The following is a 57,671-nucleotide window of genomic DNA, read 5'->3' on the forward strand; positions in this document are numbered from 1 at the left end:
AGATGTGTATAAGAGACAGGCGTCCTGCCCGCCGGCCCGCCGGCAGCGCGGCCGGATGTGGGCACCGGGCCGGCGCAGTGCGCGCCGGGGCTGGCCGGCGCTGCGCCGATGCGTGCCCGGGGCGGTGGAACTACTTGCGCCCGGCTGTGGCGGCAGCGCCTCCCAGGGTGCGCCAGAGGAAGCTGTACATCAGCGCGTCGCTGTGCGCGGCCTGGGCGTTGTCGCCGGGATTGGCGTGGCCGCCCTCGGTGCTCTCGTAGAACACGACGTCCTTGCCGGTATCCAGCATCCTGGCGGCCATCTTGCGTGCATGCGCGGGATGCACGCGATCGTCGCGGGTGGAGGTGAGGATCATCGCGGGTGGATAGGTCCTGTCCGGATCGAACAGGTGATACGGCGAAAAGGTCCGGATGAACGCCCAGTCCGCGGTATCCGGGTTGCCGTACTCGTCCATCCACGAGGCGCCGGCCAACAGGTGGCTGTAGCGGCGCATGTCCAGCAATGGCGCATCGATCACCACCGCCCCGAACAGCTGCGGGTACCGGATGAGCATGTTGCCGGCCATCAGCCCGCCGTTGCTGTCGCCGCGCACGGCCAGCCGGCTGGCGGACGTGACCTTGCGCGCGATCAGGTCCTGCGCGATGGCAGCCATGTCCTCGTAGGCCTTGTGCCGGTTCTGCCTGAGCGCAGCCTGGTGCCAGCGCGGCCCGTATTCGCCGCCGCCACGCATGTTGGAGAGGGCGTAGACCCCGCCCTTCTCCAGCCAGGCCCGTCCCAGCACGCCGGAGTAGGACGGCAGCATCGGGATCTCGAAACCGCCGTAGCCGTAGAGCTGGGTGGGCGCGCTGCCGTCGAACCGCAGCGCTTTCGGGCGGACCAGGAAGTAGGGCACGCGGGTGCCGTCCTTGCTGGTGACGAAGTGTTGCTCGATGACGAACCGGCTGGCATCGAAGAACGCCGGCAAGGCCTTCAGGCGCTCGGGCTGCCGGCCGATCTGCACCAGCGACAGCGTGGTGGGGGTGAGCTCGTCTTCGACCGTCAGCCACACCGCATCGCTGTCGATGTCGTCCACCGCCCAGATCTCCACCGACCCCAGCGTCGGCGCGCCGTTGAAGGCGCTGCGCGTCCAGCCCGTCGCCCCGGGAGTCAGGACGCTCAGTCGCGTCCTGACGTCGTCCAGGACGTTGAGCACCAGGTGCGAGCGTGTCCAGGTGGCGCTGACCAGCGAGGTGCTGTCGGTGGGCGTGAACAGGGCCTGGACGCTGCGCTTGCCCGCCATCAGCTCGTCGAACCGGGTGACCAGCAGCGCGCCGGCCGGGTAGGTGGTGCCGCCCACGGTCCACGGGTCGCGCAATGTCAGCGCGAGCCATTCGCGGTGCAGGCTCTTGATCGCCGAATCGGGCACATCCAGCTTGCGCAGGGCACCGCTGCGCTCGCGCAGGAAAAAGGCAGTCTCGCGGCTGCCCAGTGACTGCTCGACGATGTCGCGCTCGAAGCCGGGTGTCGCATCGTGGTAGGCATGGACGCTGATGTCGGTGCGTTTGCCGGTATAGACCACGCTTGCCGTCTCCAGCGCGGTGCCGCGCTTCCATTGTTTGACGATGCGCGGATAACCCGAATCGGTGGTGCTGCCGGGCCCGAAATCGGTGCTGACATAGACCGTGTCCTGATCGATCCAGGACAGCGAGCCCTTGGCCTCCGGACGCACGAAGCCATCGTCCACCCAGCGCTTGTCGACCAGGTCGAACTCGCGGGTCACGTCGGCATCGGCACCGCCGCGCGAGAGCGTGATCAGGCAGCGGCGGTAGGCCGGGGGCAGGCAGTCGGCGCTCTTGTGCTGCCACGCCCAGTCCTTGCCCTCGCGTCGATTGAGCGCGTCCAGATCCAGCACGGTTTCCCACCTGGGCGATGCCTTGCGGTACTCGGCCGGCGTGGTTCGCCGCCAGATGCCGCGCTTGTGGTGTTCGTCCTGCCAGAAGTTGTAGTAATCGGCGCCGATCTTCTCGGCGTAGGGAATCTTTGCATCCGAGTCCATCACCTGGCGGATGCGCGCTTCCAGCTGCCTGAACTCGGCGGTGTCGGCCAGGCGGGATTCGGTGCGTGCATCCTGCTGCTTCACCCAGTCCAGTGCCCTGCTGCCGGTGACATCTTCCAGCCACAGATAGGGGTCCGGCGTGGCCTTCGCTGCGGCCGGAGCATCCGCCGCGCGGGCAACGGCAATGCCGGAAAGAAACAGCGCGGCGCACAGCATGCTGCGGGCGGAGGTGGGAATCATCGTGCCGACGTCGCCAGAGGGGAGCGACAGCATAGAGGCGGAAAGCGCCTGGAACCGGCGCGGCGAGCAATGTTGAGGAATGCGTTTTCCAGGTACCCGCTTCGCATGGCGTGCGGGGTATCCGCGCCGCAAACCCGGTGCTGCAGATGCAGTCGCCGCCGCGGCAGGTGCCGGCGGCCCGGCGACCTGGCAAACCGCGTCGTGCCAGGCGCAGGCGCATCGCCAGGGCCCTGGACGCTGCGCCATCGCAGGCAGCGCCAACGGCTGTCAGCCGGTCGCCAGTGCGCGTGCGCGCCGGCATCGCGGCGCCGTCATCGTCCGCGGCAGGCCACCGGCAACCGGCGGCGACGCCACTCCACGCGCAGCGACGCGCCAGGCCTTGCGCGCGCCTGGAACCGTCGCCTCAGCGCGCTGCGCGCAGCAGCGCATCCTCGGTGATCGCGCCGGTCAGCACCGTGGGCAGGATCGACGGCGGCGCGCCGGGGCCATAGACCACGTACAGCGGCACGCCGACCGCCTGGTGCTGGTCCAGGAAGGTGCTGATGGCCGGGTCGACATTGGTCCAGTCGCCCTTCATGTACACCGCATCCACGCGGCGCAGGGCATCGCGGAACTCGGCGCTGCTCAGCACGTTCTTCTCGTTGGCCTTGCAGGTCACGCACCAGTCGGCGGTCATGTTGACGAACACCACGCGGTTGTCGGCGCGCAGGCGGTCCAGCAACTGCGGCGAGAACGCGACCACGCCCTCGCTGGCGGCGGTGGCGGCCGGCAGGCGCAGGCGGGTGACGCCGACCACCGGCATGATCGCCAACACCAGCATCACCGCCGCCAGGCGCAAGCCCGGACGGTGGCTGGTCCAGCGGCTGCGTTCGAAGCACCACAGCCCCAGCGCGAGCAGGGTTGCACCCACCAGCATCAGCGCCAGCGCGTCCACGCCGCGCTGCTTGCCCAGCACCCACAACAGCCAGATCGCGGTGAGATACATCGGGAACGCCAGCACCTGCTTGAGCGTTTCCATCCACGGACCGGGCGTGGGCAGGCGCCGCGCCAGCGAGGGAATGAAGCCGATCAGCAGGAACGGCAGCGCCAGGCCCAGGCCCAGCGCCAGGAACACCAGCATCGCCAGCAGCGCCGGGGCGGTGAACGCATACGCCAGGGCGGTGCCCATGAACGGCGCGATGCACGGGCTGGCGACCACGCAGGCCAGCACGCCGGTGAAGAAGTCGCCCAGCGGGCCATTGCGCGAGGCCAGCGACTGGCCGATGCCGCCCAGGTTGCTGCCCAGCGTGAACACCCCCGACAGGCTCAGGCCCACCGCGAACATCAGGTAGGCCAGGGCGGCCACGAACCACGGCTGCTGCAGCTGGAAGCCCCAGCCGGCGGCCTGCCCGGCTGCACGCAGCGCGATCACCAGCCCGCCGATGGCGGCAAAGGACACCAGCACCCCCAGCGAATACCAGATGGCGTGGCTGCGCGCGTGGCTGCGGCTCTCGCCGCTGTGGGCCAGGCCCAGCACCTTCAGCGACAGGATCGGCAGCACGCACGGCATCAGGTTGAGCACCAGCCCACCCAGCAGCGCCAGCGCCAGCATCGCCAGCAGGCCCTTGTCGGTATGCGGCGGCTGGGTGCGTTGCGGGTTGTCCGCCGAGGCGTCGGCGGCTGCGCGCGCAGCGGTCTGCGCCGCCTGGTCGGGGGCCGGCTCGGCCGGCATCTGCCCGGCGGCCAGCGGCGAAATCATCAACGGGGCGGCCTGCGCCTGGTTCTGCGGCGACACCGTGCCGGCAGGCAGCTCCAGCGCCACACGGCGGGTCATCGGCGGGTAGCAGATGCCGTCGGTCTGGCAGCCCTGGAAGGTGGCCACCAGGGTCAGCCGTGCCGGGTCGGGATGCTCGCGCAGCAGCGGCAGGGTCACCTCGGCCTGGTCGAAGTACACCACCACATCGCCGAAGTGCTCGTCGCGGTGGGTCTTGCCCTGCGGCCAGCGCGGCAGGCCGGGACGCACGCCGCTGGTGCCTTCCACCGCCAGCGAGGTGCGGTCGCGGTAGAGGTAATAGCCCGGTGCCGGAGTGAAGCGCAGCAGCAGGCTGTTGCCGTCACCGACGATGGCTTCGAAATTGAATGCCTGCTCGGCCGGCAGCGGCAGCGCGTCCACGCCGGCGGCCTGACCGGTGCTGCCGAACAGCCGCGGGCCTGCCGCTGCGCGCGGCACCAGCGCGCCCAGGTTCTCGCGCTGGGTGGCGCGTGCCGTGGCGCCCGGAGCCGAGGCAGCGGGCAAGCTCACGCGCAGTTCGCGACGTTGCGGCGGATAGCACACGCCGGCGTCGGCGCAGCCCTGGTACTGCACCTGCAGCACCGCGGTCTGCAATCCCGCGTCGGCCTTGCCGGCCAGCCTGGCCTGCAATTGCCGGCGGTAGGTCTGCACCTGGCCGAAGAACTCGTCGTGCTTGCTCTCGCCTTCGGGCAGCGCCAGCTCGCCGGCGGCAAAGCCCTGCCCGGATTTGACGCTGATGCGATGGCGGTACAGGTAATAGCCCGGCGCGATCTTCCACTGCAGCGCGATGCCGTCGCGGCCCTCGGCCTGCGCGCTCAGCGCGAAGGCCTGGTCCACCGGCAGCAGGTCGGCCTCGCTGACCGCCTGCGCGGCAGGTGCCACCAGCGCCAGCGAGGCGGCGAACACGGGGGCGGCCAGCAGCGCGCGGCGGGCGATCCAGCGGAACAGGGACTTCATGGAGGTGAGGATTCCTTAGCGGGTTTCGGCCCGGACCCAATCGAGATAGGCCGGCAGCCCGGCGCTGGCTTGGACCGCGACAGCCTCCGGCAGTTCATACGGATGCAGCGCCCGCAGCCGGGCGATGGCGTCCGGCAGGCGGTCTTCCCAGGTCTTGATCAGCAGCTGCACTTCCTGGCTGCGCTCGATCGCCCCGTTCCAGCGGTACAGCGACTGCGCGCCGGGCAGCTGGGTGACGCAGGCGGCCAGGCGTTCGTCCAGCAGGGCATGGGCGATGCGGTCGGCGCTGTCGGCATCCGGGCAGGTGCTGAGCAACAGGTGGAGGGAAGAAGCGGTCATCGGCCCGGCAGTGTAATCCCCTGCCTGCAAGGGATCGACCGCAGGTTCCGCGACGCGGCATCCATTTCGCCTGCCGGGCCGGCGCCACTGCCCGGCGCGACGGCGGCAGGCGGGCGTTGTCCGGGTCGCCCGGGTGCCGGGCATGCGCCACGCCGCAGGGGCGTCCTGGCCGGGCTGCCGGCCGGTGCCGTGCAGGCGCTGATTGTCCGGCAGGGCTGCAGCAGACCGGCCCGACGCAGTGCGCCGGGCCGGTGTGGCTCAGTTGGCCAGCTGGCAGCTGGCCGGCCTGGCCGAGGTGAACAGGCTCGAGGTCGCCCATTCGGGGTGGTCCACGAACGGGTTGCGGTTGCCCTGGAAGCTGAAGATCACCTGGTTGCGGGCGCGCTCGGCATCGTCCGGCGGGTCGGCCTGGTGCCAGGCCAGCAGCGTGGACAGCAGGCCCATGTAGGCCGGCGAGGCCGAGGTCTGCACGATCCTGCTGCGGTCGTCGGTGAGTTCCAGGTCCGGCTCGGACTGCCCGGTGGCCGCATCAACGCCGCCTTCGTAGCGGATCGCCATGTACATCACCGCACGCGCCATGTCGCCCTTGCGCCTGCCCCACACCTCGAACGTGCCGCTGTTGCCGTCGGGGGTGCGCACCCAGTTGGAATTGCCCGGATAGCGCCCGCTGCCGCCGCCACTGCCGTTGTTGACCTCGGTGACCCGTTCGCCGCAGCTGCCGGTGCAGGCCGCGTAGGGCTTGTTGCCGCGGTCGGCGTTGAAGGCGGTGTCGGTCAGGTACAGCATGTGGGTGTCGGTGTAGGGCGCATACGGCAGGCCCTTGTCGCCGCTGGCGCTGCCGAAGCCCAGCGAATTGGGCCAGGTGTGCTCGCGGTTGTAGGTCAGCCCGCTGCCGGTGCCGGCGCGGTCGCTGCCCTTGGCGTAGCTGCGGTTGCGGTAGGCGTCCAGGATCCGGCCGCTGTTGTTGGGATCCTCGTCGGCCATTTCCAGGATGGTCCAGGTGCTGGTGCCCGAGCCGCTGTACGGGTAGACCGTGTGGCCCTTGATCACGGTGTGCAGCGAGCAGCGCAACTGGCTGGCATTGGCGGTGTTGACCCGCGCGTAGTAGCCGGTGCCGCCGCCGTCGGCGCTGGCCACGGTGAAGGCGATCGACTGGTTGGCCGCCGGGCTCAGCCCGCTGGCATCGCGGATGGCGCTGGCGGTGATCGCCAGGGTGCAGCGCTCGCCACCGACCAGGGCGGTGTTGGTGGACAGGCTGAAGCGGGTGCCGCTGCTCGGGTAGCTCAGCGCCACCGTGCCGGAGCTGGCGCAGCTGAGCGCGAAGGCGCCGCTGCCCAGCGTCACCGCCTCGCTGAAGCCCACGCTCAGGTCGCCTGCGGCGGGGAAGCCGGTCGCGCCCTGGATCGGGGTGGTGCCGGTGATCGTCGGTGCGCCGCCGGTCTCGCCGCCACCGCCGCTGCCGTTGAAGCTCTGGCCGCGGTTGCACGCGCCGAAGGTCTGCGCCGACGAGCCGGCCCAGCTGAAGTTGGCCGCGCTGCTGCCGGTACCGGTCAGTTGCAGCGAGCTGCCGACCGCGCTGCTGTTGCTCTCGCTGACCGGCAGGTTCTGGCTGGTGATGCCGGCGGCGGGGCCGCCGCTGGCGGTGATCGCGCCCTCGTAACTGAGGAACTGCACCAGCTGTCCGTTGGGATCGACCAGCGCCACCCCGTCGTTGGGCCCGTTCTGCACGCCGTTGCTGGCGTAGCCGACCGTGGCGATGCGCACCTGGCTGCCGCAGCTGACCAGGCTGCCGGCCGGCACTGCGGTGTTGGCATAGACGGTGGCCGCACCCGGCGCGCTGCCGTTGTACAGATAGATGCGGTAGCCGCTCAGCGTTTCGCCGGCGGTGGCCACCACTTCCACGCCTTCGCCGCTGTCGCCGGCGGCGCCTGCGTCGTCGTAATGCAGTTCGTTGATGAACACCGCCGCGTGGGCGGTGGGGACGGCCAGCGCGAACGCACAGGCCAGGGGAAGCGTGCAGCTGGGGGACCAGCGCAGGGGGAAGACACGGGCAGGGGACGGCAACCTCATCGACAGCTCCTTGTGATCGGGGAATGCGTGGCCGACTGTAAGACGTGCGCATGACACTCGGTGGAACCTGGTTCCATTTTTAGTGCGGCTGGCCCGGCGACTCTGCTTACCGCTTACCGCCCACCGCCCAGTGCCCAGTGCCCAGTGCCCAGTGCCCAGTGCCCAGTGCCCAGTGCCAGTGCCAGTGCCAGTGCCAGTGCCCAGTGCCCAGTGCCCAGTGCCAGTGCCAGTGCCAGTGCCCAGTGCCAGTGCCAGTGCCCAGTGCCAGTGCCAGTGCCAGTGCCCAGTGCCAGTGCCCAGTGCCCAGTGCCCAGTGCCAGTGCCAGTGGCCGAGCGGCCCGGCGCCAGGCGCCAGGCGCTGCAGGCCGCTGCGCAGTCCGGTTGCAAGCCCGCTCTGTCCGCGGCTACGGAGCCAACCGCTCGCCAGCTCTTGTCCGCTGCCCTGAGGCCCTCGGACTGGACTGCCCGGCGAAAAAATTTTTGCCCCAGCCCTTGAAAGCCGCCCACACAGCACAATCTCTGGCCCGCACCCGCTCTGTCGGGTTTTTTCCGCGCGCTGTGCTGGCAGTCGTCATGCACGAGTGCTAACATCGCCGATAATTTCCAGACCAATCAATCACTTAAGAGGGTCTTTCTCTATGAGCATCAAGCCGCTTCACGACCGCGTTGTAGTCAAGCCGATCGAAGCCGACGAAGTTTCCGCCGGCGGCATCGTGATCCCGGACTCCGCCAAGGAAAAGTCCACCAAGGGTGAAGTCGTCGCCATCGGCGCCGGCAAGCCCCTGGATAACGGCAGCCTGCGCGCGCCGGTGGTCAAGGTCGGCGACAAGGTCATCTACGGCCAGTACGCCGGCAGCAGCTACAAGTCCGAAGGCGTCGAGTACAAGGTGCTGCGCGAAGACGACATCCTGGCCGTCATCGGCTAAAGCCGTTGCCGGCGGGATTCGGGAGTGGGGATTCGGGATTGGCCACTGCGCTTGGCGCAGCTGATCCCGCATCTCCCCCGAACCCCGCTCTAGCCAATCCCCAATCCCCAATCTCAAATTCCGGAGTTACAACAAATGGCTGCTAAAGACATTCGTTTCGGTGAAGACGCACGTACCCGCATGGTCCGTGGCGTCAACGTGCTTGCCAATGCCGTCAAGGCCACCCTGGGCCCGAAGGGCCGCAACGTCGTGCTCGAGAAGAGCTTCGGCGCGCCGACCATCACCAAGGACGGCGTCTCCGTCGCCAAGGAAATCGAACTGGCTGACAAGTTCGAGAACATGGGCGCGCAGATGGTCAAGGAAGTCGCTTCCAAGACCAACGACAACGCCGGCGACGGCACCACCACCGCCACCGTGCTCGCCCAGGCCCTGATCCGCGAAGGCGCCAAGGCCGTGGCTGCCGGCATGAACCCGATGGACCTCAAGCGCGGTATCGACCAGGCCGTCAAGGCTGCCGTCGTCGAGCTGAAGAACATCTCCAAGCCCACCACCGACGACAAGGCGATTGCCCAGGTCGGCACCATCTCGGCCAACTCGGACGAGTCGATCGGCAACATCATTGCCGAAGCGATGCAGAAGGTCGGCAAGGAAGGCGTGATCACCGTTGAAGAAGGCTCGGGCCTGGAAAACGAGCTGGACGTGGTCGAGGGCATGCAGTTCGATCGCGGCTACCTCTCCCCGTACTTCATCAACAACCAGCAGAGCCAGTCGGCCGACCTGGACGACCCGTTCATCCTGCTGCACGACAAGAAGATCTCCAACGTGCGTGACCTGCTGCCCGTGCTGGAAGGCGTGGCCAAGGCCGGCAAGCCGCTGCTGATCGTCGCCGAAGAAGTCGAAGGCGAAGCGCTGGCGACCCTGGTGGTCAACACCATCCGTGGCATCGTCAAGGTCGTGGCCGTCAAGGCACCGGGCTTCGGCGATCGTCGCAAGGCGATGCTGGAAGACATGGCCGTGCTGACCGGCGGCACCGTGATCTCCGAGGAAGTGGGTCTGGCGCTTGAGAAGGCGACCATCAAGGACCTGGGCCGTGCCAAGAAGGTGCAGGTCTCCAAGGAGAACACCACCATCATCGACGGTGCTGGCGATTCGGCCGCGATCGAGTCGCGCGTCGGCCAGATCAAGACCCAGATCGAAGACACCTCGTCCGATTACGACCGCGAGAAGCTGCAGGAACGTGTGGCCAAGCTCGCCGGCGGTGTTGCCGTGATCAAGGTCGGCGCCTCGACCGAAATCGAAATGAAGGAAAAGAAGGCACGCGTCGAAGACGCCCTGCACGCCACCCGTGCAGCCGTCGAAGAAGGCGTGGTCCCGGGCGGCGGCGTGGCCCTGGTGCGTGCGCTGGTGGCCGTCGGCAACCTGACCGGTGCCAACGAAGACCAGACCCACGGCATCCAGATCGCCCTGCGCGCGATGGAAGCCCCGCTGCGCGAAATCGTGGCCAACGCCGGCGAAGAGCCGTCCGTGATCCTGAACAAGGTCAAGGAAGGCACCGGCAACTACGGCTACAACGCGGCCAACGGCGAGTTCGGCGACATGGTCGAATTCGGCATCCTGGATCCGACCAAGGTCACCCGTTCGGCACTGCAGAACGCCGCCTCGATCGCCGGCCTGATGATCACCACCGAAGCCATGGTGGCCGATGCACCGAAGAAGGACGAGCCGGCGATGCCGGCCGGCGGTGGCATGGGCGGCATGGGCGGCATGGATTTCTGATCCAGCCCCATCGGTTGTTGCATCAAAAAAAGGACCCCGCCGCAAGGCGGGGTTTTTTTGTGGCCGACGAGCCGGATGGCGCAGGACGCGATCGCCCGGATGATCGGCACCGAAGCAGGTGGCCGACGCACGCATTCCACAGGTCATGCAATCCGCACGCCCCGTACCCGGACCGTGTCGAACCCCGCGCACGCACGGCCACGCAACCCCATGACCCCGTAGGAGCGCACCTGGGCGCGAAGAGGCGTTACCGGTAACGCCCCAATCGCGCCCGGGTGCGCTCCTACGCAGCGTCGATGCGGCACCGGCCCGCGCACGCAGAGTCGATGTGGCACCGGCCCGCGCAAGCGGCTCGCGGCGCGGACGGTGTCGAACTCCGCGCACGCACGGCCACGCAACCCCATGACCCCGTAGGAGCGNGGCTTTACCGGTAACGCCCCAATCGCGCCCGGGTCCGCTCCTACGCAGCGTCGATGCGGCACCGGCCCGCGCACGCAGAGTCGATGTGGCACCGGCCCGCGCAAGCGGCTCGCGGCGCGGACGGTGTCGAACTCCGCGCACGCACGGCCACGCAACCCCATGACCCCGTAGGAGCGCACCCGGGCGCGAAGAGGCTTTACCGGTGACGCCCCAATCGCGCCCAGGTGCGCTCCTACGCAGGGTCGATGCGGCATCAGCCCGCGCACGCAGAGTCGATGCGGCACCGGCCCGCGCAAGCGGCTCGCGGCGCGGACGGTGTCGAACTCCGCGCACGCACGGCCACGCAACCCCATGACCCCGTAGGAGCGNAGAGTCGATGCGGCACCGGCCCGCGCAAGCGGCTCGCGGCGCGGACGGTGTCGAACTCCGCGCACGCACGGCCACGCAACCCCATGACCCCGTAGGAGCGCACCTGGGCGCGAGAGGCTTTACCGGTAACGCCCCAATCGCGCCCGGGTGCGCTCCTACGCAGGGTCGATGCGGCACCGGCCAGCGCAAGCGGCTCGCGGCGCGGACGGTGTCGAACTCCACGCACGCACGGCCACGCAACCCCCATGACCCCGTAGGAGCGCACCTGGGCGCGAAGAGGCTTCACCGGTAACGCCCCGGTCGCGCCCGGGTGCGCTCCTACGCAGGGTCGATGCGGCATCGGCGCGCGCAAGCAGCTCGCGGCGCGGACGGTGTCGAACTCCGCGCACGCACGGCCGCGCAACCCCATGACCCCGTAGGAGCGCACCTGGGCGCGAAGAGGCTTTACCGGCAACGCCCCAATCGCGCCCAGGTGCGCTCCTACGCAGGGTCGACGCGGCACCGGCGCGCGCAAGCAGGGTCGATGCGGCACCGGCGCGCGCAAGCGGCTCGCGGCGCGGACGGTGTCGAACTCCGCGCATGCATGGCCAGGCAAGCCCATGACCCCGTAGGAGCGCACCTGGGCGCGAAGAGGCTTCACCGGTAACGCCCCAGTCGCGCCCGGGTGCGCTCCTACGCAGCGTCGATGCGGCATCGGCGCGCGCAAGCGGTTCGCGGCCCCAAGCGTGTGCACCATCGCAAAACCGCGCAGATCGCGACATCAATCACATTTGCGTGACAGTGTGTTGACATCGATGTCAACGCCATCCTAGCGTCGCTGGGCAGGCGCTTGCGCCGAACGGTCGGGGGGCCATCGGACAGGGGGCGGCGATGCGGTGCATCGCTCGCAGGCGTCGTTGCAGTGGAACGCCATGCCGGCCATGCCGGCCTCTCCCGGGGATCTTATGAACTGCCGCAGCCATCGCCTTGCCTTGTCGATTTCCTTGTCCCTTGCCCTGACCGCCGCGGTCGCACCGTCGGCCGCTGCCCAGCAGGCCGAAGCGGATCAACCGCGTGCCACCTCCACCCTGGACGCGGTCAGCGTGACCGGCTCGCGCATCAAGCGCGCGCAGGTCGAAGGCGCGCAACCGGTGGTCACCATTTCCGCGCAGCAGATCCAGCAGGAAGGGTTTGCCACCGTCTACGACGTGCTCAACAGCATGAACCAGCAGGGCTCGGTGGAAGCCGATACGCAGTGGGGCTCGCACACGCCCAACGCCTCGCCGATCAACCTGCGCGACCTCGGGCCGGGCCGCACGCTGCTGCTGGTCAATAGTCGCCGCGTGGCCGATTACCCGCTGCCCTACGGTGGCGAAAGCAATTTCTCCAACTACAGCAACATCCCCGCCGCCGCGGTGGAGCGCATCGATATCCTCACCGGCGGCGCCTCGGCGATCTATGGCTCGGACGCGGTGGCCGGCGTGATCAACGTCATCCTCAAGCGCGATTACCAGGGCGACCAGCTGCGCCTGCGTGGCGGCACCGCCACCGAAGGCGGCCGCGACAGTTTCGACGTGTCCTGGGCCGGCGGGCGCACCGGCGAGAACTGGAGCGTGACCTACGCGCTGCAGGCCACCCGGCGCGATCCGCTGAGCGGGCGCGATCGCCCGCAGATGGACGATTCGGACGACATGTCCTATTCCAACTGGACCGGGCAGAACCGCCGCTACGGCTTCAATCCGTTCACCGGGCTGAGCCTGGTCGATGCCGACACCAATGAACGCCTGGCGCCGCCGCCCGGCACCTGCGCGCGCTTCGGCGGCGAGTTCATCGACGGCCAGCGCCTGAGCTACAACCAGAACACCGGCGAGCTCACCGATGCCGGCAGTTACTGCGGCATGGCGCGCGATTACGGCGACTGGGGCCTGGTCACCGGCAGCGAGGATTATTCGGCGTACCTGTACGGCACCTGGAAATTCGGCGAGCACACCGAAGCCTGGGCCACGCTGTCGGCCAACCGCAGCATCGGGCGCTGGACCTACGACCCGCCGTATGTGCTGCTCGGGCCGTTCCAGGATGCCCGCACCGGGCGGTCGTTGAATGCCATCCGCCAGCTCACCCGCCGCGAAGCCGGCGGCTGGGACCGGCTGGCCAACTACAACAAGGAGCAGTCCTGGGACCTGGGTGCCGGACTGCGCGGGGTATGGGCCGACCGCTTCGACTGGGAGCTGAGCGTGGGCCGTTCGCGCTACACCGTGGACGAATACATCCGCACCGTGGATACCGCGCGCGCCACCGACTACTTTCTCGGCAGCCCGCTCGGCACCGGCGCCGATGGCAACCCGATCCACGCGGTCAACGAGGCGCGCTGGTACGCGCCGTTGTCCGGCGACGAGTACGACGAGCTGGTCGCCAAGTCGCATAATTCGGCGTATTCGTGGGTGAATCAGGCCACTTTCAGCCTCAGCGGCGATGTGGTGCAGGGCTGGGCCGGGCCGATCCGCTTCGCCACCGTGGCCGAGGTCGCCAAGCAGGGCTACCAGTTGTCGCCGGACCCCTGCGCCAACGAATGCTATCCGGTGGACGTGGTCGACAGCGGCGGCGGCGAGCGCCTGCGCAGCTCGGCCGGGCTGGAATTCCAGATCCCGCTGCTGTCCACGCTCAGCGCCAATGTCGCCGGCCGCTACGACCGCTACAGCAACTACCGCTCGTCCGCGGCCATCCAGACCGAGGTAGGCGAACAGAGCGACACTACCTGGAGCGCCGGCCTGGAATGGCGGCCGGTGGAGAGCCTGCTGGTGCGCAGCACGCTGGCCACCAGTTTCCGCGCGCCGGACATGCACTACGTGCTCGGCGAACCCAGCTCCACCAACCAGACCGTGATCGACCAGTACCGCTGCATCACCTCCGGCGCGTACCAGACCGGCGGCTGCAACGACGAGAACGGCAACATCTTCTACACCGTGGACGTGAACCGTCGCGGCACCCCGGATCTGCGCTCGGAAACCGGTCGCTCGTTCACCGGCGGGGTGGTGTGGGACATCGTGCAGGGGCTGTCGCTGAGCGTGGATTACTACCGCATCCAGCTGGAGGAAATGATCAAGGACCTGGACCGCGACGAGATCCTGTCGGCCGAAGCCGGCTGCCGCACCGGCACCACCATCAGCGGCGGCGCCTGGAACAATCCCGGCGGCGCCGGCTATTGCGACACCATCACCTCGCGCGTGACGCGCAACGCCGACGGCACCATCGCCAGCATCGAGCGCGGCCCGATCAACCTGGCGCAGATGGAAACCTCCGGCATCGACGCCGCGCTGAAATACCGGCTCGCCACCGCCGGCTGGGGCAACTTCCAGTTGTCGCTGGATTACAACAATCTGCTCGCCTACCGCGAACAGATCTACCGCACCGACAGCGACGAGAACCGCCGCGACGAACGCGTGCGCAGCCGGGTGCGTGGCAGCGTGCACTGGGACAACGGCGGCGCCTGGGACTGGACGGTGTACTTCCGCCGGCTCGGCTCGATGCGCGCGGTCAACTGGGGCACCTGCGCCCGTTTCGACGATGGCTACCAGCCCAGCGCCTCGGACCAATGCCTGGTCACCGACACCGGCAACGTCAACCTGGGCCAGACCAGCAAGCGCTACTTCGGCCGTGTCGGCCCGGCGATCTACTGGAACCTCAGCGCCGGCTACAGGATCACCGACCACGCCAAGGTCAACTTCTACGTCAACAACGTGTTCAACGAAGTGGGCTACGAGAACAAGGAGCGCTTCTACGGCTACGGGTTCTACAACACCACCTTGTTCAACCCGATCGGCCGCGAAGTGGCGGCGGAATATGTGTTCACCTTCTGATTGAGCGTGGCGGCCGCACCACACGTCACGGCATGGCGCCGTGGCGTGTGGTGCAGGCAAAGACGGGCGCGCCGTTTGTCTTCCGCCCTGCAGCAGGTGGGGTTGCGTGGTTGCCGACGATGGTCGATACGAGATTTTTTTGCCGCAGGGCCTGGCTGGATCTTGGCATCGCGGGAGTTAGCGCTACTTGTCGCTGGGTACGTTGTCCGAGTACGCAGTGCAGTGACCCCACATCGAAGCCGGCGCTGGTGGAAGCCATGTAAGGGAGAGAGGGCTGGTCGGGTGTACCGCGCCCAGGCCCGAATTCCGCGGAGGTGCTGATCGATTGTTCGCATCGTCATGATCGGCCGTGCTTATGCCTGCGGCGTATCGGCGTTGCATCCCTGCGCAGCTTGCGTCTGAGACGCCGCAATTGCAGGGGTTTGGAAGCGATAAGGTGCGGGTCAGGCCATCGACCCGGATGGCGCCGGCAGCGCACTTCAGCGTTCCGTTGCCGATGAAACAGTGGCAGCGGCGAAACGTGCGTGGTATCAATGCACCCAATGAACGCACCCCGCAGCCAGTTTTACTTTTGGTACTACGGTTTTCCGATGCCGCTGGCGGAGGACGGATTGCGCTCACCCTGAAGAAATCTTCAGCAGCATTCCCGAAAAGCCGCCAGCGCACACTGGCGGCTTTTTTGTTGCCGCCGCGCCTGGCTCCCTGATGCAACACCGCCCACCGAGACACTGTTATGCCGCCTGTGACCGATGACCTGCGTATCCGCAAGATCGAAGCCCTTGCCCCGCCTTCGCAGCTGCTGTCGCTGCTGCCCTGCGACGAGCGCGCCTCCGAAACCGTGACCAACTCGCGTGCCGCACTGCACGCCATCCTGCATGGCCACGACGACCGCCTGGCGGTGGTGATCGGGCCCTGCTCGATCCACGATCCGGTCGCGGCGATCGAGTACGCGCAGCGTCTGCGCCCGCTGCGCGAGCAGCTCGGCGATGCGCTGGAAATCGTGATGCGGGTGTACTTCGAAAAGCCGCGCACCACCATCGGCTGGAAGGGCCTGATCAACGATCCGGACCTGGATGGCAGCTTCCAGATCAACAAGGGCCTGCGGGTGGCGCGCGGTCTGCTGCGCGACATCAACAACCTCGGCCTGCCGGCCGGCGTGGAATTTCTCGACATCATCTCGCCGCAGTACATCGCCGACCTGGTGGCCTGGGGCGCAATCGGCGCGCGCACCACCGAAAGCCAGGTGCACCGCGAAATGGCCTCCGGCCTGTCGTGCCCGGTGGGCTTCAAGAACGGCACCGGCGGCGACGTCAAGATTGCGGTGGACGCGGTGGGCGCGGCCTCGCACCCGCATCATTTCCTGGCCGTCACCAAGGATGGCCACACCGCGGTGGCCGCGACGGCGGGCAACCCGGATTGCCATGTGATCCTGCGCGGCGGCAAGGTGCCCAACTTCGACGCGGCCAGTGTGGAAGCGGCCAGCCAGGTGCTGAATAAATCCGGCTTGCCGGCGCGCCTGATGATCGATGCCAGCCATGCCAACAGCGGCAAGAATCCCGAGAACCAGCCCAAGGTCATCGACGATATCGCCACGCAGCTGGAAGGCGGCGAGACGCGCATCGTCGGCGTCATGGTGGAGAGCCACCTGGTCGGCGGACGCCAGGAGCTGGTGCCTGGCTGCGCACTTACCTACGGCCAGAGCATCACCGACGGCTGCCTGGACTGGGACGCCTCGGTACAGGTGCTGGAGCGCCTGGCGACGGCGGTGCGTGCGCGGCGTGCCAGGCGGGTTGCCGAAGCGGCGTGATCGTCGGGCAGCCGGGTGAGACGACGCGGCGCTGCGCGCCACCTTCTCCCGCAGGGAGAAGGGATAAGCCCCGCTCCCTCCCGCGCGCCAGGGCAAGCTTGCGCGTCACTGGCGCGCGTGCCCTGCGCGCCCGCGCTGCCAGCGCGGACCGGGGCACGGGGGCTGGGACGAGGGGACGGGACGGCAGAAGACAGCCAACTGCGAGCGCTGCACTGCAAGACAGCAACAACAGCAAAAACAACAACAGCAAAAACAACAGCAGCAACAGCAGCANCAGCAACAGCAGCAGCAACAACAGCAGCAACAGCAGCAACAGCAGCAACAGCAGCAACAGCAACAGCAGCAACAGTAATGCTTTTACGCATTGTCACGACGTGGCTGTTGTGTAGCGCGACCAGCCACGGCGTCCGGGCTGAAATCCGTCACAACCGCAGCGCTGCTGATTGCCTAAGGCAGACCACCATCCAGCATCGAAGTGCGTCCAACGCACCCATCGCGCCGCAGCGATGGACTACAACGCCGAACGCCGAACGCCGAACGCCGAACTCCCGACTCCCGACTCCCGACTCCCGACTCCCGACTCCCGATTCCCGATTCCCGATTCCCGATTCCCAATTCCCAATTCCCGATTCCCGATTCCCGATTCCCGATTCCCGATTCCCAATTCCCAATTCCCAATTCCCAATTCCCGATTCCCGATTCCCGATTCACCCCAACATCTTCCCCGTCTCCAACCAGCGCTGATGCCACGACAGCGCCTCGGTCAGCAGATGCGGGGTGTGCTTGCCATAGCTGTCGCGATTGGCGCGCGCCACGTAATCTTCCAGCGCATCGCGGTAGCGCGGGTGCACGCAGTGGTCGAGCAACTGGCGTGCGCGCTGCTTGGGCGTGAGGCCGCGCAGATCGGCCAGGCCCTGTTCGGTGACGATCACCGAGACGTCGTGTTCGGTGTGGTCGACATGGCTGACCATCGGCACGATCGACGAGATGCTGCCGGCCTTGGCGATGCTGGGGCTCAGGAAGATCGACAGGAAGCCGTTGCGCGCGAAGTCGCCGGAGCCACCGATGCCGTTCATGATGCGGCTGCCCATCACGTGGGTGGAATTGACGTTGCCGTACAGGTCGGCCTCGATCATGCCGTTCATGCCGATGCAGCCGAGCCGGCGCACCAGCTCCGGGTGATTGGAAATCTCCTGCGTGCGCATGATGATGCGCTGCCGGTAGAAATCGATGTTGCGCTTGAATTCCTCGTTGCCCTCCGGGCTGAGCGCAAAACCGGTGCACGAGGCGTAGCGCAGCACGCCATCGCGCAGCAGCGCCAGCATGCCGTCCTGGATCACCTCGGTGAAGGCCTCCAGGTCGCGGAAACCGCTGCGTGCAAGCCCCGCCAGCACCGCATTGGGAATATTGCCCACGCCCGATTGCAGCGGCAGCAGGCTGGCCGGTAGCCGGCCCTTGCCCACTTCATGGCGCAGGAACGCGATCAGGTGTTCGGCGATGCGTTCGCTGCTTTCATCGGCCGCGGCGAACGGGCTGTTGCGGTCCGGGCCATGCGTGCGCACCACTGCCACGATCTTGTCCGGATCGCAGCGCAGGCTGGGCTCGCCGATGCGGTCGTCGCCGTGGATCAACGGAATCGGCTTGCGCTGCGGTGGCAGCGCGGTGCCGTAGTAGACATCGTGCATGCCGTCCAGGCCGGCCGGCTGCCAGTCGTTGACCTCGATGATCACCTTGCTGGCCAGGTCCAGCCAGGTCTTGTTGTTGCCGATCGAGGTGGACGGCACCAGGCTGCCGTCGGCGCGGATCGCCGAGACCTCCACCACGGCGGTGTCGATCTGCCCGTAGAAGCCGAACCAGACATGCTGGGCGACGTGGCTGAGATGGATGTCGATATAGTCCAGCGTGCCGGCGTTGATGCGCTGGCGCGCGTCCGGGTCGGACTGGAACGGCATGCGCATGGCGATGCCGTCGGCCTTGGCCAGCGCGCCGTCCAGTTCCGGCGCGGTGGAGGCGCCGGTCATCAGCTTGATCTGGAACGGTTGGCCCTGCAGATGCGCCGCTTCGATGCGCTGCGCCAGCGCCATCGGCACCGCCTTGGGGTAACCGGAGCCGGTGAAGCCGCTCATCGCCACGGTTTCGCCGGGCTGGATCAATGCGGCAGCGGCCTCGGCAGTAACCAGGCGCTCGCGCAGCGGCGCGTACAGGATGCGTTCGTCGGACATGGGCGGCATAGCAAGACAGGGGAACTGCCATTATCGCCGCTGCCTGCGTCGGCCGCGCTGCGACCATGGTGCAATGCGGGTGCGTGGCCACTGCGCACGCACGAGCGAAGCGAGCTGTTGCGTGGCTGGCCAGGGCGCGCAACGCATGCAGGGCTTCATCCACTTTTGTTGCCACATCTGCCGCTGGCGTCGCCGCAGGCATGCGGACAGCGGCCCTCGCGTGCCGGCAAGCCGTGCAGGGCACCAGCTGTGCTGCGGCGCTGACCGCCGAGGCAGCGCCAGCTGCCATGCAACGGCTGCGAGGACGCGCCAACCGGTCCACGTTCACGCCTCGCCGCCAGCGCAACCGCGATAGTGGCGGCAGACTCGACTTGTGCCTGCGCCCATGCCCTCTCTTCGCGACCGCTTCCAGCGCTGGCCCCGGCCATGGCGCATCGCAGTGGTCGTGCTGGTGGCGCTGTATGCGCTGTATCTGCTGGCCGGCAACCTGTTTCTCAACACGCCGCTGTTCGATGCCGTCACCAATCGGCAGCCGCTTAAATTCACCATGCAGACCGGCCCGGCACTGACCCTGTTTCCGGGCCAGGTGATGGCCTGGAACGTGCGCATGCGCGGGCAGGCCAACCGCACCGTGTACGTGTTTCATGCCGATCGCGCCAATGCGCGCGTGGCCTTGCTGGCGCTGCTGCGACGCGAGGTGCGCCTGCCGTGGCTGCACGCCACCGGCCTGAGCGCGGAGGTGGAAACCTCCGACACCCCGATTCCGCCACCGCCACGCGGCGACCAGGGCTGGACGCTGCGCTTCGATGCGATCACCAGCAACAGCATCCGTAGCGCGCGCATGGGCAAGCTGCTGATCGCCGGGCAGGGCCAGGGCAGCGTCGGTTTCCTCAAGCAGCTCAAGGGTGGCCCGTCCGAGCTGTTTCCCTCGCATGCAGGCTTCAGCGATGCGGTGGTCAGCTACGACGGGGTGCAGGTGTTCAATGGCGCGCAGCTGGATGCGCAATTCCAGTTTCCGCGCCACTACCGCGATGAAGCGCCGGGCCTGCGCAAGCTCGGCATCACCCAGGCGCGGCTGCAGCTGAAGGCCGCCACGGTGGCGTTGAAGATCGATACCGGCGCGCCGCACGTGGACATCCGCAGCGGGGCATCGGCGGCGCGGGTGGAGGCCGACATCACCCTGGACGGCGGCGCCTTGCAGCCGGGCAGCCACGCAGTATGGCGCCTGCCATTGATGGCCGGCGTCGGCGCGACCGACCGCGGCATGCTGGCGCTGCAGCTGGACGTGGCGCGCGACATCCGCGTGCAGGCACGGCTGCCGCGCGACGCAAGGACCGGCAGCGAGCTGCAGGCCGATCTGCACGTTGCCGGACGCAGCATCCCCTTCCAGGATCCTGCGCAGCTGCTGCCGCGCCTGTCCGGGCAGGTGCGTGGGCGCTGGCAGTTCGAATCGCTGAACTGGATTGCCGAGCTGTTCGTGCGCAAGCCCTGGTTCCAGCTCGAAGGCGGTGGCCTGGTCGAGGCCGACCTGCGCCTGGCGCAAGGCCGGCTCGCCAGCGGCAGCAGCCTGGAGATTCCGCGGGTGGAGGCGGTGGCGCAGGTGTTCGACACGCGGCTGGCCGGTATCGCCAAGGCGCATGGGCGCATCGACGATGCCGCCACGCCGCAGGCGCATCTGGACGTGAGCATCCCTACCTTCAAGGCCGCACCGCGCGCTGCGCCCAAACAGATCCTGCTGGACGGCCGCGATCTGCAGCTGGCCATGCATGGCGACGCCGAACTGGCGCGCCTGCGCGACACGCTCAAGGCGCAGCTGCGTTTCAGCGATGCCCGCGTGCCCGATCTCACCGTCTACAACCGCTACCTGCCGGGCAACAACGTGCGCCTGCTCGGCGGCAGCGGCAGCCTGACCGGCGATGTGGCGCTCAATGCCGCCGGCGATGTGGGCAGCGGCCACGCCAACCTGCGCGGGCAGGGCGCGCATCTGGCGCTGGCCGGCTTGCAGATGCGCGGCGATGCCGAATTGCAGGCGCAGCTGCAGCGTGCCGACTTCAAGAACAAGGTCTTCGACCTCAGCGGGACGCGCGTGCGCCTGCGCAACATGCGGGTGGGCGATGGCAGCACGGATGCCAACTGGTGGGGGCAGATGCAGGTCGGTGCCGGCACCATCCAGGCCAGCGCACCGTTCCAGGTGGATGCCGACGCGGCGATCCGCATGCGCGACATCGCGCCGCTGCTGTCGGTGTTTGCGCAACGCGCCGACTACCCGCGTTGGGTATTGGGCCTGCTGGATTCGGGCGAACTCGACGCCACCGGCAGGGTGCGTTGGCGCAAGCAGCAATTGCTGATCGACGACCTGCATGCGGAGAATGCACGCCTGTCGCTGCGTGCGCGGCTGGCCTTGAACAACGAGCAGCGCCGCGGCGACCTGTATCTGCGCTGGGGCGTGCTGGGCGCGGGGATCGAACTCGATGGCAAGCAGCGCCAGTGGCATCTGGCCGGTGCACGCGAATGGTACGACGCGCAGCCGGGATTGCTGCCGGCGGTGTCGAAGGCGAAGTAAGCGGCTCGTTGTCTGAGGCTTGTGTATTGCGGCCAGCTTTGCCCTCTTCGAAGAGGCTGTGCGCGCACTGCCGGGCGTGTAGGACATCGACTGCACACCGGGCACCTGCCGGTGCCCAGCCGCAACCGCCGCTGCGCACCGCGCTCACGGTTTCCTTGGCACACTGCGCCACGCCGCGTGCGCGGTCTTCAGGAGCCTGCCGTCATGACGATGCTTGTTCGCGCCCGCTGGCAAAGAGTGCCGCGCCTGGTGCGTTGGCCAGTGCTGGCGTTGCCGGTGGTGTACGCAAGCTATCTGCTGCTCGGCAACCTGTTGCTCAACACACCACTCGGGCCGGCCGCGCTCAATCGCAAGCCCGACAGGTTCACCATGCACTGGGGCCCGGCAGTGACCTGGTGGCCGGGCCGCCTGGCGCTGTGGAAGGTGGAGTTGCAGGGCCGTTCGTCACGTAACCGCTGGAACGTCAGCGCGCAGCGCATGAGCGGGCAGGTGCGGCTGTTGCCGTTGCTGCACCGGCAGTTGCGGGTGCCGGAGCTGCACGCGCACGGCGTGCGTGGCGGCATGCAGGCGGTTGCGCCCCCGCCTGGCACCGCCGCGCCGCCCGCGCCGGCAACAACGCCGGACGCACAGGTTGCCACTGCGCTGACCGGCGCAGCCGGCACGACGGGGGCAGCGACCGCACAAGGCAAGACGTCGACAGGCACGCCAGACGTCTCGGCAAGCACGCAGCCGTCCACGCGGATGGTCGACGCAGCCAGCAGCACGCCGCCATCGGCCCAGGCTGCCAACATTGCCGCCCGCCCCGCGGCTCCGCCACCGACCGCTCCGGCCTGGACCCTGCAGTTCGACCGCATCGTCGCCGACCAGGTGCAGGCAGTGACGCTGCGGCAGCTGCAGATCGAAGGCGATGGCCAGCTGCAGCTCGGCCTGTTCAAGCAATTGCGCGGCGGGCCGATGGAACTGTTTCCCACGCGGGCGCGTTTCGACAATGCACGGATGCGCTGGAACAAGAGCGAAGTGCTGCGCAACGGGCAGCTGCGCATCGACGCCAGCATCGCGCGGCATGCGCCGGAGCAGGCGCGCGGGCTGGCGATGCTGCAGCTTGCCGACGCGCAGCTGAGCGTGCATGGCGACACCGCTGCACTGGCTGTCACGCGCAATGCGCAGGGGCGCCACACGGTTGCCACAGGCGCCGGCAAGGGGCGTGCGGATGGGCAGCTGCGCTGGACACGCGGCGCCTTGCAGCCCGGCAGCCAACTGCAATGGCGTGCACCGCTGCACGATGGCACGCGCACGCCGGCTGCCCTGCTGGGCGAGCTTGCAGCGCAACTGCAGGTGGATCAGGACATGCGTCTGCAAGTGAGCATGCCCGAGCCGGCCGATGCCGGGCTGACCCTGGATGCGGATCTGCGCGTGCAGGGCCGGCAACTGCCACTGCAATCGATGCGCAGCCTGCTGCCGCGCACCTCCGGGCATGCGCGCCTGCATTGGCAACTGTCTTCGCTGAGCTGGATTCCGGCGCTGTTCCCCGACGTGGACTGGCTGACGCTGGAAGGCGAGGGCCTGGTGGACGCGGACCTGCGCATCGATCGCGGCCAGCTCGGTGCCGGCAGCCGCCTGCAGGTGCCGCACGTGCGTGCGCATGTCGGCGTGATGGGGCATGCGATCGATGGCCAGGCCAGCGCCGATCTGCGTGTGGGCGCCGATGCAAGCGGACAGCTGCTGCCGGCACTTGCCTTGCAGATGCAGCAGTTCTCGATTGCGCACGGCGACGCGCCCACGCGCCCGTTCGTGCAGGGCCGCGACCTGCGTCTGGAGCTGCAGACGCGCGCCGATGCGCGCAACCTGGCCACCTTGCGCGACGCCACCCGCGCGCATCTGGCGTTTGCCAATGCGCGCGTGCCGGATCTGCGTGCCTACAACCGCTATCTGCCGCAGCAGCAACTGCGCTTCGATGGCGGCAACGGTGTCTTGAGCGGCGATCTGCAGATTGAACCCGGCGGCCGCATCGGCAAGGGCGGCCTGCGGATCGGCGCACGTGCGGCGCGGCTGCAGTTTGCCGGCCTGGCACTGCGCGGCGATGTGGATGCGGACCTGCGCCTGCAGCGCGGCGATCTGCGTGCAGAAAACTTCCGCCTCGATGCCAGCACCATCCAGCTGCGCAATGTCGGATTCACCGGGCCCGATGGCCGGCGTCGCGATGGCTGGTGGGCGCACATCGCACTGGAAGACACCCGCATGCAATGGCGCCAGCCGGTCGGCGTGGATGGACGCGTGCGCATCCAGGTGCGCGACCTGGCGTTCCTGATGGCGCTGTACGCGCGCGACCGGTCGCTTCCGAACTGGATGCTGCAGCTGGTGGATGCCGGCCAGGCGCAGGTGACCGGGCGCGTGCATTGGCAGGGCGACACCGTCATCGTCGACCGGCTGCAGGCGCGCAACGAACGCTTCCAGGTGGATGCGCGCCTGCGCTTGCAGGGCAGTCAGCGCAGCGGCAGCCTGCTTGCGCGCTGGGGTGTGTTGAGCGCGGCAGTCGGCCTGCGCGGCGACACGCCGGAATGGCATCTGCTGCGTGCACCGGAGTGGTACCGGGCCCAGCCCGACCTGCTGCGCTGAGGGCGCCGCACTCCGGCGCGGGGCGGAGGAAAAGCGCCAGTTCTGTACTGCCTGGTGTTGTTTTGCAGTGCAGCGTGCAAGTGGCGTGCGGGGCGCGCACTATGATCCTGCATCCCGACGTGGGGGAGGGAGCAAAGCCCGCTGGCAGTTCGCTGCAAGCGGGCTTTTTTATTGCCCGATGCCTGGCGAGTCAAGCCACCGCACGCCGCTCACCGCGCCAAAAAGCCCAAGCTGTCGAAGGCTAGGCCAGGCCACTGCCGGCCCGCCCGGGGTGCCAATGGCCCACACCTCGCCACCCGCGTGACGGATCGGCCGGTGGCGGCGCCTGCAGGCTCGGCCGGCTTCCGCTAGAATGAGATCAATTCTCATTTGTCGCCGGGCGCCTTGCCGTCCGCACCCAGCCGTTCAGGAGGTCATCGTGTCGGTCACGCAAGGCGCGCTTCATCAGCAGGTGGAGCGCCTGTACACCGACCACCACGGCTGGCTGCAGGGCTGGCTGCGGCGCAAGCTGGGCGATGCGTTCGTGGCTGCCGACCTGGCGCAGGACACCTTCATCAGCGTGATCAGCGCCGGGGCGGCCGAGCAGATCCGCGAACCACGCCCGTTCCTGGCCACCATCGCACGCCGCTTGATGGCGCACCGGCAGCGGCGCAAGTTGCTGGAAACCAGCTACCTGGAACTGCTGGCTGCACTGCCGGAAGAACTGGCGCCGTCGCCGGAGCAGCAACTGCTGGCGCTGGAAGCGGTGCAGCAGGTGGACCAGGCGCTGGATGGCCTGCCGCCCAAGGTGAAGGAAGCCTTCCTGCTGGCGCATCTGCAGGAGCTGAGCTACGCGCAGATCGCGCAGCGGCTGGGCGTGTCCAGCAGCTCGGTCAAGCAATATCTCACGCGTGCCAACCGGCATTGCCTGTTCGCGCTGTCGGCGTGAGCCGCACGGATGGCTGACGCCACCTCAGGCCGCGGCCAAGCCGCTGCTGGCCAGCGCGCACCGCTGGCCGGCGGGCAGCCGATCAGTGCGCAGGTCGCCGACCAGGCTGCCGAGTGGCTGACGGTGCTGATGTCCGGCACCGCGACCCAGGCGCAGCTGCAGCGCTGGCAACAGTGGCGCGATGCGCATCCGGACCATGCGCGGGCCTGGGCGCATATCGAGGCGGTGACCGGACGGCTGAAGACGCTGACCCCGCAGGCGGCCTATCGCAGCCTGTCGCCGTATGCCGGCAGCAGCGGCCAGGCATCGCCGGGCCGGCGCAAGGCGTTGAACCTGCTGCTGTGGGGCGGGGTGGCCGGGGCCACCGGGGTGCTGGCCTCGCGTACCGAACGCTGGCAGCGCGCCACCGCCGACTACGCCACCGCGACGGGGCAGCGCCGCGAGGTGCAGTTGCAGGACGGCAGCCGCATCACCCTCAACACCCGCAGCGCCATCGATGTGCGGTTCGACGCGCAGCAGCGGCTGCTGCAGTTGCTGGCCGGCGAGATCATGGTGACCACCGCGCAGGCGCTGGGCGCGGGCCACGATGCACGGCCCTTGCTGGTGCGCACCGCGCAGGGCGATATCCGCGCATTGGGCACGCGCTTTTGCGTGCGCCAGGACGAGCACGACACCCGGCTGAGCGTGCTGGAAAGTGCGGTGGAGGTGCGCCCGCGTGCGGCCGCGCAGGCCGTCGGGCGCGTGCAGGCAGGGCAGCAGTGCCGGTTTACTGCCGATGCGCTCGGTGCCATCGCGCCGGTCGATGCCCAGGCCGCGGCCTGGCTGCGCGGGCAGCTGATCGCCGACGAGTGGCGCCTGGATGCGTTTGTCGCCGAACTGGGCCGTTATCGCTCCGGGCTGTTGCGCTGCGACCCGCAGGTGGGCGGCCTGCGCGTCTCCGGCGTGTTCCCGCTGGACGACACCGACCGCATCCTGGCGATGCTGCCCAGCGTGCTGCCGGTGCGGGTGAGCCGGCGCAGCCGTTACTGGGTGACGGTGCAGGCGGCCGGGCAGGGCTGAGGCGCTGCCAGCCGGCACGTCGCCAAAAAAAGTGTGCATCCGGGCTGCCCGATTGCCGCCGTTGTGGCACCTCCCCAATGACGGTGTCGGTGCGACACCAAACCTTTGTGGGAACAGCATGTCGATCACTGCCCGCCGCCGCGGCCAACTTTCTTCTTCCTCGTTGCAGCGCAACGCCCTGGTGCAGGCCGTGCAGCGGCCGCTCGGCACGGCCGTGGCGCTTGCGCTGTGCAGCCTGGCACTGTGCGCCGGCATGCCCGATGCAATGGCCCAGACCACGCCCGCCGCGCAGGATGCCCGCCAGGCGTATCGCATCCCCGCCGGCCCGTTGGCGCCGGCACTGCGTGAACTGGCCGGCTCGGCCAACCTGTTGCTGAGCTTCACCGCCGCGCAGACCGACGGCAAGACCACCGCCGGGCTGGAGGGCAACTACACCGCACCGGCCGCGCTGGCGGCGCTGCTGGCCGGCAGCGGCTTGCGGGCCGTGCCGTTGCAGACCGGCGGCTACGTGCTGCGCGCCGCGCCGCAGCCCAGCGCGACCAGGGACGAAGTGGATGCGTGGCTGCTGCCCACCATCAAGGTGACCGCGCAGGCCAACCGCAGTGCGACCACCAGCGGCACCGGCAGCTATACCGCGCGGGCGGTCAGCATCGGCCGCGGCGAGCAGTCGCTCAAGGACATTCCGCAGTCGATCAGCGTGGTCACCCGCCAGTTGATGGACGAGCAGAACATCACCTCGGTCTACGACGCGCTGGCCAGCACCACCGGCATCACCATCGTGCAGAGCCCGCAGGGCGGCAAGTACATCTATTCGCGCGGGTTCGACATCACCACGGTGCAGTACGACGGCGTGCCGCTCAACCGCGGCATGTACGGCCGGGCGAGCAACTACAGCGCCAACATGGGCATCTACGATCGCGCCGAAGTGCTGCGCGGTGCGGCCGGCCTGCTGCAGGGCGCGGGCAACCCGGGTGGCGCGGTGAACCTGGTGCGCAAGCGCCCGCTGGATGTGCCGGGCGTGAGCGTGATGGTGCAGGGCGGCAGCTGGGATCGCTACGGTGCACTGATCGATGGCAGCGCCAACCTCGGCGCCGATGGCGCACTGCGCGCGCGCGGGGTGATCGATTACCAGGATCAGCGCGCGTTCGTCGAGGGGGTCACGCGCCGCACGCCTACCTACTACGGCACGCTCGATTACGCGTTTTCGCCGCAGACCCAGCTCAGCCTGGGCGTGAGCTACGAACAGGTGGAAGGCCGGCCGTTCTTCGGCGGTCTGCCCAGTTTCAGCGATGGCCGCGATATCGGCCTGCCGCGCCGGACCAATCTGGGTGCGTCCTGGAACCGGCAGTCCTCGTCCAATCGCGGGCTGTATCTGGACCTGGACCATCGCTTCACTGCCGATTGGGTGTTCAAGCTCAGTGCGGTGCAGGTGCGCGAGCTGCACGATCTGAAATACGCCAGCTCCAGCCGCGCGATCAATCCGGCCAACGGCACCGGCGCCTTGTTGGCCGCGCGCACCATTTCCGACGCGGATGCGTTCGGCTTCGACGCCAACGTGATCGGGCATTTCAATGCACTGGGGCGCAGGCACGAGTTGGTGATCGGCAGCAACTTCGCCGAGACCACCGTCGATACGGTCTACGGCAACAAGAACAACGTCCAGACCTTCAATGTGTTCGCTCTGCAGCGCAATGTGCGCCCGATCAGCGATGCGGAAATCTTCGCCAATGCACGCGAGGCCCGGCATGGCACCTCGCGCGAATTCGGCGTGTATGGCGCATTGCGCTGGCAGCTGACCGACCCGTTGAGGGCCATCGTCGGCACCCGCGTGAGCTGGCACGACACCCGCTGGAACACCACCACCACCGGGCTGTCGCCGTCGCAATCGATCGAGCACACCCGCGAGACCGGGCAGGTCACGCCGTACGCCGGCCTGTTGTACGCCTTGAGCCCGACCTGGTCGGCCTATGCCAGTTACGCGGACATCTTCCAGCCGCAGAACGCGCAGACCGAAGCGGGCGAGATGCTCAAGCCGATGACCGGTGCCAACTACGAGCTGGGCCTCAAGGGCGAGTGGCTGGACGGGCGCATCAATACCGCGCTTGCGCTGTTCCAGATCGAGCAGAAAAACCGCGCCCAGGCCGACCTGAGCACCAGCCCCACCTGCCGCAACAACGATTTCTGCTACATCGACAGCGGCAAGGTGCGCAGCCGCGGCTTCGATGCCGAAGTCAGCGGCGAGGTGCTGCGCGACTGGAACGTGTTTGCCGGCTACACCTTCAACCGCACCACCTACCTGCAGGATGTCAGCAGCCAGGGCCAGACCTTCAACAGCTACACGCCCAAGCACCTGCTGCGGGTATGGACCACCTACCGGCTGCCGGGCGTGCTGCAGGATGTCACCGTCGGCGGCGGTGTCAGCGCGCAGAGCGCGGCGTACCGGCAGATCGGCACTGCCACCGCGCCGATCCAGGGGCGTGCGGTCTGGAACGCGTTGGCGCGGTATCAGGTCAACCGGCAGTGGTCGGTGGCGGTCAATCTCAACAACGTGTTCGACAAGCACTACGACACCACCTTGTCGAGCTTCGTTAACGGGCGCTATTACGGCGAACCGCGCAATGTGATGGTGACCCTGCGCGGCGCGCTGTGATGCGTGCACGCGTGCGGCGGTGGTGCCTGGTGCGTGCCGGATGAGAGATGGCTTTCGTCAAAGCATGGCCTGGCTGCACACCTGGTGCGGCCTGAGCTGCGGCTGGCTGCTGTGCGCGATCTTCCTGACCGGCACGCTCAGCGTGTTCCGCGATCCGATCACCCGCTGGATGCAGGCCGCACCGGCGCTGCCGAGCGCGCGCATGCACACGGTCCTGTCGGAAGACGCGCTGGTGCCGCGTGCACTGGCGCAACTGCGCCAGCTTGCGCCGCAGGCGCGCCTGTGGCGGATCAGCCTGCCCACGCATCCGGGCGAGGCGCTCACGCTGGTCTGGCGGACTTCCGATGGCCAGGATCAGGCAGTGCTGGATCCCGGCAGCGGTGAGTTGCTGCCATCGCCGTGGGGCCGGCAGACCGAAGGCGGCCGGCATTTCATGAGCTTCCACTACACCTTGCACGGCGGCATTCCCGGCTATTGGCTGGTGGGTTGGGTGTCGATGTGCGGGCTGATCGCGCTGGTGTCCGGGGTGATCGTGCACAAGCGGATCTTTCTGGATGTCTTCACCTTCCGCCCGGGCAAGGGCCAGCGCTCGTGGCTGGACGCACACAACGCCACGGCGGTGCTGACGCTGCCGTTCCTGCTGATGATCGTCTACACCGGCCTGGCGTATTTCTACACCAGCTACGTACCCGGGCCGTTGCAGGCGCTGTACGGCAGCGACGAGGACGCGTACACGCGCTATGCCGATGCGCTGGCGCCGGCAGTGCCTGCGGCCAGCGCAGGCGAAAAAATCCCGGTCAACAGCGTGCCCGCCTACCTGCCGGAGCTGGTGCAGCATGCAGCGGTGCTCAATGGTGCGCCTGCGCAGACACTGGTGATCGAGCGGCCCGATCGCCCTGACAGCAGGCTGCGTGTGATCGCGCGCGCGGCCGATACCGGCCGCGCGCGGCGCCTGCTCAACCCCGCCAGCAGCGTGGTGTTCGACGCAAACAGCGGCGTGGTGCTGGAGCGGCATGCGGATGCTGCACGGATGCAGCTGCACGCGCAGGACGTGGAGGAGGCCGTCAAGACCTTGCACGTGGCCGGTTTCGGCGGCTGGACCAGCAAGTGGCTGTACTTCATCTGCGGCCTGGCCGGCACCTTGATGATGGCCACCGGCACGCTGCTGTTTTCGATCAAGCGGCGCCGGCGCAGCGAACAGGAGTTCGGCGCGGCCACGGCCGGCATCTATCGGGTGGTGGAAGCGCTCAATGTCGCCGCGCTTGCGGGAACCGCGTTGGCCAGCATCGCGTATGTCTACGCCAACCGCCTGGTGCCGGCTGCGCAGGCCGCGCGCAGCCAGATCGAGATCCACGCATTCCTGTGGGTGTGGGCGGCCACGCTGCTGCATGCGCTGCTGCGCCGGCCCGCGCGTGCCTGGGTGGAACAACTGGCGATGACCGCGTTGCTGTGCCTGGGCTTGCCGCTGCTCAATGCGGTCACCACCGGACAGCACCTGGGTGTGTATCTGGCGGCCGACGACCTGCAGCGCGCCGGGGTCGAGCTGGTCTCGCTCGTCTTCGGCGTTGCATTTGCCTGCGCGGCGTATCGTGTGCACCGCAGGACTGCGCAACCGCTGCCGGTGCGCAGCAGGCGTGGTGGCGCAACCCGGCGGGAGGTGTCGTGAGGCGTGCTCCCGGCACCGGGGCGGTGACGCGCTACCGCTGGTCGGTTGCCGGTCGCGTGCTCGCTGCCAGTGTCGGCGGCTATGTGCTGACCTCCACCGGTTGCAGTGTGCTTGCGCAGCTGCTGTCCCGCTTTGCCGGCGTGTCGCCTGCGGTATCGGTGCTGGGCACGACCTTGCTGAGTTTCGCCATCTACACCGTCGTCGTGCTGTGGATGTTTCGTGCGCGCAGTGCGTTGCGCATGTGGGGGTGGCTGGGCGTGGGCAGCGCCGTGCTGGGGGGTGTGAACTGGGCGCTGGGACATCCGCCATGGACGGGCTGACGGCGGCGTTGCTGGGGACCGCGCTCTGCCATGCCGCACTGATGGCCCTGGCCGTGGCGATGCATCGCCATTACGAGCAGCTCACCAGTCGCCGCACTGCACCGGTCACACAGCGACGGTGGCTGCGTTCGGTGGGTGTCTGTCTGTTGATCGCCGCGCTGGCGCTGTGCGTGCTGGTCTGGGGCGGCACGGTGGGCACCTTGTTGTGGCTTGGGTTTGTCAGCGTGGCCGCGCTGTGGGTGGCGCTGGGCCTGGCGTACGCGCCGCGCTGGAGTGCAGGGCTGGCCGTGCTGCTGGGCGGCGCAGCATGCGCCGTGATGGCTTGGCACGTGCTGTAGTTTGTGTTGCTTGCTGGTTGTTGCTTGAAGACCACACACACCGACCATCCCGCCTGGTCCTCGCCCGCCCACCGTCGCGGGACCTTACGCGGCATGGATGCCGCGTAAGAGCCTCCATGGACGGATTCACGGCGTGTCCCGCGATGATGGGCAGGCGAGGGCCCTGCAGCCAAGCGCCAGGTCGACTGCTCTACCGCTAAGGACCCACCGCAGGCATGTGCCGCCATCGCGCAGGGATGCCAGAATCGCCGCATGTCTCCGCCTACCCCATCCATGTCTCCTGCGCTCACCGCCCTGATCGAGCGGGCCGTGGCGCGTGTTCGTCATGCCGTGCCGGCCGACCAGCCCTGGCCGGGCGATGACGTCGATCGGCACCTCGCACAGGTTGCGCTCGCCAGCGAGTTTGCGCTCGATACCCTGGCGCGCCAGCCGGCGTTGCTGCAGCACCTGGCGCAGGCGGATCCACCGCCGTTGCCGCTGCCGCTGCTGGACCCCGCACAGCCCCAGGCCTGGCCCGCGCAGCTGCGGCGTTACCGCAGCGCCGAATCCACGCGCCTGGTCTGGCGCGATGTACTCGGCCTGGATCGTGTCGATGCCACCCTGGCCGGTGCCACCCGCCTGGCCGAAACCTGCCTGCAATGTGGGCTGCAGGCATTGGAGCAGCAATTCCGCGACCGCCACGGCCAGGTGATTGCCGAAGACGGCAGCGTGCAGCGGCTGGTGGTGTTCGGGCTGGGCAAGCTCGGTGGGGGCGAGCTGAATTTTTCCTCGGATGTGGATCTGGTCTATGCGTATCCGCAGGGCGGCCAATCCGATGGTGCCCGTCCGCTGGCAGCGGAGGAATACTTTGCACGCCTGGGCCAGCAGCTGGCCAAGCTGCTCGACGAAACCACTGCCGATGGCTTCAGCCATCGTGTGGACCTGCGCCTGCGTCCGTTCGGCACGGCCGGGCGGGTGGCCTTGTCGTTCACCGGCATGGACCAGTACTTCCAGCGCGAAGGGCGCGACTGGGAGCGCTATGCCTGGCTCAAGGCGCGCGCGGTGGCCGGCGATATCGATGCCGGCGAAGCCTGGCTGGAGACGCTACGCCCCTTCGTCTACCGGCGGTATCTGGACTTCACCGCGCTGGACGGCTTGCGCGAGATGAAGGCGGCGATCACTGCCGAAGTCGCCCGGCACGATCGCCTGGACGACATCAAGCGCGGGCCGGGTGGCATCCGCGAGATCGAGTTCCTGGCGCAATCGCTGCAGCTGATTCGCGGCGGACGCGAACCGAGCCTGCGCGAGCGTCGCCTGCTGCCGGCCTTGCAGGCGTTGGTGGACGCAGGCCAGATCGATGCGGACAACGGGCAGGCATTGACCGAGGCGTATCGCTTCCTGCGCCGGCTGGAGAATCGTCTGCAGATGTTGCGCGATGCACAGACCCATGCCTTGCCGCAGGCGCCGCTGGATCGCGAACGCATCGCGCTGGGCCTGGGCCATGCGGATTGGCCAGCCTTGTTGCAGGCACTCGCTCCGCAACGCGCGCGCGTTGCCGCCGAATTCGCCGAGCTGCTGGCACCGCGCGTGCGCGCCAGCGCGCCCGATGCGCTGGCCGACTACTGGCGCGCCCTGCCCGAAGGGGATGCCGCGCCGCTGGCCGGCATCGGCTTGCACGACCCAGGCGGCGCGCATCAGGTGCTGGCCGATTTTGCGCAGTCCTCCGGCGTGCGTGCGCTCTCCGATACCGCAAGCGCGCGCCTGGACCGGGTCATGCCGGCGTTGCTGCAGGCGGCCACCCGCGCCAGCCAACCCGATGCGGCCGTGCGCCGCATGCTTGGCCTGCTGCAATCCACCTTGCGCCGCACCAGCTACCTGGCCCTGCTGGACGAACAACCCAGCGCACTCGCACGCCTGGTCGATGTGCTCTCGCGCAGCGCCTTGCTGGCCGAGCGCCTGGCGGCGTATCCGCTGTTGCTGGACGAACTGCTCGACACCCGCATCAGCGGCCCGCTGCCCGACCGCGATGCCTTGCAGGCTGCATGCCTGGACACCTTGCAGATCGAAGATACCGAAGCGGCGCTGCGCGAACTCAACGAGCGCCGCCTCGCGTTGAGTTTCCGCATTGCATTGGCCACGCTCGATGGCCGCCAGCTGGCCGTGGACAGCACCCAGCAGCTGGCCTGGCTGGCCGAAGCAGTGGTGCAGACGGTGCTGCAGCTGGCGCGCCGCGAACTGATCGCCGCGCACGGGCAGGTGCCGGGCGGGGCGTTCGCCATCATCGGCTACGGCAGCCTGGGTGGCCTGGAGCTGGGCTTCGGCTCGGACCTGGATCTGGTGTTTCTCTACGACCACCCGCGGCAGGTGGAGGCTTCCGATGGCAAGCGACCGTTGGACGCCGGGCGCTGGTTTGCGCGGCTGGCGCAGAAGGTGATGACCTTGCTGGCCGCCGAAACCGGCGCCGGCCGTCTCTACGAGATCGACGTGCGGCTGCGCCCGGACGGTGGCAAGGGCGCACTGGTGTCCTCGCTGGCCAGTTACCGCGACTACCAGCAGGCCCGCGCCTGGACCTGGGAACATCAGGCGCTGGTGCGTGCGCGTGCGGTGGCCGGCGATGCGGCGCTCTGCGCGGCCTTCGCGCAGGTGCGTGCCGACACCCTGACACGCGTGCGCGACACCGCGGCGCTGCACGAGGACGTGCGCAAGATGCGCGCGCGCATGCGCAGCGAACTGGATCGCAGCGATGCGGGGCGACTGGATCTCAAGCAGGGCGCCGGCGGCCTGGTCGATCTGGAATTCGTCCTGCAGGCCGGCGTGCTCGGCCAGGCCGCACAGCATCCGGCGCTGCTGCTGGCCTGCGCCACGCCCGGCTTGATCGATGCATTGGTGCAGGCGCAATGGCTGCCGGCCGAGAGCGCAGCAGCGCTGCACCAGGCCCACGCCACGCTGGTGGAAGCGGGCCTGGGTTGCACCCTGGATCGCCGGCCGCGGTTGATTGCACCGACCCCGTCCATCCAGCAGGCACGGCACAGCATCTTCACCATCGCGCACGCACAAGGGCTGGCGTTTCCGGTTGGCAAGGACGTGGCAGCGCCATCGCCTTGATCGGCCGGTATCCGGGCGTCGCGACGCTTGCGACATGCAGCGAGTGCGGTACGCAGACCGGGCTGGCAAAGCGCAGCGGGCTGGAATCGCATCCATCCACCGCGCCAGTTGCTGGCCTGCTGGGCTGGGCGCAGGCGCCCCGGTCAGCCCTGCGGCCGCGGCGCACTGCGCCACAGCAGCGCGCGGAACGGGCCGAGCAGGAACACGCCCATGCCCAGCTTCACCGCCAGGTCGCCAGCGGCCCAGCTGATCCACGGCAGGCCCGCACCGGCAAAGGCGATGCTCCAGAAGATCGCCGTATCCAGCGTGGCGCTGCAGGTGGTGGCCACGATCGGCGCGCGCCACCAGCTGCCGCTGCGCAACCGGTCGAACACGCTGATATCCAGCAACTGCGCGGCGATGAAGGCGATGCAGGAGGCCGCCGCGATGCGCGGGGTGGCCAGCCACAGCGACAACGCCACCGCCAGCGCAAAGCCGCACCAGGCGACCTTGCGCGCCGCGCGCGGGCCGAAGCGGCGATTGATCAGGTTGCTCACCAGGAACGCCAGCGGATACGAGAACGCGCCCCAGGTCAGCCAGTCGTTGATCGGGTACTGCACCAGGATGTTGGACAGCAGCACCACCGCGCCCATGGCCAGGACCGCCCACGCCAATGCGCGCGCAGTGAGTGGGGTGAACGGCATGGGCGGGTTGATCGGCATGGCGGTGCGGCAGTGACAGGGCAGTGCGGATTATCCGCGCGTCGGCGCATGCGGGCCAGTGCGCATCGCCGTGCATGACCAACGCGGCAGCGTGTTGCCGGTGGCAACAGCGTCTTGGTCAGCGGATGGCGGCAAGCATGGTGGCGTGACGCCGTGCGGATTGCTTGTGTTCGCGCGGCCGCGGTGCCTTATCGATCCAGTGTGCGTTTGAGCGCATGCCGGCGTGCAGCACGCACATGCCTCCGAAGACATCGCCAACCCGCATGTACACCGCTGCCACGGGCGGCGCGACCAGGAGCACGCGGGCAATTGCGTGCGTGCCAGGCATCGGTGCGCCAAGGCTCTGCAACTGCACGCGGCTATGCGCGTCGGTGACGATCAGCAAACCGGCGCGCAGGCAGTTCGGCAGGCTGCGGAAAATGCCTCTGCGCGTCCCGCGCGTCCCGCGCGTCCCGCCGTGTCCGCAAACAGTGTGTCAGCACAGCCCCATCCCGACCTGGTGTGTCGGTCAGGAGCTTGCCGGCGTCACCAAATCTTGCTGCTGTTCTGCGCAGCGGATTCTGCGGTCGGCACGAACGCCAGCGCCTGGCCTTGCGGCGACTGCACCGTCCAGCCCGCACCGGCCGGACTCGGCTGGAAGGTCACCGTGTCGCCAACGCGAAAGCCCGCAGTCGGGTCGTCCTGGCGTGCCGGCCAGCGCAGCAGTGCCGTGTTCTCGGCTTCTGCTGGATCCTGCAGCTGCACTTCGCAGCCGCCGTCGGTGGCTTTCTCCACCGACTTGACCCGCATCGGCGGCAACGGCCCTGCGGAGGCCTTGTGCGATGCCTCGCCGAGGGCTTCCGACCCTGCCACCGCACTGTGGCCCAGCGCCAGCGACACGAAATACGGCGCGGAGATCACCAGGATCGCCGACATCGCCGAGGCATCGCCGCGGGTGATCGTGGTCAAGCCTGCGTTGGCCGGCAGCGGCTGGCCGAACGCGATGGCGAGCAACAACCCGAGGCCGGCAGATCGAAGAGGAATGGTCATGGGGACGCTCCGTGCGTGGCGACGCTGTGGGGAATGGAATCATCCTGCTGCAGCATCCGTTGCTGCTGCAGGAAATCGAATACCGACTCGACCGTGATCACCGAATAGTTGCCGGAGATGCGCTCGCTGGCGGGATGGTCGGTGACCGCGGCATTGGCGACGAAGAAACGGGCGCCAATACGCTCGCTTAAGTCGAGATGCAGGTGCGCAGGTTGGTAGCCATTGCGCTTGAGCCAGGCCTGGGCGCTGCATCGATCGCTCACCGGCGCAGCTGCCGCATCTGCTGCGTGGGTCGCCGCCAATGCCGCGGCCAGCACTTCGAGCACCCACTGGTTGGAGTTCTGGTAATCGGTGGAGAACGGGTAGGCGATCATGCTGTAGCGCGCCTGGTGCAGCGCATGTGCCAGCGTGGCCGGATCCTGCAGCAACGTGCGCAGTTGCTGCTGCAGCGCCGGTGCCGGCACGCCGACGCGCAGATCGGCAGCGAGGGCACTTTCGCCGATGAAGTTGCTCAGACCTTCGTGATACAGCGCCGAGGTATCCGACTTGCAGTGATTGAGCAGGTGCTTGACCCGCCAGGTGCCGTCGTCCTCGCGCAGCGCGAAGGCCAGATGGCTGTGCTTCAACCCATAGCGGCTCAGATCCTGGCCGCCGCGTGCCAGCAGCACCACCTGCGCACCGTCCACCGCGTCCAGCGCCTGCTGGGTGGACCTGGCCATGTCGAACATCGCTGCCAGCGTGGCGGGTGTCGGATAGTGCGGAGTGCACACCGGCGCGGCGAAGGCGGGGAGTGCGCACGTCAGGGAGACGAGCAACAGCGCCGTTGCAGGCCAACCACGCCGTTTGTGTGCAAGTTGCATGGGGAGTGCATCGTCCTTGTGTCTGTCCCGTGGCATCGGCGGCGGCACCATCATACGTGCAGGCGTTCGCGCACCAGTGCGGCAATGCGCTGGGTTTCGCGCAGTGGTCGTAGCAGCGACGGCGTTGCAAGGACATCCCCTGCATCGCCTAGACGGCCATGCGCCTGCAGTGCCCGCAGATACGTCGCCACCCGGCCCTGCGCGTGTTCGGCAAACGCCGCCACCACCGGGACCCGCGTGGCGCAGGCTTCGGAGAGCAGGTTGACCGAATCGGCGCTGGCCACGATCGCATCGGCCCAGCCCAGCAGGCCGGCATACGGGTTGGGCCCATCGCGCTCGTCGCACCACAGCAGGCCTGGCAGGCCCGCATGCGCCTTGCGCAACGACGCGATCGCCTCGGGCGGGGTGCGCCGGGAGGTGGTGACCAGCAGGCTGCCGCCGGCCGCGCGCACCTGCGCGCGGAGCTGCCTGCACAGCGCCGCAAGCGCCTGGGTGGTCCAGGGCACCTGCGCGGTCGGGCCGCCGATCAACAGCGCCACGCGTGGGCCGGGCAGCGCGCCGAGCCGGGCGAAGGCGGCGCGCCCGGCGGCCAGCCAGGCATCGTCCACCGGGTTCAGGCTGCCGAGTAATGTGATCACGTTCGCGCCGCGCAGCGCATCGTGCTCGGGCACGACCAGCAGATCCCAGTGGCGCGGGGCCAGCCGCGGGTCCAGGATCTGCACCGCCTGGCTGCCGCGCGCGCGCAGCAGCCGGGTGGCCAGCGCGGCCTGGCGCCCGCAGCCGATCACAAGCTGTGGTGGCTGCTGCAACTGCCGGGCAACGCCGGGTCCGAAGGCAGCCTGCGCACCCGGCAACAGGCGCGGTGCGGCCCAACGCCATGGCGCGCGGGCCTGCAGATGCAGTGCCGTGACCGGCGTGGAGTGCAGCGCCTGCGCCAGGGCCTCGGCCTGGCGGGCATTGCCGGCGCGGCCGTCGCTCACCGCCCAGGTCAGCGCCATCGTTTCAGATCCGACATAGATTTGTTTCAGATTGAGCGTGTGTTGCAGCAATCGCGTCACTCTACACTGCGGGTCTTCACGCTGGCGCCCGTGCCGCACCCTACTGTCGCCCATTCCCTTGCTTCCCGGAGTCTCCATGTCCGACTTGCTCGACGCTGCCGCGCTGGATCAGCTGTTTCGTACCGCCCGCACGCAAAACGCCTTTCTCGACAAGCCGGTCAGCGAAGCGCAGCTGCGCGAGCTCTACGACCTGCTGAAGTGGGGCCCGACCGCGGCCAACGGGTCGCCGGCACGTTTCGTGTTCGTGACCACGCCCGAGGGCAAGCAGAAGCTCAAGCCGGCGTTGTCCGAGGCCAATGCCGCCAAGACGCTGGCCGCGCCGGTCACGGTGATCGTCGGCTCCGACGAGGAGTTCCACGAAAAGCTGCCGTACCTGTTCCCGCATGCCGACGCCAAGAGCTGGTTCGAGGGTTCGCGCGAGATGCGCGCAACCGGCGCGTTCCGTAACAGCTCGCTGCAGGGCGCCTACCTGATCCTGGCCGCACGTGCGCTGGGTCTGGATGCCGGCCCGATGTCTGGCTTCGACAACGCCAAGGTGGATGCGGCGTTCTTTGCCGGCACGCCGATCAAGTCCAACTTTCTGATCAATCTTGGCTACGGCGATCCGGCCGGGCTGTTCCCGCGGCTGCCGCGCCTGGGCTTCGACGAAGCCGCACGCATCGAGTAAGCGCGGCCGACAACCGGCTGCGCGCACCGTCAGGCGGGCGCAGCCGGCGCTCCGGCAACAGGGTGCCACGTACACTCCGGCTGCGGAGCGCGCCACCTGCACGCCCCTGGCGACCGCGCGCGGTGTGCAATTGCGCTCTGGCGCATCCGTTTTCCTGCAGTCCTCGTCCGTCTGCGTCCGTTCCATCCGCGTTGATCCAATGCGGCCTCTCATCTCAAGGAGTTTCAATGAAGACCACCCACAAACTGCTGCTGCCGCTCGCCCTGACCCTGGCCATCGCCGCCTGCTCCAAGCCGGCCGACAACGCCGCCGCGCCTGCTGCCGAAACCCCGGCCGCCACCGCCCCGGCCGATGCCGCTGCGACGGCACCTGCCGCCGCCGAACCGGCCGCCTCGACCGCGCCGGCCGTGGAAGTGGCCTCGGGCACCTACACCCTGGACCCGAGCCACACCGACGTGCTGGCGCAGTGGAGCCATTTCGGCTTCTCCAACCCGACCGCCCACTTCGGCAATGTCGACGGCACCCTGGTGTACGACGCGGCCGACGTGACCAAGTCCACCGTGCAGGTCACCCTGCCGCTGTCGGGCCTGAACAGCTTCACCGCCAAGTTCGACGAGCACCTGAAGAGCGGTGACTTCTTCGACGCGGCCAAGTTCCCGACCGCCACCTTCAAGAGCACCAAGGTCGAAGCGGCCGGCCCCAACAAGCTGACCGTCACCGGCGATCTGACCATCAAGGATCAGACCAAGCCGGTCGTGCTGGACGTCACCCTCAACGGTGCCGGCGAGCACCCGATGAAGAAGGTGCCGGCGGCCGGTTTCGACGCCACCACCACCATCAAGCGCACCGACTTCGGCGTCGGCCAGTACGCCCCGAACGTCAGCGACGAAGTGAAGATCCGCATCACCACCGAAGCCCTGCAGGCCAAGGCCGGTGACGCTGCCGCCGCCAAGTAAGTCGCAGCGCAGTCGCGAACTACGTCGCAGCGCAGTCGATGCATCGGTGCGAGCAATCGCACCGATGCGGAACGCAAAAGCCCGCCAATCGGCGGGCTTTTGCTTGGGCGCCCACCAGCTCCCCGCAGGAGCGGCCCAGGCCGCGAGGGCCCCACCCTCAGCCCATCACCACGCATGAGCACCCGACCGTTGTAGGAGCGGCCCAGGCCGCGAGGGCTCTACCCTCAGTCCCACCACAACGCATGAGCATCCGACCGTCGTAGCAGCGGCCCTGGCCGCGAGGGCTCTACCCTCAGTCCAACCACAACGCATGAGCATCCGACCGTTGTAGGAGCGGCCCTGGCCGCGAGGGCTCTACCCTCAGCCCGGCACCACGCGCGTGCCCACCCTCACTCCGCCGCCGGATTCGCCTTCCAGTAGCCCTTGGCGCGCACTGAATCCTTGTCCACGCCCATGTGCTCCTCGAGAAACTTGCGCATCGCACGCGCGCGCATGGATTCGGTGCCGATCCAGTAGAACGTGTCGCCGTCATGCGGCTCGTAATCGCGCAGGCTGTCTTCCAGCAAGGTGCTGCTGGCGGCATCGAAGCCGTTGCGTTCCAGCCAGTACACGTCCACCTCGGCGGCACTGAGCAGCTCCTGGCGTTCGGCCGCATCGGCAATTTCGATAAACACCTCGGCCTGCATGTCGGCGGGCATGGCTTCCAGCCAGCGGCCGATCGCCGGCAAGGCGGTTTCATCGCCGATCAGCACATAGTGGTCGTAGTCGTCGGCAACCAGGAACGAGCCGCGCGGGCCGCCGATCTTCAGCGTATCGCCGGGCTGTGCCTGCGCCGCCCAGCTGGAGGCTATGCCGTCGCCGTGCAGCACGAAGTCGATGCTCAGCTCGCCGCTCTGCGGGTCGAAGTAGCGCGGTGTGTAATCGCGGCCGGGCGAGGGCAGCGCGCCTTCGGCATAGCGCGGGCCATCCGGCGTCATCGTCGGCAGCACGAAGGCGCCATCGGCATTGGGGAAGAACAGCTTGACGTGATCGTCCGGTGCCTCGCTCTGGAAACCGGCAAGCTCGCTGCCGCCGAACACGATGCGGCGCATCTGCGGCGTGAGCGATTCGCAGCGCACCACCTGCACGGAGCGCAGGCGCGGGTCGCGGCGGAGTTGGGTGTGGGTGTGGATGGCCATGTAGTGCGATTCCTGGAGGTGGCGCGCAGATGCGCGGCGGGGGAGTGACTGCAAACGATGATGCGACGATCTAGCTAGCGAGCTGAAAAAGAACAGCGGTTGTTGCTCAGCCTTCTCCCATCGGGAGAAGGTGACCCGCAGGGGGCGGATGCGGGGACGGGCGAAGCCGCGTGCATCTGCCAACCAAGCAAGGTCGATGTCTTGCAGCGACACGCTGATCAATGCGCAGAACAGCGCAGGGACAGCAATGCATGCATGCCACTGACGCCGCGCAACGCAACCACCGCGATGACGCGTCACTGCCGCAAGGCGCAATCAAACCGGCATCGGTTGGCTTCGGATCACGGCGATGGGCGCACTCAGCCGTCGTCGCGCTCCATGCCGTCAGCGGCGGCGTTGAGCAGTGCGGCAATGCGTGTGGTTTCTGCCTCCGTCCATTGCCCGTGCCGCGCAAACAGGCCGTGCTTGATGCGGTGGATGGCTTCGCGAATCGGCGCCGGGGTCTGTGCCTTGATCAGCTCGCGCGCGCGGCGGTGGGTGCGGGCCAATGCGGCATCGAGTGCATCGCGCTGCTGTGCCACGTGCGTGCGGCCGGCCGCGGTCACCTGATAGCGCTTGCGGCCCTCGTCCAACGCGGTCTGCACCCAGCCATCGGCTTCGAGCTGCGCCAGCGCCGGATAGATGGCGCCCGCGCTCGGCGTGTAGAGGCCTTTGAACAGCGCGGTGATCTGCCGCATCAATTCATAGCCATGGCGCGGCTGTTGTTCGATCAGCGCCAGTAGCAGCAGGCGCAGGTCGCCATGCTCCAGTGGCCGCGCGCGGCCACTGCCGCCGCGGCGCGTGGCGCTGGGCGCAAGAACCGGATCGAGCGCGTTCGGCGAGTCATCGTGGCGGGAGTGCATCATTATTCGATATATCGAAGAGTGTCGAAAAGATATATCGAATCGAGATCTCCCGCAAGCACCAGCCTGTCGCCCGGCTGACCGTTCTGCCCCTGCAACCCATGCTGCAATGCGGCTAGACACCGTCGGATTCCATAATTACGATGTAATTAATCCGACATTACGGGCTTGCGCCCGGTGAGGCAGACGCATGAGTCGACAGTGGGACACCCAGGCCGAAAGCCGGCGCCAGCGCCTGCAGCGCGCCGCCGCCCTGGCGCCGCAGGGGCGCGTGGTGGCCGCCGCCGACGTGGTGGCGCTGCTGGAGGCGGTGATCGAGCCGGGCGATCGCGTCTGCCTGGAAGGCAACAACCAGAAGCAGGCCGACTTCCTGGCGCGCTGCCTCACCGAGGTGGACCCGGCCCGCGTGCATGACCTGCACATGGTGCAATCGGTGTTGTCGCTGCCCGCGCATCTGGACGTGTTCGAGCGCGGCATCGCCAAACGGCTGGATTTCTCGTTCTCCGGCCCGCAGGCCGCGCGCCTGGCCGGGCTGGTCGGCGAGGGCCGCATCGAGATCGGCGCCATCCACACCTACCTGGAATTGTTCGGCCGCTACTTCATCGACCTGACCCCGCGCATCGCGCTGGTCACCGCGCAGGCCGCCGACCGCCACGGCAATCTCTACACCGGCCCCAACACCGAAGACACCCCGGTGATCGTGGAGGCCACCGCGTTCAAGGGCGGCATCGTGATTGCGCAGGTCAACGAGATCGTCGACACGCTGCCGCGCGTGGACATCCCGGCCGACTGGGTGGACTTCGTTACCCAGGCGCCCAGGCCCAACTACATCGAACCGCTGTTCACCCGCGACCCGGCGCAGATCTCCGAGATCCAGGTGCTGATGGCGATGATGGCGATCAAGGGCATCTACGCCGAATACGGCGTGGACCGGCTCAACCACGGCATCGGTTTCGACACCGCGGCGATCGAATTGCTGCTGCCCACCTACGCCGAGTCGCTGGGGCTCAAAGGCAGGATCTGCCGGCACTGGGCGCTCAATCCGCATCCTGCACTGATTCCTGCGATCGAATCGGGCTTCGTGCACTCGGTGCATTCGTTCGGCTCGGAACTGGGCATGGAGGCCTACATCGCCGCGCGCCCGGACATCTTCTTTACCGGTGCCGACGGCAGCATGCGCTCCAACCGTGCGTTGTCGCAGACCGCCGGCTTGTACGCCTGCGACATGTTCATCGGCTCCACCCTGCAGATCGATCTGCAGGGCAACAGCTCCACCGCCACGCGCGACCGCATCGCCGGCTTCGGCGGCGCGCCCAACATGGGCTCGGATGCGCGCGGCCGCCGGCACGCCAGCGCCGCCTGGCTCAAGGCCGGGCGCGAGGCGTCACGCCCGGGCGAGATGCCACGCGGGCGCAAGCTGGTGGTGCAGATGGTGGAAACCTTCCGCGAACACATGGCGCCGGCCTTCGTCGACAGGCTCGATGCCTGGGAACTGGCCGAACGCGCCAACATGCCGCTGCCGCCGGTGATGATCTACGGCGACGACGTCAGCCATGTGCTCACCGAAGAAGGCATCGCCAACCTGTTGCTGTGCCGCAGCGCCGAAGAGCGCGAACAGGCCATCCGTGGCGTGTCCGGGTATACCGCTGTCGGCCTGGGCCGCGACAAACGCGCGGTGGAAAACCTGCGCGATCGCGGTGTCATCAGGCGGCCGGAAGACCTGGGCATCCGTCCGCGCGATGCCACGCGCGACCTGCTCGCCGCGCGCACGGTCAAGGACCTGGTGCGCTGGTCCGGTGGGTTGTACGACCCGCCGAAACGTTTTCGCAACTGGTAGGGGCACGGCATGGAAACCCTGCGGTATCGCTTCGATGGCCAGCATGGCGCGCGCGCCGGGCTGGACCATGCGCTGGTCGGCGTGGTCGCCTCCGGCAACCTGGAAGTGCTGGTCGAGCGCGTGCCGCTGGGCGGCGCAATGGAGATCGAGATCCTCACCGCCGCGCGCGGTTTCGGCGCGATCTGGCAGGCGGTGCTGGACGATTTTGCCGCGCGCCATCCGCTGCGCGACGTGCGCATCAGCATCAACGATGTCGGCGCCACGCCCGCGGTGGTGAGCCTGCGCCTGGAGCAGGCGCTGGACGTCCTGCAGGGAGCCGCCGCATGAGCCGCCGCAGTCACCCCGTAGGAGCGCACCCGGGCGCGACGGGCGTTGCCGGTAACGCCCCGGTCGCGCCCGGGTGCGCTCCTACGCTGGTTGTCCGGGGCCNCCCCGTAGGAGCGCACCCGGGCGCGACGGGCGTTGCCGGTAACGCCCCGGTCGCGCCCGGGTGCGCTCCTACGCTGGTTGTCCGGGGCCATGTAGGCACCACCATCCCCATGGTCAAGCGCAACGACGACGCCCCGGCACACCGCAGTGCCCCCGTAGGAGCGCACCCGGGCGCGACGGGGGTTCCCGGTGACGCCCGGGTCGCGCCCGGGTGCGCTCCTACGCTGGTTGTCCGGGGCCGTGTAGGCACCACCATCCCCATGGCCAAGCGCAACGACGATGCCCCGGCACACCGCAGTGCCCCCGTAGGAGCGCACCCGGGCGCGACGGGCGTTGCCGGTGACGCCCCGGTCGCGCCCGGGTGCGCTCCTACGCTGGTTGTCCGGGGCCATGTAGGCACCGCCATCCCCATGGCCAAGCGCAACGACGACGCCCCGGCACACCGCAGTGCCCCCGTAGGAGCGCACCCNCATGTAGGCACCGCCATCCCCATGGCCAAGCGCAACGACGACGCCCCGGCACACCGCAGTGCCCCCGTAGGAGCGCACCCGGGCGCGACAGGCGTTCCCGGTAACGCCCCTGTCGCGCCCGGGTGCGCTCCTACGTTGGTTGTCCGGGGCCATGTAGGCACCACCATCCCCATGGCCAAGCGCAACGACGACGCCCCGGCACACCGCAGTGCCCCCGTAGGAGCGCACCCGGGCGCGACGGGCGTTGCCGGTGACGCCCCGGTCGCGCCNTAGGCACCGCCATCCCCATGGCCAAGCGCAACGACGACGCCCCGGCACACCGCAGTGCCCCCGTAGGAGCGCACCCGGGCGCGACGGGCGTTCCCGGTAATGCCCCGGTCGCGCCCAGGTGCGCTCCTACGCCTGTCGTCGGGAGACTTGTATGAGCACCACCATTCCCGTGGCCGAGCGCAGCTATTACGAGGCCGACGCGCGCGAGCGCATCGACGGCGTGCTGGATGCCGGCAGCTTTCGCGAATGCGTCGGCCCACGTCGCCGCCTGATCAGCCCGCACCTGGCGCAACTGGACACGCCCGGCGCCTTCGATGACGGCATCGTCGTCGGCGAAGGCACGCTGCGTGGGCGCAGCGTGCTGATCGCCGCGCAGCAAGGCGCCTTCATGGGCGGCGGCGTCGGCGAAGTGCACGGCGCCAAGCTCACCGGCCTGCTCGAACGCGCCACCGCCACGCAGCCGGACGCAGTGCTGCTGCTGCTCGACACCGGCGGCGTTCGCCTGCACGAAGCCAATGCCGGCCTGATCGCGATCTCCGAAATCATGCGTGCCACCTTGGACACGCGCGCCGCCGGCGTCCCGGTGCTGGCCTTGATCGGCAGCGGCAATGGCGCCTTCGGTGGCATGGGCATCGTGGCGCGTTGCTGCAGCGCCGTGATCATGTCCGAAGAAGGCCGCCTGTCGTTGTCCGGCCCGGACGTGATCGAAACCGTGCGCGGCGTGGAAGAATTCGACGCCCGTGACCGCGCCCTGGTGTGGCGCGTCACCGGCGGCAAGCACCGCTATCTGCTGGGCGAGGCGCAGACGCTGGTGGCCGACCGCATCGCTGCATTCGCCGATGCCGCCGCGCAGACGCTGGACACCCTGGCCGAGCCGGCGGGCGAGGCCGCACTGCAGGCGCTGGAAGTGGCGCATCAACAATTGTCCAAGCGCATTGACGCCTATGGCGATTGCCGCGATGGGCTGGAGATCTGGCAACGCCAGGGCATCGTCGATGCACAGCGGCTGCCGCTGCTGGACACCGACGCCTTCCTCGCCGCCACCGCCGACCGGAGCACGCCGTGGAACTGACCCAACTCCTGGACCAGCTGTTTCCGCTCGGCCACGCCATCGCCCGCAACGACGATGTGCTCACCGGCAGCGCCACCACGGCCGCGGGCGAGGTCACCGTGATCGGCACCGCCAACAAGCTCGAAGTGGGCGTGGACCACGCGCTGGCATTGGCGGCGACCGTATTGGCGAGCACGCGCGCGCAGCCGCAGCGGCCGATCGTGATGCTGGCCGACACCGCCGGGCAACGGCTTGCACGCCGCGACGAACTGCTCGGCATCAACGGCTATTTCGCGCATCTGGCACGCACGCTGGATCTGGCGCGCAAGCGCGGCGCGCGGCTGGTCACACTGGTGTATGGCGAATCGGTCAGCGGCGGCTTCCTGTCGTTCGGCCTGATGGCCGACCATATCCACGCGTTGCCGGATGCGCAGATCCGGGTGATGGATCTGCGCGCGATGGCGCGCGTGACCAAGCAGAGCGTGGACACCCTGCAGGCGCTGAGCAAGAGCTCGCCGGTGTTCGCGCCGGGCGTGGAGAACTACGTGCGCATGGGCGCGGTGGAGTCGCTCTGGGACGGCAACCTGGCGCAGGCGCTGCTCGACGCCCTGGCGGCGCCCAGCGATGGCGATCAACGCCGGGCACTTGGCGCGCAACGTGGCGGGCGCACCCTGGCGCGCGATGTCGCCGCCGCCGTGGCCGCAGGCGAGGCCTGAGCATGCCCGCCCGCCACGCACTGGTGTGGCTGCATCCGGACGCGCGCTGGCAGGCGCTGACGCCGGGTGCGCAGCCACGGCTGCAGCAGTGGTTCGCCGCGGGGTTGCCGGCGGTGGTGGCGCGTGGCGATGGCAGCCAGGCGCCTTGCCGCGTGCCGCTCGGCGTGCCATTGCCGCCAGACGAAGGCAAACAGCGGCTGGCGTTGAGTGCCGGCCTGGACGATATCGTGCGCAGCACCGCGCCGCTGGCGCTGGACGCGGTGATCGCAGCCGCACCCGCCACGCTGCAGCCTGCACTGCAGGCCTTGCGGACGCAGGCCACTGCCAGTGCCCTGCAGCCGCGCGTCTTCGGCAGCTTCGCATGGCAGGCCCTGACCGGGTTTGCGTATGTGCACGCGCAATCGGACCTGGATCTGTTGTGGTCCATTGCCACGCCCGAACAGGCGCAGGCAGTGGTGACATTGCTGCAGCGCTGGGAACACCGCCATGGGCTGCGCGCAGACGGCGAGCTGTTGCTGCCCGACGACACTGCGGTGAACTGGCGCGAATATGCCGGCAGCGCGCAGCAGGTGTTGGTGAAGTGCAGCGCCGGCTGCCGCTTGCTGCCGCGCAGCGCGCTGTTTCCGGTGTGGAGTGCGGCATGAGTGCATTGGTGGAGCGCACTGCCGATGCCAGGCCCGCGGGGACGCAGTGCACCGCGGGCGAGCAGCAGCTGCGGGCAACAGCATCAAAACCGGTGACAACCTCAAAAGAGGCGGGCATCGCGCCATCTCTGCCAAGTGCAGACAGCCCATCGACGCGCTTGGTTGCTGCGGACATCCCCTCGGCACTGGCACAGACAGCACCGCAAGAAGCATCCCAGCAGCCAAGACCGCGCCTTGCTCCAGCAGGCGATGGTTCGGATCTCGTTTACGCGCCGTCGCCTGCTGCACGCACGCATGGCGATGTGCAAGACAACGTCGCGCTACAAGCCACATGGCCTCCCGAAGCCGGCAGCACCAGCGCGCTGGCGCATCGTCTGGGTCGGCTCGCGGTCGCCGCCCTGTACGCGGAACTGCGCTGCGCGCCCAAGCCCGGCCTGGTGACGCCGTTCGACAGCGGCAGCCATGCCGACATGGATGCGTCGACCTTCCTGCGCAGCCTGTTTGCCCTGCGCGGCTACTTCGTCGCGATTGCACAGGCGGGCATCGATAACGCGCCGTTCGAGCATGTGCGCCAGCTCGGCATCGCGGCCGAAGCGGCGATGCTGCGCGCCACCGGCGGCATCAACACCCACCGCGGCGCGATCTTCAGCCTTGGCGTGCTCACTGCGCAGGCGGCGCGCTTGCGTGCCGTGCATGGGCATGCCCCTACCGGTGAAGCAGCCTGCAGCGCGGTGCAGGCCTGGCGCGATGTATTGCGCGCCGCGCCGCTGGATCCACGCAGCAATGGCCAGCGTGCGCGTGCAAGGTTTCGGATCGGCGGCGTGCGCGAGCAGGCCGCGGACGGGTATCCCTTGCTGCGCGAGATTGCATTGCCGTCTCTGCGCAGCGCAGTGCACAGCGGCGCCACGCGCGAGGCGGCACTGGCGCAGACCTTGATGCACCTGGTTGCCGAGGTCGACGACCTCAACCTGTTGCATCGCGGCGGGCAGGCCGGGCTGGCTTACGCAAAGGCGCAGGCGCGTGCGTTTCTCGCCGGGGGCGGCATCGCGCACCCGCAGTGGCGCGCGCGCTTGCATGCCATCGGTACCGGCTTCGTCGCACGTCGCCTGAGCCCGGGCGGCAGCGCCGACCTGCTGGCCTGCGCCTGGTTCCTGCAGTGTCAGGAGAGCGCATGAGCACGCGCCGGCCATCGGCAGCCGCGAAGGCAGTGCGCGCACGCGCGTGCAGTCGTTCTGCCCTTCGCATTAGTGCCATCCTTCTCAAGGCCTCAGCAAGCGGCGTCCTTCTCGCCGTCCCCGGAGAAAATGCCTGCAGGGCGGATCAGGGCTCCATTCGCACGGCGCACGGCGTCACCTGCAAGCAGGCCACCCCATGAGCCTGGCCGTGCTCTGTCCCGGCCAGGGTGGGCAGCATGCGGCGATGTTCGCGCGTGTTGCCGATGCGCCGGCCGCGGCCGAGGTAATCGCTGCCGCGAGCAAGGTGCTCGGCGCCTCGGCACACACGCTTGCCGCAGACGACGCCCGCTACACCAACGCCATTGCGCAGCCACTGGTGTGCGCCGGCACGCTGGCGCACTGGCAGCTGCTGCGTGCGCAGCTGCCCACGCCGGTGCTGGTGCTCGGCTACAGCGTCGGCGAGCTGGCCGCGCATGCGGTGGCCGGCAGCATGGAGATCGCCACCTGCCTGCAGCTGGCCGCCACCCGCGCACGCCTGATGGACGCGGCCAGCCCGGACCATGCCGGATTGATGGCGGTGGCCGGCCTGCCGCTGCGTGTGCTCGAAGCGCTGTGCCAGACGCATGGCGCGGCCATCGCCATCGTCAACGGCGACGACCATGCCGTGCTCGGTGGCCCGCACGCTGCGCTGCAGGTACTGGGCGATGCAGCGCAGGCGCAGGGCGCACGCATCACGCAGTTGCCGGTGCGCGTGCCGGCACATACGCCGTGGCTGCGTGCGGCGGCCGATGCCTTTGCGGTTGAATTGAACAACGTGGCCGTGCACGCGCCCAGGCTGCGCGTGCTGGCCGGCATCGATGCACGTGCCGTCACCACGCAGGCGCTGGTGGTGGACACGCTGGCTGCACAGATCGCGCAGACGGTGCGCTGGTACGACGTGCTGGTGCAGGCCGCCGAACGCGGCGCGCGCGTGTTTCTCGAACTGGGGCCAGGCAGCGCATTGGCGCGCATGGCGCGCGACATCGTGCCGGGCTGCGAAGCGCGATCGGTGGAGGACTTCCACAGCACGCAGGGCGTGGTGGAGTGGGTCGATGCCGCGTGCGAGCGCGCGGCATGAAGTAACGCCAGCAGCGGCGAAGCGGGCGTGGCGGAGGCAACCGCCCGGCAGCTGCCCCTTATTTCTGTCAGCCGCCCTGCGTCTGACCAGGTGTGACCCTTGGGTGGCGGGTGGCCATCCGTGCTGTACGCGTATCAGGTGTCTGGGAGGGCGCATGACCCCGCAAATTGCAACGATTCTTGGCTTGGTGATCATGTTCATCGTCGCCACCGCATTACCCATCAACATGGGCGCGGTGGCCTTCGCGCTGGCCTTCATCATCGGTGGCGTGTGGGTGGGGCTGGACGGCAAGGAGGTGCTGGCCGGCTTTCCGGGCGACCTGTTCCTGACCCTGGTCGGCATCACCTATCTGTTCGCCATCGCGCAGAAGAACGGCACCATCGATCTGCTGGTGCACTGGGCGGTGCGCGCGGTGCGCGGGCGCATCGTCGCCATTCCCTGGGTGATGTTCGTCATCACCGGCCTGCTCACCGCGTTCGGCGCGTTGGGGCCGGCAGCGGTGGCCATCATCGGCCCGGTGGCGCTGCGCTTTGCCAAGCAATACCGCATCAATCCCCTGATGATGGGCCTGCTGGTGATCCATGGCGCGCAGGGCGGCGGGTTCTCGCCGATCAGCGTGTATGGCGGCATCACCAACAAGGTGGTGGAAAAGGCCGGGCTGGACGTCACCGAGATGGCGGTGTTCCTCACCAGCCTGGGCTTCAACCTGATGATGGCGATCATCTGCTTCTGCGCCTTCGGTGGGCTCAAGCTGATGCGGCGGCAGGAGGTGTCGCTGGCCGACGCGCAATACGTGGCGGTGGCCGACGACCAGGCGTCCAAGCGCCCGTTCGCGATCGAAGGGCATGGCTCCCTGGTGGCCGCCGGTGGCGGCACCCTGTCGACCAATCCGCTGGCGCTGGAGGCGGTGGCCATCACCCGCGATCGGGTGATCACGCTGCTCGGCCTGCTCGGCCTGGGCGTGGCCGCGCTGGTCTACAACCTCAATGTCGGGCTGGTCTCGATCACCGTGGCGGTGGCGCTGGCGCTGATCTCGCCCAGCGCGCAGAAGGGTGCGGTGGATGGCATCAGCTGGTCCACGGTGCTGTTGATCAGCGGCGTGGTGACCTACGTGGCGGTGCTGGAAAAGGCCGGCGCGGTGGACTACATCGGCACCGGCGTGTCGCATATCGGCATGCCGTTGCTGGGCGCGCTGCTGGTCTGCTATGTCGGCGGCATCGTCTCCGCGTTCGCCTCGTCGGCGGCGGTGCTGGGCGCCACCATTCCGCTGGCGGTGCCGTTCCTGATGCAGGGCCAGCTCGGCGCGGCCGGGGTGATCTGCGCGCTGGCGGTGTCGTCCACCATCGTCGATGTCAGCCCGTTTTCCACCAACGGTGCGCTGGTGGTGGCCTCGGCCGCCAAGGAAGAGCGCGACGCGCTGTTCCGTCGCTTCCTGGTCTACAGCGGGCTGGTGGTGCTGCTGGGGCCGTTGGTGGCCTGGCTGCTGTTCGTGGTGCCGGGCTGGCTGTGATCCGGCCCGCGTCCGGCAGGGCATTGGGGCGCCCCGGTAGAATGGGTGTCCCCACGCCCGCATCGACGACCCGCCTGCCATGACCCTCGCCCCTGATTCGCGCAGCGCCAGGAAGCGCGTACCGCTGTACGAGGAAGTGGCCGAGCGCCTGCGCCAGAAGATCTACGACTACGCACTGCCGCCGGGCGAATGGATCGACGAACCGGCGCTGGCCGAGGAACTCGGCATCAGCCGCACCCCGCTGCGCGAAAGCCTCAAGCTGCTCGCCGCCGAAGGCCTGGTGCAACTGGACGCCGGCCGCGGCAGCCGGGTCACGCGGCTGACGCTGGAAGACCTCAACCAGTTGTTCCCGGTGATGGCCATGCTGGAAGGCCGCTGCGCCCACGATGCGGTCAAGCGCGTCGACGCGGCCGGCGTGCAACGCCTGGAAGAGCTGCACGCGGCGATGGAAGCCGCCGCCACCGCCGGCGACCTGGCCGAGTACTACCGCAACAATTACCTGATCCACGAAACCGTGCAGCAATACGCCGGCAACCCGTGGTTGATCCGCGTCACCCACGATCTGCACCGCATCCTCAAGATGCACCGCGGCCGGCAGCTGTTGACGCCCGGACGCATGGCGCAGTCGCTGGCCGAGCACCGCGAGCTGATGGCATGCGTACGCCGCCGCGATGCCGAAGGTGCCGAGCGCACGATGCACGGGCATCTGCTGAGCCAGGGCCAGGCCTTGGCGGCGTATGTGGCGGCCGGGGGCATGTTGAATGTGCCGGCACCATTACCGCGCGTGGGCGGGGTCTAGACGTCGGCGCGTGGCTTCCGGCGACCAGTCAGTGCACGCCATACGCTTCCCTTCTCCCTCCGGGAGAAGGTGCCCGAAGGGCGGATGAGGGCACGCGCACGCAGCACCGGCAAGCTTCTCGCTCTAGCGAATCCCCAATCCCCAATCCCCAATCCCAGCCACCAAAAAACGGGCTACTCCGCCAACCCGAGCAACGCATCCACGCGTTCGATCAACTGCGTCCCCGCCAATCCCGCAAACACCTCCGGATGCGCATAGCCCCAGGCCACCGCGGCAAACCGCAGCCCCACCGTCTGCGCCGCTTCCCAGTCGGCGACCTGGTCGCCCACGTACACCGCCTGCGCTGCGGTATGCCCGGTGCTGCGCAGCACGCGGCGCAAGGCGCGCTGTTTTCCCAGCAGATGCGCGCCACCGTCGATGACGGCGAACGTCGCGCTCAGTTCCTCGCCCAGGGCGCGTTGCACATTCTCCACCGAGTTGGACGACACCAACGCCAGGCAGGTGCCGCGCGCGTGCAGGGTCTGCAGCACCTCGGCAATGCCGTCGAACAAGGCCATCGGTGGGGCGGCACGCATCAGGCGGATGAAGTCGGCGGCCACCAGCGGGATGCGCCAGGTGCTCAGGCCCGATTGCTTGAGCAACGCGCGGGTGCTGAGGCGGCGCGCAGCGTCCACTTCATGCGCCTGCGCGGCGCGGAAGCCGTGCCGCTCGGCCAGCACGCGCTGCGTGCTCAGGAAGAAACCGAACGAATCGGCCAGGGTGCCATCGAAATCGAAGATGATCAGCTTGGGCATTGCAACGCAGGGAGCAGGGCGGCATAGCCTAACCACTGCCGTGCACATGCCGCACGCAGGCACACCCACATGTGTGCGCGCAGGCGAGGCGACACTGCAAGGCGATCGGCACACCTACTGCAATCATCGCCAGGTGGACGCGCGTTCGATGCCGGGAATCGGCACGTACCACGCGTGCACTTCTACCAGGTGCACGCGCATCCGCCGCACGCCCGTCGGCTATACGTCGTCAGCGACTCTCACGCCTCGGCAAAATGCGGCACGATCGGCGTATCGCCTTGCGCATGCTGTTCGATGACCTTGCGCTGCATCGCCGCCAGGTAGGCATCCAGTTCTTCGGTGGAGGCGAACACATCGCTCAGCGGCACCGCCTTGACCATGTCGAAGACCTTGCGGATCTGCGGCTGCGGGTTGGTCACCAGCACCTTGCCCTGGCGCGTGGCCAGCGCCTTGCGCGCCTTGAAGATGCAGCGGATGCCGGCACTGGAGATGTATTCCAGCGCGGTCAGGTCCAGCACCAGCGTGGTGATCAGCGTGCCCAGCAGCGGCGACAGCGCCGCGTCCAGATCCTGGTAGGTGTGGGTGTCCAGGCGCCCGGTCAGGATGACGCGTTGACGGGTGTCCTGCGGCGGGTCGATCTGGATGGCGAGCGTGGTCATGACAGTGTCTCGGGGACAGGGGCGTACGGATGGAGCAGGGTGACGCGCACCACGTTGTATGCACCATCGCGGCGGTAGTCGATGTGATCGGCGAACTGATGCACCAAAAACAGCCCCAGCCCGCCGATCGCGCGCTCGTCGAGCTCGGCAGTCAGGTCCGGCGTCGCTGCGGCGCTGGGGTCGAACGCGCTGCCGGGGTCGCTCAGCTCCAGCACCAGCGCCTGCGGGTCCAGCTGCAGTTGCAGGCGCAGCGGCTGCTCGGTGCACTGGCCGTGGGTGAGCGCATTGCAGCCGAGCTCTTCCACGATCAGCCGCACCTGGCCAATGCGCTCGGCGTGCAGGCCTTCCAGCGTGAGCGAGTGTTCCAGCGCGTCGTTGGCGCCGGCCAGCTGGGCCAGCGAAGGCGCGATGGCCAGATCGAGCTTCATCGGGTCGTTGCCTTTCCGGGTGCGTCCCGGCCAGCGTCTGCGACCCGCCCAGCATGCTCCTGGCGCAGCCGGATCGCCAGCAGGGTGATGTCGTCGTACGGGTCGGCCTGGCCGGTGAAGTGGGCGATGTTGGCGATCACCGCCTTGCATTGCGCCGCCGCGCTGCGGCGTGGCCGCAGTGCGCCGAGCAGGCGCTCCAGCCCGTAGCTGGCGCCACGCTCGTCCATCGCCTCGGTCACCCCGTCGGTGTATCCCAGCAGGGTCTGCCCGGCGCTCATGCGGCCCTGCAGCACCGGGTAGGCGACCTGCGGCTCGATCCCCAGCGGCGCGCCGGTCTCCAGCGGCAACGGCCGCGCGCTGCCGTCGATGTCGATCAGCACCGGCGGCTCGTGGCCGGCGCTGGCCAGCCAGTAATCGCCGCTGACCACGTTGATCACCCCGCACAGCACCGTGGCGAACATGCAGGTGTCGTTGTTGTCGGCCAGCCGCGTGGAGGCGGCGATCAGGATGCTGTCCGGGCGTGTATGCCGGCGCGCGGCGATTTCCAGCACGCTCACCGCGCGCGCCATGAACAGGGCTGCCGGCACGCCCTTGTCGGACACATCGCCCACCACGAACCACAGCAGCCCCGGCTCGGTCTCCACGAAGTGATAGAAGTCGCCGCCCACTGCCTTGGCCGGCTCCAGCCAGGCGCAGGTTTCCAGGTGCGAATTGGCGCGGTCGAAGGTGCGCCCGGAAGGCAGCATCGCCTGCTGGATCTCGCGCGCGATCTGCAGCTCGCTGTGCATGCGCTCGCGCGCGGCGGTCATCTCGCCGATCTGCGCGATGTGGTCGCGGATCGCATCGCGCGCGCTGTCGAACGCACGCGCCATCACGCCCACCTCGTCGCGGCGTTGGATGTGTGGCAGCGGGTACTCGAACTCGCCGCGGCGAAAGTGCTCGGCGGTGTCGGTCAGCTCCTCGATCGGCCGCGTCAGCTTGCGGGTGATCCGCCCCATCAGCCACCACCACACCACCGCGCCCAGCAGCGCCGCCAGCGCCACCCACGCGGCCAGCCAGTTCAGGCCCGCCAGCACATAGCCTTCCGAGGCAGACAGCACAAAGGTCCAGCCGCTGCGCCCCACCGCCGCGCTATGGGTCAGAAAGCGCTCGCCATCGGGGGCGGTGTGCGCGAACGAGATCGGCTGGCCCGCAGCCACCGCGCGCTGCAGCGGCAGCAGGTCGGGCCGCGCATGCGCCACGTACCGCGCCAGCGTGTAGCGCAGGTTGAGCGCCGGGTCGGGGCTGAACACCAGCATGCCTTCGGGCGACAGCAGCATCGGCTGGATGCCGATGTCGCGCGGCAGCTGGTCGATGATCTCGCGCAGGTGCTGCAGCGGCAGGTCCACGCTGACCATGCCCACCGGCGCGGCATCCACCGCATCGCCCGGGCGGCGCAACGGCAGGTTGTAGCTGGTGTACAGCGCGCTGCCGCCATTGGGAGTGAGATACGGCTCGGACCACCACGCGCGCCCTTCGCGCTGGGTGCGCAGGTACCACGGCATCGCGCGGTAGTCATAGCCCAGCTCCTGCACCGATTTTTCCAGCACGCGCGTGCCATCGCGATGCACGTACCAGACAAACCCGGTGTCTCGGGCCTTTTGCGTGCGCGGCTCGATGATCAAACGCGCCGCGCCGATATCCGGGTCGCCGCTGAGCGTGGCCAGCAGCAGGGCGCGCAGATTGAACGGCTGCAGCCCCATCGCACTGCTGCTGGCGGCCAGTGTGCGGCCGCTCACCTGCACCGAATCCAGCGTCGCCGCCAGGCTGCGTGCGGTCTGCTCGGTCAGGCCATCCACCTCCACGCGTGCCGCCTCCACCAGCTCGGCGCGTGCGCCCAGGTAGAACACCGTGCCCAGCACCGCCAGCAACACCACCAGCACCGCGGTGGCGGCCAGCAACACCCGCATGCGCAGGCTGTGCCGCCAGTGCACCCGCGGGGTGACGGCCACGCCGTCGGCTGGCGATGTGGAACCGGTGGCGATGACGCGCTTCCCTGGCGGCGGATGGCCCCGATCATGGCAGTTTTCCGCGCGCCGGCAACTGGCTCACGGGGGCCTCATCCTCAGCTGCCGTAAATTGACCCCGGCGGGTCAGCGAACTAGATTGACTCCCCCCTACCGCCATGGAGGCCGGCCTTGCGCCAGATTCTGACCCCGAGCCTGCTGGCCCTTTTGCTTACGGCCTGTAACGCCCCGGAGACCAGCATGACCCAGACCCAATCCCCCGCAACCGAGGCCGCCGCAGAAGCCGACGTCGAGTCCGGTGGCCGCGGCCTTGCCAAGTTGAATCCCAGCCCGCGCAAGGCCTACGAGGTCACCCTGACCCTGGACAAGGCGCCGGGCGCCTTCGGCCTGGTGCAGGGCGCGGCGCAGTACGACGTCAGCAACGAAGCCGAATGCGGCAAGATCCAGCCCGAAACTGGAACCGCCGGGCGCATCACCAGCCAGGAAGACTTCGCGCTCAAGAAGATCTCCGACACCGAGTACCGCGGCACCGTCTATCTGGACCTGATGCAGGACGAGGACTATTACGGTCGCGGCGTCTGTCACTGGGAATTCAGCGGCGCCAGCGTGTTATTGAAGGCGACCGGTGCTGAAGAAGAAACCCGCTTTCTGTCGTTTATCGAAGGCAAGACGGTGCTGGCGCAGCAGGCGTCTACTGAGTATTACTGGAGTGAGCGTTATCCGCGTTCAGAGATGAGTGATTTCCCGGACATGGGGAAGCACAAGGCTGAAGAATTCAAGCCAGAAATTCGCGACAAGCTCTTCACCATCACGTTGGTTGCCAAGGAAGTTGCGCCATGACCATCCCGTCTCCGCAATATGCCGGCCTTTCCGATGACGTCTACAAAGATCGTGCAGTGGGCCGCCGCGCCCCTGGACACGAAGAGATCGTGACGATCGAAGGGCAGCGCTACGCTGTTGTCGAACACGTCAACAACAAGTCGAACGGTTACCAAGGCACAATTTACCAACGTGAGGGCACTGGGGAGATCGTCGTTGCGCACCGCGGTACCCAGGGCGCACTTAATGACATTCTCACCGATGCAACCATGGTTACCTCGCGGACCAATCCGCAAGCAGCTGATGCTTTGGCATTGACCAAGCATGCACTGGATTATGCAAAGGAAATTGGCAAGGAAGAGGGGCGTACACCGCAAGTCACCGTCACCGGTCACTCGCTTGGCGGCGCGCTCGCGCAAATTTCCGCGCACCACTACGACCTCAAAGGCGAAACCTTCAACGCCTATGGCGCAGCCAGCCTGAGTTACCGCATTCCGGAAGGCGGCAACAGCGTGATCAATCACGTGATGGCGTCGGACCCGGTCAGCGCGGCATCGCCGCATTTCGGTCAGGTGCGTATTTATGCCAAGCCTACTGAAATGCTGGCTTTGAGCGCATCTGGTTACAGCAATAGCAAAGCCAATTTCCTGATTCCGGATGACCGACTGATGGCCGCGACGGCGTCGCTAGGTGCACACAAGCTGGGCAACTTCCTCGGCGAGCACTCTGCGCTCACTGATTCCAACGCGCGTCCGCTCGCCGAAAAAAATGCGCGGATGATTGATGAGTACCGCAGCGACGTGAATGAGCTGCGCACCGGTACCACCATCGTGACCCGCGGCCCATACGGCCTTGGACGGGATGTGGTTGACGCCATCCGCGGCCCGCTCGCCCCGGGCGAACCCGCCAAGCGCGACGCGCGCGAACACGGCAACGAGCAGACCTCGTTGCGCATCGATCAACCTGGGCACGTGGGCAACCCCTTGTTCCAGGATGCGCAGCGTGGCGTGCATGCGCAGGATGCGCGTGCGGGGCGCAGCCCCGATCACAAGAGTGCCCAGTTGTCCGGCTCGCTGGCCTCGGAAATGCACGCCGCCGGCGGCCAACGCATCGACGCGGTGATGATGAGCCCGGACGCCGCACGTACCTTCGCCGTGCAGGGCCGCGTGGACGACCCCGCGCAGCTGCGCGTCAGCGTCGACACCATGACCGCCATGAACACGCCGCTGGAACAGAGCAGCCAACGCGTGGCCGACAACGCCGCCCGCCAGTCGCTGGCGCTGGAGCAGCAGCAAACCCAGACCCAGCAACAACAGCAGGGCGCACGCGCGCTGGGCTGAATGCGCGCCTGCAGGCGTGGCTCGGAGCGGCAGACAAATCAGTGCGCAGGCGCCAGCCAGGCGCGCTCGGTGCCCGGAGGCGGCTTGTGCCACTTGCACACTTCCGGTCCCGGGCGCGCCGTCCGCACCCGGTTGATGCGGGTTTGCGACATTCCGTTAGCCACTCTCGATGCGGTGCAGGCGCCTGGTCAGCACGCCTGACGTGGCGCCGCTTCGATCTGCCGACTGCCGCCATCGAACGTTGCGCGAAAAACGCCGGCTTGC

Annotated in this window: 43 protein-coding genes and 1 other RNA gene; 28 read left to right on the forward strand and 16 right to left on the reverse strand. The window is 68.3% G+C overall.

Annotated features, from left to right (window positions below; all coding sequences use genetic code 11):
- Positions 1-130: 130 nt before the first annotated feature.
- From C0541_RS01430 to C0541_RS01445, 4 genes are all read right to left on the reverse strand, one after another.
- The gene (locus C0541_RS01430; protein WP_238601233.1) at positions 131-2,275 is read right to left on the reverse strand and encodes a prolyl oligopeptidase family serine peptidase; all 2,145 of its coding nucleotides are present in this window, start codon (positions 2,273-2,275) and stop codon (positions 131-133) included.
- Between the two features lie 403 nt (positions 2,276-2,678).
- Positions 2,679-5,003 carry a protein-disulfide reductase DsbD family protein gene (locus C0541_RS01435; RefSeq protein ID WP_115045370.1) on the reverse strand — a complete coding sequence of 775 codons (2,325 nt, stop codon included), beginning with the start codon at positions 5,001-5,003 and terminating at the stop codon, positions 2,679-2,681.
- A 15-nt stretch (positions 5,004-5,018) separates the two neighbouring features.
- Positions 5,019-5,342 (reverse strand): divalent-cation tolerance protein CutA, encoded by a 324-nt coding sequence (gene cutA, locus C0541_RS01440; protein ID WP_115045371.1) that lies wholly within the window; start codon positions 5,340-5,342, stop codon positions 5,019-5,021.
- A 258-nt stretch (positions 5,343-5,600) separates the two neighbouring features.
- Entirely contained in the window at positions 5,601-7,412 is a 1,812-nt protein-coding gene (locus C0541_RS01445) for an endonuclease (protein ID WP_115045372.1), read from the reverse strand.
- 638 nt (positions 7,413-8,050) lie between these two features.
- On the opposite strand from C0541_RS01445, the gene C0541_RS01455 reads away from it, so the two are divergent.
- From C0541_RS01455 to C0541_RS01470, 5 genes are all read left to right on the forward strand, one after another.
- The gene (locus tag C0541_RS01455; RefSeq protein ID WP_003483210.1) at positions 8,051-8,338 is read left to right on the forward strand and encodes a co-chaperone GroES; all 288 of its coding nucleotides are present in this window, start codon (positions 8,051-8,053) and stop codon (positions 8,336-8,338) included.
- A 135-nt stretch (positions 8,339-8,473) separates the two neighbouring features.
- A complete protein-coding gene (gene groL, locus C0541_RS01460; RefSeq protein WP_115045374.1) occupies positions 8,474-10,114 on the forward strand; it encodes a chaperonin GroEL in 1,641 nt (546 codons plus the stop codon).
- A gap of 1,733 nt (positions 10,115-11,847) precedes the next feature.
- Complete coding sequence (locus C0541_RS01465; RefSeq protein WP_115045375.1) at positions 11,848-14,739, forward strand: TonB-dependent receptor plug domain-containing protein; 2,892 nt, start codon at positions 11,848-11,850, stop codon at positions 14,737-14,739.
- Positions 14,740-15,235: 496 nt separating this feature from the next.
- The gene (locus C0541_RS20585) at positions 15,236-15,445 is read left to right on the forward strand and encodes a hypothetical protein (protein WP_153064935.1); all 210 of its coding nucleotides are present in this window, start codon (positions 15,236-15,238) and stop codon (positions 15,443-15,445) included.
- A gap of 27 nt (positions 15,446-15,472) precedes the next feature.
- Entirely contained in the window at positions 15,473-16,546 is a 1,074-nt protein-coding gene (locus tag C0541_RS01470) for a 3-deoxy-7-phosphoheptulonate synthase (RefSeq protein WP_115045376.1), read from the forward strand.
- A gap of 707 nt (positions 16,547-17,253) precedes the next feature.
- On the opposite strand, the gene C0541_RS01485 is transcribed toward C0541_RS01470, so the two are convergent.
- The gene (locus C0541_RS01485) at positions 17,254-18,768 is read right to left on the reverse strand and encodes an acetyl-CoA hydrolase/transferase family protein (RefSeq protein ID WP_115045379.1); all 1,515 of its coding nucleotides are present in this window, start codon (positions 18,766-18,768) and stop codon (positions 17,254-17,256) included.
- A gap of 385 nt (positions 18,769-19,153) precedes the next feature.
- Here C0541_RS01485 and C0541_RS01490 point away from each other — a divergent pair, with 385 nt between their 5' ends.
- The 9 genes from C0541_RS01490 (at position 19,154) to glnE (ending at position 33,992) form a co-directional block, all read left to right on the forward strand.
- A complete protein-coding gene (locus C0541_RS01490) occupies positions 19,154-21,331 on the forward strand; it encodes a hypothetical protein (RefSeq protein WP_115045380.1) in 2,178 nt (725 codons plus the stop codon).
- Positions 21,332-21,535: 204 nt separating this feature from the next.
- On the forward strand, positions 21,536-23,947 hold the full coding sequence (locus tag C0541_RS01495; RefSeq protein WP_115045381.1) for a hypothetical protein: 2,412 nt from the start codon (positions 21,536-21,538) through the stop codon (positions 23,945-23,947).
- A gap of 418 nt (positions 23,948-24,365) precedes the next feature.
- Positions 24,366-24,875 carry a sigma-70 family RNA polymerase sigma factor gene (locus tag C0541_RS01500; protein WP_115045382.1) on the forward strand — a complete coding sequence of 170 codons (510 nt, stop codon included), beginning with the start codon at positions 24,366-24,368 and terminating at the stop codon, positions 24,873-24,875.
- Positions 24,876-24,884: 9 nt separating this feature from the next.
- Positions 24,885-25,934 carry a FecR domain-containing protein gene (locus C0541_RS01505; RefSeq protein ID WP_115045383.1) on the forward strand — a complete coding sequence of 350 codons (1,050 nt, stop codon included), beginning with the start codon at positions 24,885-24,887 and terminating at the stop codon, positions 25,932-25,934.
- A gap of 118 nt (positions 25,935-26,052) precedes the next feature.
- Positions 26,053-28,584: a TonB-dependent siderophore receptor gene (locus C0541_RS01510; RefSeq protein ID WP_161959824.1), complete on the forward strand. Its 2,532-nt coding sequence runs from the start codon at positions 26,053-26,055 to the stop codon at positions 28,582-28,584.
- A 64-nt stretch (positions 28,585-28,648) separates the two neighbouring features.
- Positions 28,649-30,250, forward strand: a complete 1,602-nt coding sequence (locus C0541_RS01515; RefSeq protein ID WP_238601234.1) for a PepSY-associated TM helix domain-containing protein — start codon at positions 28,649-28,651, stop codon at positions 30,248-30,250.
- Positions 30,247-30,570 (forward strand): hypothetical protein, encoded by a 324-nt coding sequence (locus tag C0541_RS01520; RefSeq protein ID WP_115045385.1) that lies wholly within the window; start codon positions 30,247-30,249, stop codon positions 30,568-30,570. The genes C0541_RS01515 and C0541_RS01520 overlap by 4 nt, the downstream gene beginning before the upstream one ends.
- A complete protein-coding gene (locus C0541_RS01525) occupies positions 30,558-30,908 on the forward strand; it encodes a DUF3325 domain-containing protein (protein ID WP_115045386.1) in 351 nt (116 codons plus the stop codon). Before C0541_RS01520 ends, C0541_RS01525 begins: the two co-directional genes overlap by 13 nt.
- A 252-nt stretch (positions 30,909-31,160) precedes the next feature.
- Positions 31,161-33,992, forward strand: coding sequence for a bifunctional [glutamate--ammonia ligase]-adenylyl-L-tyrosine phosphorylase/[glutamate--ammonia-ligase] adenylyltransferase (gene glnE / locus C0541_RS01530; protein WP_115045387.1), 2,832 nt, complete (start codon positions 31,161-31,163; stop codon positions 33,990-33,992).
- A gap of 143 nt (positions 33,993-34,135) precedes the next feature.
- Here glnE and C0541_RS01535 read toward each other — a convergent pair whose 3' ends face one another.
- The 5 genes from C0541_RS01535 to C0541_RS01555 form a co-directional block, all read right to left on the reverse strand.
- Positions 34,136-34,693: a VUT family protein gene (locus C0541_RS01535; protein WP_115045388.1), complete on the reverse strand. Its 558-nt coding sequence runs from the start codon at positions 34,691-34,693 to the stop codon at positions 34,136-34,138.
- Between the two features lie 118 nt (positions 34,694-34,811).
- Positions 34,812-35,078 (reverse strand): hypothetical protein, encoded by a 267-nt coding sequence (locus tag C0541_RS01540; protein WP_115045389.1) that lies wholly within the window; start codon positions 35,076-35,078, stop codon positions 34,812-34,814.
- Positions 35,079-35,218: 140 nt separating this feature from the next.
- Positions 35,219-35,722: a hypothetical protein gene (locus C0541_RS01545; RefSeq protein WP_115045390.1), complete on the reverse strand. Its 504-nt coding sequence runs from the start codon at positions 35,720-35,722 to the stop codon at positions 35,219-35,221.
- Positions 35,719-36,582: a DUF2145 domain-containing protein gene (locus tag C0541_RS01550; RefSeq protein ID WP_115045391.1), complete on the reverse strand. Its 864-nt coding sequence runs from the start codon at positions 36,580-36,582 to the stop codon at positions 35,719-35,721. The genes C0541_RS01545 and C0541_RS01550 overlap by 4 nt, the downstream gene beginning before the upstream one ends.
- 50 nt (positions 36,583-36,632) lie before the next feature.
- Positions 36,633-37,580, reverse strand: coding sequence for a mitochondrial fission ELM1 family protein (locus tag C0541_RS01555; protein ID WP_115045392.1), 948 nt, complete (start codon positions 37,578-37,580; stop codon positions 36,633-36,635).
- Between the two features lie 136 nt (positions 37,581-37,716).
- Here C0541_RS01555 and C0541_RS01560 point away from each other — a divergent pair, with 136 nt between their 5' ends.
- Together C0541_RS01560 and C0541_RS01565 are read left to right on the forward strand one after the other, a co-directional pair.
- Positions 37,717-38,307, forward strand: coding sequence for a malonic semialdehyde reductase (locus tag C0541_RS01560; RefSeq protein WP_115045393.1), 591 nt, complete (start codon positions 37,717-37,719; stop codon positions 38,305-38,307).
- A gap of 227 nt (positions 38,308-38,534) precedes the next feature.
- The gene (locus tag C0541_RS01565; protein WP_104583572.1) at positions 38,535-39,263 is read left to right on the forward strand and encodes a YceI family protein; all 729 of its coding nucleotides are present in this window, start codon (positions 38,535-38,537) and stop codon (positions 39,261-39,263) included.
- 389 nt (positions 39,264-39,652) lie between these two features.
- Here C0541_RS01565 and C0541_RS01570 read toward each other — a convergent pair whose 3' ends face one another.
- A complete protein-coding gene (locus C0541_RS01570; RefSeq protein WP_115045394.1) occupies positions 39,653-40,441 on the reverse strand; it encodes a siderophore-interacting protein in 789 nt (262 codons plus the stop codon).
- 359 nt (positions 40,442-40,800) lie between these two features.
- Entirely contained in the window at positions 40,801-41,343 is a 543-nt protein-coding gene (locus C0541_RS01575) for a PadR family transcriptional regulator (RefSeq protein ID WP_115045650.1), read from the reverse strand.
- A 190-nt stretch (positions 41,344-41,533) separates the two neighbouring features.
- On the opposite strand from C0541_RS01575, the gene mdcA reads away from it, so the two are divergent.
- The 9 genes from mdcA to C0541_RS01630 all read left to right on the forward strand — a co-directional run bounded on the left by mdcA (position 41,534) and on the right by C0541_RS01630 (position 51,361).
- Positions 41,534-43,180, forward strand: a complete 1,647-nt coding sequence (gene mdcA, locus C0541_RS01580; protein WP_115045395.1) for a malonate decarboxylase subunit alpha — start codon at positions 41,534-41,536, stop codon at positions 43,178-43,180.
- 9 nt (positions 43,181-43,189) lie between these two features.
- A complete protein-coding gene (gene mdcC, locus C0541_RS01585) occupies positions 43,190-43,507 on the forward strand; it encodes a malonate decarboxylase acyl carrier protein (protein ID WP_115045396.1) in 318 nt (105 codons plus the stop codon).
- A 993-nt stretch (positions 43,508-44,500) separates the two neighbouring features.
- Positions 44,501-45,421 (forward strand): biotin-independent malonate decarboxylase subunit beta, encoded by a 921-nt coding sequence (locus C0541_RS01600; RefSeq protein WP_115045397.1) that lies wholly within the window; start codon positions 44,501-44,503, stop codon positions 45,419-45,421.
- Entirely contained in the window at positions 45,412-46,116 is a 705-nt protein-coding gene (gene mdcE, locus C0541_RS01605) for a biotin-independent malonate decarboxylase subunit gamma (RefSeq protein ID WP_115045398.1), read from the forward strand. The genes C0541_RS01600 and mdcE overlap by 10 nt, the downstream gene beginning before the upstream one ends.
- Before the next feature lie 2 nt (positions 46,117-46,118).
- The gene (gene mdcG / locus C0541_RS01610; RefSeq protein ID WP_115045399.1) at positions 46,119-46,760 is read left to right on the forward strand and encodes a malonate decarboxylase holo-[acyl-carrier-protein] synthase; all 642 of its coding nucleotides are present in this window, start codon (positions 46,119-46,121) and stop codon (positions 46,758-46,760) included.
- 302 nt (positions 46,761-47,062) lie between these two features.
- Positions 47,063-47,935 carry a triphosphoribosyl-dephospho-CoA synthase MdcB gene (gene mdcB, locus C0541_RS01615; protein WP_429001322.1) on the forward strand — a complete coding sequence of 291 codons (873 nt, stop codon included), beginning with the start codon at positions 47,063-47,065 and terminating at the stop codon, positions 47,933-47,935.
- 196 nt (positions 47,936-48,131) lie between these two features.
- The gene (gene mdcH, locus C0541_RS01620; protein ID WP_115045400.1) at positions 48,132-49,052 is read left to right on the forward strand and encodes a malonate decarboxylase subunit epsilon; all 921 of its coding nucleotides are present in this window, start codon (positions 48,132-48,134) and stop codon (positions 49,050-49,052) included.
- A 154-nt stretch (positions 49,053-49,206) separates the two neighbouring features.
- Positions 49,207-50,562, forward strand: coding sequence for an SLC13 family permease (locus tag C0541_RS01625; RefSeq protein WP_115045401.1), 1,356 nt, complete (start codon positions 49,207-49,209; stop codon positions 50,560-50,562).
- Positions 50,563-50,641: 79 nt separating this feature from the next.
- On the forward strand, positions 50,642-51,361 hold the full coding sequence (locus C0541_RS01630) for a GntR family transcriptional regulator (protein ID WP_115045402.1): 720 nt from the start codon (positions 50,642-50,644) through the stop codon (positions 51,359-51,361).
- 173 nt (positions 51,362-51,534) lie between these two features.
- Here C0541_RS01630 and C0541_RS01635 read toward each other — a convergent pair whose 3' ends face one another.
- The 4 genes from C0541_RS01635 to C0541_RS01650 all read right to left on the reverse strand — a co-directional run bounded on the left by C0541_RS01635 (position 51,535) and on the right by C0541_RS01650 (position 55,191).
- Entirely contained in the window at positions 51,535-52,155 is a 621-nt protein-coding gene (locus tag C0541_RS01635) for an HAD hydrolase-like protein (protein ID WP_115045403.1), read from the reverse strand.
- 239 nt (positions 52,156-52,394) lie between these two features.
- Positions 52,395-52,814, reverse strand: a complete 420-nt coding sequence (locus C0541_RS01640; RefSeq protein ID WP_005923815.1) for an STAS domain-containing protein — start codon at positions 52,812-52,814, stop codon at positions 52,395-52,397.
- On the reverse strand, positions 52,811-53,242 hold the full coding sequence (locus tag C0541_RS01645; RefSeq protein ID WP_115045404.1) for an ATP-binding protein: 432 nt from the start codon (positions 53,240-53,242) through the stop codon (positions 52,811-52,813). The genes C0541_RS01640 and C0541_RS01645 overlap by 4 nt, the downstream gene beginning before the upstream one ends.
- Positions 53,239-55,191, reverse strand: coding sequence for a SpoIIE family protein phosphatase (locus C0541_RS01650; RefSeq protein WP_238601246.1), 1,953 nt, complete (start codon positions 55,189-55,191; stop codon positions 53,239-53,241). Before C0541_RS01650 ends, C0541_RS01645 begins: the two co-directional genes overlap by 4 nt.
- Positions 55,192-55,488: 297 nt before the next feature.
- Here C0541_RS01650 and C0541_RS01655 point away from each other — a divergent pair, with 297 nt between their 5' ends.
- The 3 genes from C0541_RS01655 to C0541_RS01665 all read left to right on the forward strand — a co-directional run bounded on the left by C0541_RS01655 (position 55,489) and on the right by C0541_RS01665 (position 57,569).
- Positions 55,489-56,088, forward strand: coding sequence for a hypothetical protein (locus tag C0541_RS01655; protein WP_161959825.1), 600 nt, complete (start codon positions 55,489-55,491; stop codon positions 56,086-56,088).
- Positions 56,085-57,407, forward strand: a complete 1,323-nt coding sequence (locus tag C0541_RS01660) for an XVIPCD domain-containing protein (RefSeq protein ID WP_115045406.1) — start codon at positions 56,085-56,087, stop codon at positions 57,405-57,407. Before C0541_RS01655 ends, C0541_RS01660 begins: the two co-directional genes overlap by 4 nt.
- Positions 57,408-57,491: 84 nt before the next feature.
- Positions 57,492-57,569: non-coding RNA, sX9 sRNA (locus C0541_RS01665), on the forward strand.
- Positions 57,570-57,671 lie beyond the last annotated feature (102 nt).

This window comes from Xanthomonas arboricola (assembly GCF_003353015.1).
GTDB classification, from domain to species: domain Bacteria; phylum Pseudomonadota; class Gammaproteobacteria; order Xanthomonadales; family Xanthomonadaceae; genus Xanthomonas; species Xanthomonas arboricola_E.

Coding starts and splice junctions, on each gene's coding strand:
- C0541_RS01430 (WP_238601233.1), bottom strand. CDS start 2,275: ATGATTCCCACCTCCGCCCGCAGCATGCTGTGCGCCGCGCTGTTTCTT.
- C0541_RS01435 (WP_115045370.1), bottom strand. CDS start 5,003: ATGAAGTCCCTGTTCCGCTGGATCGCCCGCCGCGCGCTGCTGGCCGCC.
- cutA (WP_115045371.1), bottom strand. CDS start 5,342: ATGACCGCTTCTTCCCTCCACCTGTTGCTCAGCACCTGCCCGGATGCC.
- C0541_RS01445 (WP_115045372.1), bottom strand. CDS start 7,412: ATGAGGTTGCCGTCCCCTGCCCGTGTCTTCCCCCTGCGCTGGTCCCCC.
- C0541_RS01455 (WP_003483210.1), top strand. CDS start 8,051: ATGAGCATCAAGCCGCTTCACGACCGCGTTGTAGTCAAGCCGATCGAA.
- groL (WP_115045374.1), top strand. CDS start 8,474: ATGGCTGCTAAAGACATTCGTTTCGGTGAAGACGCACGTACCCGCATG.
- C0541_RS01465 (WP_115045375.1), top strand. CDS start 11,848: ATGAACTGCCGCAGCCATCGCCTTGCCTTGTCGATTTCCTTGTCCCTT.
- C0541_RS20585 (WP_153064935.1), top strand. CDS start 15,236: ATGAAACAGTGGCAGCGGCGAAACGTGCGTGGTATCAATGCACCCAAT.
- C0541_RS01470 (WP_115045376.1), top strand. CDS start 15,473: ATGCCGCCTGTGACCGATGACCTGCGTATCCGCAAGATCGAAGCCCTT.
- C0541_RS01485 (WP_115045379.1), bottom strand. CDS start 18,768: ATGTCCGACGAACGCATCCTGTACGCGCCGCTGCGCGAGCGCCTGGTT.
- C0541_RS01490 (WP_115045380.1), top strand. CDS start 19,154: ATGCCCTCTCTTCGCGACCGCTTCCAGCGCTGGCCCCGGCCATGGCGC.
- C0541_RS01495 (WP_115045381.1), top strand. CDS start 21,536: ATGACGATGCTTGTTCGCGCCCGCTGGCAAAGAGTGCCGCGCCTGGTG.
- C0541_RS01505 (WP_115045383.1), top strand. CDS start 24,885: ATGGCTGACGCCACCTCAGGCCGCGGCCAAGCCGCTGCTGGCCAGCGC.
- C0541_RS01510 (WP_161959824.1), top strand. CDS start 26,053: ATGTCGATCACTGCCCGCCGCCGCGGCCAACTTTCTTCTTCCTCGTTG.
- C0541_RS01515 (WP_238601234.1), top strand. CDS start 28,649: ATGGCCTGGCTGCACACCTGGTGCGGCCTGAGCTGCGGCTGGCTGCTG.
- C0541_RS01525 (WP_115045386.1), top strand. CDS start 30,558: ATGGACGGGCTGACGGCGGCGTTGCTGGGGACCGCGCTCTGCCATGCC.
- glnE (WP_115045387.1), top strand. CDS start 31,161: ATGTCTCCGCCTACCCCATCCATGTCTCCTGCGCTCACCGCCCTGATC.
- C0541_RS01535 (WP_115045388.1), bottom strand. CDS start 34,693: ATGCCGATCAACCCGCCCATGCCGTTCACCCCACTCACTGCGCGCGCA.
- C0541_RS01545 (WP_115045390.1), bottom strand. CDS start 35,722: ATGACCATTCCTCTTCGATCTGCCGGCCTCGGGTTGTTGCTCGCCATC.
- C0541_RS01550 (WP_115045391.1), bottom strand. CDS start 36,582: ATGCAACTTGCACACAAACGGCGTGGTTGGCCTGCAACGGCGCTGTTG.
- C0541_RS01555 (WP_115045392.1), bottom strand. CDS start 37,580: ATGGCGCTGACCTGGGCGGTGAGCGACGGCCGCGCCGGCAATGCCCGC.
- C0541_RS01560 (WP_115045393.1), top strand. CDS start 37,717: ATGTCCGACTTGCTCGACGCTGCCGCGCTGGATCAGCTGTTTCGTACC.
- C0541_RS01565 (WP_104583572.1), top strand. CDS start 38,535: ATGAAGACCACCCACAAACTGCTGCTGCCGCTCGCCCTGACCCTGGCC.
- C0541_RS01570 (WP_115045394.1), bottom strand. CDS start 40,441: ATGGCCATCCACACCCACACCCAACTCCGCCGCGACCCGCGCCTGCGC.
- C0541_RS01575 (WP_115045650.1), bottom strand. CDS start 41,343: ATGCACTCCCGCCACGATGACTCGCCGAACGCGCTCGATCCGGTTCTT.
- mdcA (WP_115045395.1), top strand. CDS start 41,534: ATGAGTCGACAGTGGGACACCCAGGCCGAAAGCCGGCGCCAGCGCCTG.
- mdcC (WP_115045396.1), top strand. CDS start 43,190: ATGGAAACCCTGCGGTATCGCTTCGATGGCCAGCATGGCGCGCGCGCC.
- C0541_RS01600 (WP_115045397.1), top strand. CDS start 44,501: ATGAGCACCACCATTCCCGTGGCCGAGCGCAGCTATTACGAGGCCGAC.
- mdcG (WP_115045399.1), top strand. CDS start 46,119: ATGCCCGCCCGCCACGCACTGGTGTGGCTGCATCCGGACGCGCGCTGG.
- mdcH (WP_115045400.1), top strand. CDS start 48,132: ATGAGCCTGGCCGTGCTCTGTCCCGGCCAGGGTGGGCAGCATGCGGCG.
- C0541_RS01625 (WP_115045401.1), top strand. CDS start 49,207: ATGACCCCGCAAATTGCAACGATTCTTGGCTTGGTGATCATGTTCATC.
- C0541_RS01630 (WP_115045402.1), top strand. CDS start 50,642: ATGACCCTCGCCCCTGATTCGCGCAGCGCCAGGAAGCGCGTACCGCTG.
- C0541_RS01635 (WP_115045403.1), bottom strand. CDS start 52,155: ATGCCCAAGCTGATCATCTTCGATTTCGATGGCACCCTGGCCGATTCG.
- C0541_RS01640 (WP_005923815.1), bottom strand. CDS start 52,814: ATGACCACGCTCGCCATCCAGATCGACCCGCCGCAGGACACCCGTCAA.
- C0541_RS01645 (WP_115045404.1), bottom strand. CDS start 53,242: ATGAAGCTCGATCTGGCCATCGCGCCTTCGCTGGCCCAGCTGGCCGGC.
- C0541_RS01650 (WP_238601246.1), bottom strand. CDS start 55,191: ATGCGGGTGTTGCTGGCCGCCACCGCGGTGCTGGTGGTGTTGCTGGCG.
- C0541_RS01655 (WP_161959825.1), top strand. CDS start 55,489: ATGACCCAGACCCAATCCCCCGCAACCGAGGCCGCCGCAGAAGCCGAC.
- C0541_RS01660 (WP_115045406.1), top strand. CDS start 56,085: ATGACCATCCCGTCTCCGCAATATGCCGGCCTTTCCGATGACGTCTAC.